This is a genomic window from Bradyrhizobium sp. UFLA05-112 (assembly GCF_053572325.1).
Genome location: NZ_JBANBK010000041.1, coordinates 1 through 56,845 on the forward strand (window position 1 = coordinate 1; position 56,845 = coordinate 56,845).

Here is a 56,845-nt window from a genome sequence, read left to right on the forward strand (position 1 = left end):
AGGGTAAGCGCAGCACCGGCCGGGCCTTCATCCTTCGAGACGCGCGTGCCGCGCTCCTCAGGATGAGGATCGACACGAAACGCCACTGACAAACGGCCCAATCACGACTAGCTAATCTCCAGAATGGCCTTTTCTCCCTCCTCCTTCGCTTCCGAGCGCGCGCCTGGCGCGGGCGTCACTGCGGTGCTCGGGCCGACCAATACCGGCAAGACGCATCTCGCCATCGAGCGGATGCTCGCGCATTCCTCCGGCATGATCGGGCTGCCGCTGCGGCTGCTCGCGCGCGAGGTCTATAACAAGATCGCCGATCGCGCCGGCATCGAGAGCGTCGCGCTCGTCACCGGCGAAGAGAAGATCAAGCCAAAAAATCCGCGCTACTGGGTCTCGACCGTCGAGGCCATGCCGCGCGATCTCGATGTGTCGTTCCTTGCGGTGGACGAAGTGCAGATCGCCGCCGATCTCGAACGCGGCCATGTCTTCACCGATCGCATCCTCAATCGTCGCGGCCGCGACGAGACGCTGCTGCTGGGCGCTGCCACCATGCGCCCGATCATCGAGCGTCTCCTGCCGGGCGCCTCCATGATCACGCGTCCCAGGCTTTCCAGCCTTGAATTTGCCGGCGACCGCAAGATCACGCGGCAGCCGCGGCGCACCGCGATCGTCGCGTTCTCCGCCGATGAGGTCTACGCGATTGCGGAGCTGATCCGCCGCCAGCATGGCGGTGCCGCAGTGGTGCTCGGCTCGCTTTCGCCACGCACGCGCAATGCGCAGGTGGCGATGTTCCAGAACGGCGACGTCGATTATCTCGTCGCCACCGATGCGATCGGCATGGGCCTCAATCTCGACGTCGACCACGTCGCCTTTGCCTCCGACCGCAAGTTCGATGGCTATCAGTTCCGCCGCCTGACGCCGGCCGAGTTCGCGCAGATCGCGGGCCGCGCGGGACGAGCCACGCGCAACGGCACGTTCGGAACAACGGGCCGCTGCGCGCCGTTCGAGCCTGAGCTCGTCAACGCGCTCCAGAATCATACCTTCGATGCGGTGAAGGTCTTGCAGTGGCGCAACTCGAAGCTCGATTTCTCCTCGCTCGGCGCGCTGCAGGTCTCGCTGAACTTGGCCCCCGGCCACGAGGCGCTGACGCGCGCGCCGATTGCCGAGGACATGCGCGTGCTCGATCACGCCGCCCGCGACGGCGAGGTCCGCGACAAGGCGCACGGCAAGGCGGCGGTGGAACGGCTGTGGGAGGCCTGCCAGGTCCCCGACTACCGAAAACTGTCGCCGGCGGCCCATGCCGAGCTCGTCACCACGCTCTACGGCTTCCTGATCGACAAGGGCTGCATCCCCGATTCCTGGTTCGCCGCCCAGGTCGACCAGTCCGACCGCATCGACGGCGACATCGACACGCTGTCGGGCCGGATCGCGCAGATCCGCACCTGGACCTTCGTCGCCAACCGCCCGGACTGGCTGAAAGACCCCGAACGCTGGCAAGGGGTCACGCGGGAGGTCGAAAATAAATTGTCAGATGCGCTCCATGAACGGCTTACAGAGCGTTTCGTTGATCGTCGTACCAGTGTATTGATGCGCCGCCTGCGGGAGAACACGAGCTTGAATACTGAAATCGGCAAGACCGGCGAAGTCATCGTCGAAGGCCACGTCATCGGCCGCCTCGATGGGTTCACCTTTGCACCGGATGCTGCGGAAGCAGGATCCGATGCGAAAGCCTTGCAGGCTGCGGCGCAGGCGGTACTCGCCGGCGAGATCAATGCGCGCGCTGAGAAGCTGTCCGCCGCACCCGACGAACAGTTCGTGCTGACCTCCGAAGGCACCATCCGCTGGACCGGCGATGCCGTGGCGCGTCTCGTTGCCGCAGAGGAAGCGCTGCATCCGCGCTTGCGCATCATCTCCGACGAGCGCCTCACCGGGTCGCCGCGTGAAAAGGTGCAGGCGCGGCTCGAGCTCTGGCTCAAGACGCATATCGAAAAGCTGCTCGGGCCGTTGTTCGAGCTGTCGAAGGCCGAGGACGTCACCGGCATCGCCCGCGGCATCGCCTATCAGCTCGTCGAGGCGCTCGGCGTCCTGGAGCGGCCGAAGATCGCCAACGAGCTGAAGGATCTCGACCAGCCCTCGCGCGCGACCTTGCGCAAATACGGCGTGCGGTTCGGCGCCTATCACCTCTATTTCCCGCAGCTTTTGAAGCCCGCCGGGCGCGCGCTGGCCGCGCTGCTCTGGGCGCTCAAGCACGACAATGTCGATCTGTCGGCGCTGTCGGGCGCGCAGCACCTGGCGAGCTCGGGCCGCACCTCGTTCCCAACAGACAAGGCGTTGCCGCGCGATGCCTATCGCGTGCTCGGCTACAAGCAGTGCGGCGAGCGCGCCGTGCGCGTCGACATCCTCGAGCGCCTTGCCGATCTGATCCGCCCGGCGCTCGCCTGGCGCGAGACCTCGCCCGGCGAGAAGCCGGCCGGCGCGTTCGACGGCCGCAGCTTTGTGGTGACGCAGGCGATGACCTCGCTCACCGGCTCGGCCGGCGAAGATTTCGCCTCGGTGCTGCGCGCGCTCGGCTATCGCATGGAGAAGCGCCCGCCGCTGCCACCGAAGCCGGTGGTCGCCGAGACGGTCGCAGCCGAGACGCCGCCCGTTGAAGGTGTGGCGGAGACGTCGAATGAGACGGTGGCGGAAGCCGTTGCCGAACTGCCGGCGGATGACGCGGCGCCTGCCGTCGAGGCGCCTATTGAGGCTTCGGCCGAGCCGGTTACCGTCGAGGACGCCCCGGGCATGGAGCAGCATGAGGAAGAGCCTCATGCCGAGCCCGCGCTCGAGGCGACGCCCGATGCGCCGGTGACGCCCGAGGATGCGCCCGGCATCGCGCCGCCGGCGGATGAAGCTGCAACCATCGAGGCGGCCACCGAGGCCGCGCCGGCTGATGCTGCCGCCGCCGTGGAAGCTGCCGCATCGACCGATGCCGCCGCGCCTGCGGAAGCTGCGGCAGACGCCGCCCCCGCCGAGCCGCAGCTCGTCGAGGTCTGGCGTCCCGGCGGCCGCCACGAGGACCGCAAGCCGCGCCACGAGCGGCACCGCCCCCGCCATCACCACCAGCCGCGCCCGCAGGAAGGCGCGCAGGCCGCGAGTGCTGCGCCCGGCGAGGCTGCCGAAGGCGCAAAGCCCGGTCATCGTCACGGCGGCGGTCGCAAGGACTTCCGCAAGGGCCGCGAAGAGGGCCAGGGTGGCGGACAAGGCGGCGAGCGCCGCGAGCAGCGTGACGACAAGGGTCGCCGCTTCGAGGGCCAGGATCGTAACAAGGACCGCGACAAGGATCGTGATCGCAACAAGGGCAAGTTCGGTGATCGCGAGGGCGGCCGTGGCCGCGACCGCGACAAGGGCCGCGATCGGCGCGACCGCGAATCCGGTCCGTCGCATCGCCCCTATGCTTCGAGCGCTTCCCCGCGCGAACGCGACCGGCCCATCGATCCGAACTCGCCGTTCGCAAAGCTCGCCGCGCTGAAAGAGCAGCTCGCCGGCCGCAAGGAGTAGCGTAGCGTTTTCAAGCGAAGTGCGGAGCGGTTCGCGTGAAGAAAACGCGTCAAAAGGAATAACTCCCACGACCGAGCGCCAGCGTCTCGACAAATGGCTGTGGCACGCTCGCGTGGTGAAGGCGCGCACGTCTGCGGCCGAACTCGTCGAAAGCGGCCATGTCCGCGTCAACGGCGTGCGCGAGACCTCGCCTGGGCATGCGATCAAGATCGGCGACGTCCTGACCATCGCACTCGATCGCACCGTGCGGGTCATGAAGGTGGTCGCCTTCAACGAGCGGCGCGGCGACGCAAACTCGGCGCGCCTGCTGTATGAGGAGTTGAACGAGCGCAAAGCGTAATTAATTGCGCTTGGTGTTCACTTCTTGGCCGAAGACTTGCGAAAACCAGTCACGATCGGCCGTTCCCGACCTTGCGGCGTGGGTATTTACGCGCTACGCAAGCCGCGAATTTGAGAGAGCTTTTCGGAGCGTTGTGGATGACTTACGTCGTCACTGAAAACTGCATCAAGTGCAAGTACACCGACTGCGTCGAGGTCTGCCCGGTAGATTGCTTCTACGAGGGCGAGAACATGCTGGTCATCCACCCCGATGAATGCATCGATTGCGGCGTGTGCGAGCCGGAATGCCCGGCCGACGCCATCAAGCCGGACACGGAACCGGGGCTCGAAAAATGGCTGGAAGTGAACGCCGAATACGCCAAGAGCTGGCCGAACATCACCCAGAAGAAAGATTCGCCGGAAGACGCGAAGGAATTCGACGGCAAAGAAGGCAAGTTTGAGAAATATTTTTCTCAAAACCCCGGTTCTGGAGACTAACTCGGGTCAAACTTAACCCTAATACCTTAGTCAGCGCCGCAAACAGGCCAGAAGACCCCTAAATCATTGATTTTTGCGGGAAATGTGCTATATTGGGCACATTAAGCCGAACCCCGTCAGCCCCGTTGGCCCCTCTGGGTTCCCGTGAAACCTCATGTCGAACAGGGGCGTGGCAGTTTTCCGCGCGCAGGCTGTGTCACATAAAACGCGTAAAAAGAGTACTTCTGCCAAGGCGTCACATAAGGATGCCAAAAAAGTCGCCGCGGCCAGCCGTAGCGCATCCAAGGGTCGTGCCGCGACTAAGCACACGGCTGCAAAGTCCTCGAAGAAAAGAAGCGCAATGCCTAACAAGACTGCCAAACCGGCCGCGAAAGCGACCGCTGCCAAGCCTGCAGCTCCCAAGGCTGCGGTCAAGCTTGCCGTGAAAGCGCATGTTGCCGCCGCGCCGAAAGTCCCCGTCGCTGCCGCCAAGCCCGCCGTGAAGCCGGCCGCCGCCGCGCCGAAGGTCGAGGAAAAGAAGGTCGTGACCCAGCGCCAGGGCTTCAAGGCCAATGAATTCGTCGTTTATCCCGCTCACGGCGTTGGCCAGATCCTGGCCATCGAGGAGCAGGAGATCGCCGGGGCCAAGCTCGAGCTGTTCGTCATCAACTTCATCAAGGACAAGATGACGCTGCGCGTTCCGACCGCCAAGGTCGCCAATGTCGGCATGCGCAAGCTGTCCGAGCCCGCGCTGGTCAAGAAGGCGCTGGAGACCCTCAAGGGCCGCGCCCGCGTCAAGCGCACCATGTGGTCGCGCCGCGCCCAGGAATACGAAGCGAAGATCAATTCGGGCGACATCGTCGCGATCGCGGAAGTCGTGCGCGACCTCTACCGCTCCGAATCGCAGCCCGAGCAGTCCTACTCGGAACGCCAGCTCTATGAAGCAGCGCTCGATCGTCTCTCCCGCGAGATTGCGGTGGTGCAGCACTCGACCGAGACCGAAGCGGTCAAGGAGATCGAGGCGCAGCTCGCCAAGAGCCCGCGCCGCACCAACGCCAAGGCGGAAGCCGCCGAGGGCGAGGCCGATGCGGATACCGAGGGCGATATCGACGATACCGATGGCGACGATACGGCAGTCGCCGACGAGGCCGCGTAGGCAGCAGCTTCGGCTCGCGGCAAGCAGATCCAAAGCCCGGCCGAACGGCCGGGCTTGTTCGTTTTGGTGCAAGGGCAATCGCCCTCGAAGGCCTGAGTGAAGCAAGGGAGCGGGCGGCCCGATCGTCGTGGGTGCGCAACGGACATCTAGCGAACGGGTCCGTCAGCCCTTATGCTATTGAATTCGGTCGTGAACGGCTTCGCGTCATGACCGCACGGTAGGATGGTCCAGGCCCGTCTGATAGGCGGGCCGTTGGCTTTATAGGAGCCTGGTTATGAGCCGCTCGAACCGTACCGAACATATCCGCCTCACCTCCCATCCGGAGCCCGGCGGAAAGGCGGCTTTCCCGATCCAGTGGGGCGCCGCGGACGCGCGCGCGCGGGGGCCGATCATTGGCACGGTGTCGCGAGCCCCGGACCGCAACGTCATCGGCAGCCATGGCGGTTCCTATGCCGTCTATCGTGCGCTCGCGGTCTCCGCCGGCGCGCTCGATCCAATCCGGCGTCCCGATCTCACCAACACGTTTCCGGCCGCGACCATCGGGCCATTCCCGCAATGGAGCGATCCCTCGAAGATCGTCGCGCTCGATCCCTGGGGGCATCTCGTCGCCGAAAATTTCCGCAAGGAAATCGCGGAAGGTGCCGACATCCGGCCGAGCATCGCGGTGACGCGCGCGCGGCTGGATCTGCCCGAAATCCGCGGTGCGCTGGTCGCCAAACGGCTGAAGCCGGACGGCGAGGTCGTGCACGCCAATGGCAGCGTGTCGGTGGTGAAGATCGCGATCGATCCGGTCTGGTATCTGCCGGGCCTTGCGGTGCGTTTCGGCACCACGGAGACCGAGCTGCGGCGTACCCTGTTCGAGCAGACCGCGGGCATGTTCCCTGAGCTCGTGACGCGGCCCGACATGAAGGTGTTCCTGCCGCCGATCGGCGGCACCACGGTCTACCTGTTCGGCGACGTGACGAAACTGCCCGATCATCGCACCAGGATCACCTGCCGCGTGCATGACGAATGCAACGGCTCCGACGTGTTCGGCTCCGACATCTGCACCTGCCGCCCCTACCTCATTCACGGCATCGAGGAATGCGCGCGCGGCGCGCAGGAGGGCGGGCTTGGGCTCGTCGTCTACAACCGCAAGGAAGGGCGCGCGCTCGGCGAGGTCACGAAATTCCTGGTCTACAATGCGCGCAAGCGCCAGGAGGACGGCGACGCAGCCGCCGCCTATTTCGAGCGGACCGAATGCGTGGCCGGCGTGCAGGATGCACGCTTCCAGCAACTGATGCCGGACACGATCCACTGGCTCGGCTTGAAACGCATCGATCGCTTCCTGTCGATGAGCGACATGAAATATGACGCGCTCACGGGCCAGGGCATCGATATCGTCGAGCGCGTGCCGATCCCGCTGGAGCTCATTCCGGCCGACGCGCATGTCGAGATCGCTGCCAAGAAGGCGGCCGGCTACTACGCCGAAGAGATTCCGACGGCGAAGGATCTGACCGACACGGTCGGACGCTCGCTGGAGAAATATTGAGTCACGTGATGGCGGCGGCCACAGAACGAGAGGCCCGATCGCTGCTCTCCGCGGAAGCAGTCCGCGCGCGCGCCGCGCGGATGCTCGACATCGGCCTCGACGACGGACTGACGCATTTCACGGTTCATCTCGATCGCATGGACGCTGTCGTGGATGCCGTGCTCGCGGTCACGCGACGGTCCTATCCTGCGCTGGATATTCCCTTTCACGCGCGGTGGCGGCACTTCGTCCTCGGTGGCGCCGACCGTTGGTCACGCCTCGCGGACAGCTTGTCCTGGCCGGATCGTGCCGCGCGGGCGCGCGCCGAATTCGATCTCGCCATCGTCAGCGTGTTGCTGGATGCTGGCGCCGGAGCTGACTGGTGTTACCGCGATGCCATGACGGGGCAGCACATCGGGCGCTCCGAGGGGCTTGCGCTGGCAAGCCTCGACATGTTCGAAAGGGGCGCGTTTTCCGCTGACCCGCGCTCTCCCTTCCGCGTCGATGCGGATGTGATCGCGCAACTCCCGCTCGCGCGGCTCGAGTCTGGCTTTCAGGTCACGGACAGCAATCCGCTGCTGGGGCTTGAGGGACGCACGGATTTGTTGCGGCGCTTGGGGCGGCTGGTGGCGTCTCGTCCGCAGATATTCGGTATGCATGATCGGCCACGTCCAGGCGGGTTGTTCGATCATCTCGCTGCCAAGGCGATCGACGGTGCGATCCCCGCGGCGCTCATTCTGTCCGAAGTGCTGAGCCAGCTCGGACCGATCTGGCCGTCGCGACTCGAGCTCGCCGGCATTCCGCTCGGCGATTGCTGGCGCCACCCCGCGATCAAGACCGATGACGCGACCACAGGTCTCGTGCCCCTGCACAAGCTGTCGCAATGGCTGAGCTATTCGCTGATCGAGCCCTTGCAGCGCGCCGGCTTTGACGTGACCGATATCGACGGCCTCACCGGGCTCGCCGAATACCGCAACGGCGGCTTGTTCGTGGATCACGAGGTGCTTCGTCTGCGCGACGTCGCTGATGCCGAGCGTGCGCACGCGGTGGATTCGCTGCTCGTCGTGGAGTGGCGCGCGCTGACGGTCGCGCTGCTCGACCGGCTCGCAGGTGACGTCCGCGCAAAACTCGGTCGCACGCCGGCGTCATTGCCTCTCGCCAGCATTCTGGAAGGCGGCACCTGGGCCGCGGGCCGCGCCATTGCCTTCGCGCGTCGTCCCGACGGCGCGCCGCCGCTCAAGGTGATCAGCGACGGTACGGTTTTCTAGCGCATGGTTCGAAGCTGCCGCATTGCACATCGATAATTTCAGGAGCATCGCGTCATGGAAGGCGTCACGATCGTCGATCATCCCCTGGTCCAGCACAAGCTGACGCTGGTGCGGGACAAGTCCATCTCGACGAAATCCTTCCGTGAGCTCGTCAAGGAGATCGGGATGCTGCTGTGCTACGAGGTCACGCGCGATCTTCCGCTTGCCGAGGTCGTCGTCGACACGCCGCTTGCGCGCATGCAGTCGGCCAAGATCGCCGGTAAGAAGTTGGTGTTCGTTCCGGTGCTGCGCGCAGGCACGACGTTCGTCGACGGCATGATGGACCTGGTCCCGACCGCGCGTGTCGCGCATATCGGGCTCTATCGCGAACCGCACAGCTTCGCGGCCGTCGAATATTTCTTCAAGTCGCCCTCCGACCTCGGCGAACGGCTCGCGATTGTGGTGACGCCGGTGGTCGCAACCGCCAACACGGCGGTGGCCGCAGTCGACCGGCTGAAGGAGCGCGGCGCAAAAGATATCCGGCTGGCTTGCCTGATCGCCGCGCCGGAAGGCCTCGAGCGGATTCGCGGCCTGCATCCGGACGTCCCGATCTGGACTGCGGCCATCGATGAAGGGCTCGACGAGCATGGCTACATCCTGCCCGGCCTCGGCGACGCGGGCGACCGCGCGTATGGTACGAGGTAGGGAAACGGCCAAGGCAGACAATTTCATTTGAATTCCGGCTCCGATCCGCCAATTGCAAGATGCTGGTGAGATACGGGACTTCGAAGCCGCCTTGGGTCAGATAATCGCTTCGCCAGCGAGGTGATCAAATGAAGCAGCCGCAGCTCCTGACGCGCCTTGCCTTGCCGAAGTCCGGCCGGTCGCGAGATGCGCGTGTGCAGCACGTCAATTGGATGAGCGCACTCGTGGCCCTCGGCTGGATGGCCTACATGCTGCATTCGCCTTGCCATGGACAGGAGCCGGGGCGACAAAGTGTCGATACCGGCTCAGGACAACGCGCGTTCAACAATGCATGTCGGACCTGCCATACGACCAAGGACGGCGACAATCGCTTGGGCCCGCATCTGTACAGGATCGTCGGGAGGAAGGCCGGCTCGCTGCAGGGTTATAACTACTCTAGCGCGATGAAGGGGGCGGATCTCGTGTGGGACGAAGAAAAGCTCGAGCGCTTCATCGCCAATCCGGATGAGTTGATACCGGGCAACAGCATGAAGCCATTTGGTGGACTTGCATCTGCCGACGACAGGGCAAAAATAGTTTCCTTCCTGCGATCGGACGCGTCGAGCCAATAGCTTCCCGTTTCACTCGCACGTTCGCCTTCTCACCACCGGCTTCGCCTCTCCCATATTTCCTCACCAATACCACAGGATACCCTCGGTTCGCTTTCGGCCACCGAGACGATCCGGGGCGCAGGTGTCAGGCCGGCGACCTCCATTGCCAACTTGGTTCGGATTGCCTCCTTGAACTTCTCTCGCTCTCTGATCACCAGCATGAACGAGCCTGGGCCTCCAATCACGCAATCCTCGTAATATAAATCGAGGTTATCGATATCCATCATCGAAACCGTCGTTCGTTTCATCATGATCGGCAGGCCGTTAATCGTGATGCCCTTCTCGATCGCCGCATTGCGCGCCTTGGTCACCGGGGGGCCCTCGTTGTTCGCGCCATCACCCGAAATATCGATCACGCGTCGCAGCCCGTGGTACCGATTCTGGTCGAACAGCGGTATTGCAAAATGGATCGCGCCGGAAATCGAGGTGCGCGAACCTCGGCGAACCGGCGTTTGCATGATCTCCGCAGCCAGTGCATCTGCGGATTCCGGGCCGTCGACGAGCCTCCAGGGCACGATGATCTTCTGATCATCCGATGCAGACCATTCGAAATAGGTCACCGCCAATCTCTTGCTCGGCCCGACCTTGAGCGCCTGGAGAAATTCCTCGGAGGTGACGGCCTGCGCATAACCTTCGCGCTGGACGACAAGCTCCTCCTCATCCATCGAGTAGGAGACGTCAACGGCAATGACGAGTTCGGCATCGACGGGTGGCAGAGCGTCCCTGTCGACCAATTGATGCCCGAGATTCCCGACGGCCGTGCTGGCGAAGTTGCCTCCAGCGATAACGCCTGCGATCAGCACCCTCAGGAGCCAGACATACGTGCGCATGGCGATCCTCGTTGGGGTTGTACTTGCACGCGCTTCCTGCACCGCGCGCGCGAGTCCAGTTGATTGCGGATACGTGGACAACCAGTCACTGTGTGGCGAAATGGCGCACCGGACTGCGTTGCCGCCGCTTCGGATAAAGAATGTCCGAGGCGGCTCCTGAAATCATGCTTGCGTCAAAATGGCATCGGCAAAGCTGAAAGTGGTAGCGGGATGATGGGGTCTCACAGGCCCCGCCTAGTCCCGCGCAGAGAACCCTATTGTGGTCAGTTTCGGCGCCTTCCGCTGCGCGATCATGCTCCGACGCGGAGTCAGGACGGCGATCTGATGGGGTGAAGCAGGCATACCAGCAGACTCCAGCGTCGGAGCGGGAGACTGCTCCTCAACCCCGGATGCCCCCATCACCGCAACCTGATGCGACGTGATCGGAAAGCCCATGAGTTCAAAGCTTGGAAGTTCTGCTGCCCCCGCTGAGAAGCCGACTACCATCGCCGGCGCAATTGCAACCATCAAGAACAACTTCTTCATGGCAATCTCCTTCCATCGGCTATGCGCGAAGAGTGAACCAGCTCACATCCCGCCACGATAAATTGAAATATGCTATTTTCCTGCACTCCGTAACTTGCCACTCTAGCGAACGAACGGCAGATCTTCTTGGTCAATTGCGAACGGCAGCTCCGAACCTGGGTACGTGAATTGTCAACACGCTCGGATTGTGGTTCGGCTGAATAAGTTGCCGACTGTGTGCTGATCGGAAGGAGTGACCCGCGTGGCTCTGCGAATCGAGTCAATCAGCAGATGCCTCGACGCTCTTCCGGAGAGGAGTACCATCCGGTGCGTGCGACGACAGGGTATTTGCTCAGCATCTCACGCTCCGCTTTTGCTTCGCGAGGTTCTGAGACGCGTCTGAGGTCGAAGCCCATGAGTGAAACAGGAAAGCACCAGACGTCGGAATGCTTGCCTGAACTCGCAACATTTCGACTTTCGACTGACAAGTTTCCCCAGCGAAAGCGCCTCTCCATGTGGCGCGAGGAATTCGGCGACAAGATTCTTCGGGTCGATATCGAGCCGTTGTCGGATATTCCATTCCACGCCCGGTCGACGTTGCGTATCCTGCCGGGGCTGAATGCGTTCTCTTCCACGTCTTCGCCGCTTCGATTTCGTCGCACAAGCGATGCGGCGGACGCCGATGGATCCATCGCCATCATCATAAACATGACGAAGCGCTCTGTCGTAACTCAGCGGGGTCGGGAGGCGACGCTCCGGGCTGGAGATGCCATCGCAGTGCACCACAGAAGCACCGGGAGCGTGAGCTTCGCAGGAGGAAGCTATTTCGCGCTGGTGATCCCGCGTGCCGAGCTTGCATCGCGCCTTAGCCATATCGATGAGCCGACGATGCAGCCCATCCCGCGCGAGCACACCACCCTCAGGCTCATCAGAAGCTATATGCGTCCACTATGGGACGAGCTTCGCCTGGCGACGTCCGATCTACGTTCTCTGGTCGCGACGCATGTTCACGATCTCGCGGCAATGATGCTGAGTCGGGACTGTCTGTCGGGTGAGAGCAACGCCAGCGCAGTGGTGGCGATCCGATTGGCCGCCGCCTTGGATTACATCGCTGCCCATTTTGACGACCCGGAACTCAATCTGGAAGCGGTGGCGCATAGCCAAGGCGTTTCTCCTCGCTATCTGCAGCGGCTGCTCGAAACCGCGGGGTCATCCTTTACCGCCCAGGTGAACGAGTTGCGCCTGCAACGAGCGTTCGCGCTTTTGACGGAGCCGGCCGCGAGCCCAAGACTGATTTCCGACATTGCATTGGAGGTCGGCTTTTCCGATATCTCCTATTTCAATCGATCGTTTCACTCGCGCTTTGGCGAGTCGCCGAGTGGCATACGGGCTCAGTCAAGAAGGTCCGATTGAGGCCGCTGGACCGGAACTCCGTGGCCGGAGTTCGCCGGCCGAATGATAGCGGTGGCGGTGGTCCGCGCGCTGAACCGTATCCGCCAACCCCGTCGCGATCGCTGCGATCTACGGCTCTCCCGCGCGGGCCTGCGTCCAGATCGCGACCGGCTGCTCGAGGCCGCGGACCGTCTGCGGGGCCTGGGCCATCAGCGGACGAAACGCCTCCTCGGCATCGCCGAGCTCGACCCTGGCGCGCCTGACGAGATCGTCGCTGGCCACCAGCGCGCAGCCGAGCGTGCGCGTCAAGGATTCGAGCCGGCTTGCCGCGTTCACGGTCGAGCCGATCACCGCAAATTCGAGACAGGTGACCCCGATGTCGCCGAGCACCACGGGTCCATAATGCAGGCCAAAGCTGACGCGGATCGGAGACTCGCCGGCCGCCTTGCGCTGCCCGTTCCAGCGATCCGCGGCCGCCATCATCGCCTGCGCGCAGCGTAGTGCGTTGCTGGCATCAAGCTTGCCGACGAAGGGTGTGCCGAAGGTCGCCATCAGCCCGTCGCCGAGATATTTGTCCAGCGTGCCGCTGTGGCGGAACACCTCCTGCTCCATCAGCGCGTGGAATTCGCGCAAGGTGCGCACGACGTCCTCCGGCGTGCGCGCGTCGGCAAAGGCCGTGAAGCCGACGATGTCGACGAACAGCACCGCGACGTTTTGGGTGCGCACCTGCTTCAGCGGCTCGTCGTGCCGCGACAGCTCGTCGACCACGTTTGGCGAGAAATAGCGCGCGAGATTGCCGCGTTCGCGCTCCACCGCGGCATGACGGATCAGGAGATCATTGCTGCGACGCACCGCCAGAGCGAGCGTCGCCGCGACGATCATGAACACGACGATCTCCTGGATGCGCGTGCCGAGCGCGATCGAACTTGGCGAGATCAACTGAAACAGCCTGTGATCGCTGCCGATCGCCGCGGCGATGCGGGCGGTTAGTTCAGGGTCGCGATCGGGTTGCGACCACACCCAGGCAACGCCGATGATCCAAAGAGCCGCGGTCCACGTTCCGACGGCTATGACGGTGCGCCAGGAGTAGGCCAGCGTCGCACCCGACAGCAGCACGAAGAAATAGATGAAGTTGCCCAAATGGAATTGCATCGCCACGGGCAAGCGCGCGGATCCGAACGGATTCGGCACGATGAGGATCAAGGTCAGCAGTGCGAGGTCGCAGAACAACAGCGCCAGCTCCGGCCTCGACACGCCAACCCGGCCAACCCTGACCTGGGCCCAGCCAATCAGGGCGAACAGGCCAAGCAGCGCCACATAATAGAGCTGGTCCCAAACCGGATTGATGTAGATGAGCAGGCAAGCGATCACCGCGAGCGCGACATAGCGCGCCCGCACCGCCAGCCGCAGGCCCTCCTGCTTGGCCGCTGCGAGCGCGGCCTGGGCAAACTCGACGGTTTCGGTCTCGCGCCGATCGCGCGCACGCGGCAATACGGCAGACAGGTCAAGGCGCTCGACAAGCGTGGTCACGGGGTGGTCTCCTCGCGTGGCCTCTGCGGCCGTTGGGCAGCCGCGTAGGATGGTTAGCGTAGCGTAACGCACCTCGTCCGCTTCCGCGAAGACAAACGGTGGTGGGTTGCGCGGACCCGTTGGCTAACCGACCCTACAATCACGGCGAGGGATTCCCGCTCACTTCACCGGCCGCTTCTCGAGCTTTCTTGCCAGCGTGCGGCGGTGCATGCCGAGCCGCCGCGCGGCTTCCGAGATGTTGAAATCGGTCTCGATCAGGGTCTGGTGGATGCGCTCCCACTCCAGCGTCTTGATCGAGGTTGGCCGGCTGTCCAGTGCCACCTCGGCATTGCCTTCGGCCTTCTGGAACGCGGCTTCGATGTCGTCGGTGTTGGAGGGCTTTGCGAGATAGTGGCAGGCTCCGAGCTTGATCGCCTCCACTGCGGTGGCGATGCTGGCAAAGCCCGTGAGCACCACGATCAGCGTGTCGGGATCATGGCTGTGCAGCAGCTCGACGCAGGCAAGCCCCGAGGCGCCGCCGAGCTTGAGGTCGACGACGGCGCGGCCGAACGACTTGTCCTCGAGCTCCTTCCGGACCTCTTCGATCGAGGCCGCAATCACCACGGAATAGCCGCGACGCTCGAACGAGCGCTTCAGCGTGCGCGCGAAGCCAGCATCGTCCTCGACAATGATCAGCGACTGCTCAGGCACCAAAACCGTCTCCGATGGCGAGCGTGGAGAGCGGCAGCACGAGTCGCACGGTGGCGCCGCGCTTTCTGTGGTTCTCCGCGGTCACCATGCCCCCAAGCTTGCGCACGACATTGACCACCAGGAACAGGCCGAGCCCGCCGCCGGCGCGGCCCTTGCTCGACTGGTAGGGCTTTCCGAGCTGCGCCAGCATCTCCGGCGCGAAGCCCTGGCCGCGGTCGCTGATCGACAGCACGAGCTTGTCGTCCTCGCGCTCGGCCAAGAGCTCGACCCACTCGCGCGAGACCTCGTAGGCGTTGTCGAGCACGTTGAAGATCACCTGCTTCAGCGCGATGTCGGAGACGATCGCGACGTCGTCGCCAAACGTGTTGGTGAAGTAGAGCGTGCGCGCCGAGCGCGCGTTGCGCCATTCCTCGACCAGCGCCGTCAGGAAGGCTGCCACGGTCGTCGGCGCCGATCCCTCGCCGCGGGCTTCGCCGGCGGAGACCAGGATGCCCGTCACGATCGATTTGCAGCGTTGCAGCGAGGTCTCCATCTCGGCGAGATCCTCGGCGAGCTCGTGGTCGCCCGCCAGATCCGGCATGCGGCGCCAATCGTTGAGGATCACCGAGAGCGAGGCGAGCGGGGTGCCGAGCTCATGCGCGGCGCCCGAGGCGAGCAGGCCCATGCGGACGATGTGGTCCTGCTCGGCGGCATGCTGGCGCAGCGCCGCCAGATGGGCATCGCGATCGCGCAGGTTCCTGTTGATGCGGGTCACGAACACCACCAGCAGCACCGCGTTGAGCACGAATCCAAAGAGCATCCCGACGACTGTCAGGCTGTAGGTGTCGCTGAGGGGGTTGTGCGGCAGGTCCAGCGGCCGGTAGGCGAGCGTCAGCCAGACGAAGGCGGCGCAGGTCAGTGCCACCAGCGACCAGGTCGAGCGCGCATCGAGCAGCACCGCGCCCAGCGTCACCTGCAACAGGAACAGCGAGGTGAAGGGATTGGTGGCGCCGCCGCTGAGGTAAAGCTGCGCCGTCAGCGCGGCGACGTCCAGCATCAGCGCGACCAGCAGCTCGTTGTTGGTGATCGCGGCGCGATGGCGCACCCAGACCAGGCTCGAAATGTTGAGCAGCACCAGCGCCGAGATCACAGCGCCCATCCGCGTGAGCGGCAGCTCGATGCCAAGCCCGAAATGCGCCGTCCCGATCGTGACGATCTGGCCGACGACCGCGGTCCAGCGCAGCTGGATCAGCAGCGCCATGTTCTTGCGGTTGGTCTCGTCGTCGGTCGGCGCGGGCAGCGACGTCGCGGTCAATTCGGTGCGGCCCTCCACCTGTACGGGAAGCGCGGCCGCGTCATATCCGAGAGAGAGCTTTTCCTTCTCAGGTCGGCTCGACGATCGTTCCAGCATCTGATCCCGTCCCGCGGGCGGCGGCCTCGCCGGCCCTTTCGTGGACAAAGCGCCCGCGGCGGAACAGCCCGCCGCCGAATGTGACGAAGAGTTTACCGGCCAGCATAATGGCCAGAGCAAACCATGTCAGCGCGTAAATCAGGTGGTTATTGGGAAAGCGGATCACGGTCAATCCGCCGATCGGAAAGACGCCGGCATTAGGGGCCGCGTCGGCATCGATGAAGAAGGGCGCGACCTCGCCAAGGCCACGCGTGGCGGCGATCGCCGCGACGTCGCGCGAATACCAGCGGTCATGCGCGGGATCGTTGTCGCGCAGGAAGCCGCCCTTCGGCTCGCTCATGCGCAGGAGGCCGGTGAGCTCGATCGTGCCGGATACGTTACCATCCGGCCGCGTCGCAGGATCACGCTTCTCCACCGGCACGAAGCCGCGATTGATCAAGACGAGTGTGCCGTCGTCGCGCTGAAACGGCGTCAGCACCCAGAAGCCGGCGCCTTCCTCCGTCACGGCTTTGACCAGCGTCTCCCGGTCGTTCAGCAGGCGGCCGGTGACGCTGACGTGGCGGTATTCGTCGGTCGCGGCGGTGACCGCGGGCCAGGTCGCAGGCGGCGGCAACATGGTCGGCGCGGCCTGAACGCGCGTCTCTACGCGGTCGATCAGCGCCAGCTTCCAGGCGCGCCGTTCGATCTGCCAGACGCCGAGGCCGATCAGGATGGCGATGGCGAGGAGGGAGAGCGTCGTGAGCCACAAAGGCGGGCGCGCAGCCCTGGTACGACTGCGCGCTTTCCGTCCGTCGTGTCTCATGGCTGCGATCACTTCATCCCGCTCATCTGGTGGATCGGCATCATGTTGCTGTTGAGGTGGTTCATCACCCACAGCGAGCCGGACAGCGCGATCACGACCATGACGATGGTGAAGATCATCGCCATCATGCTCCAGCCGCCCTCGGCCCTGGCGTTCATGTGCAGGAAGTAGATCATGTGCACGACGATCTGCACGATTGCGAACGCCATGATCACGAGCGCGGTGATCTGCTTGCTCGGCAGCGTACCGCTCATCACCAGCCAGAACGGGATCGCGGTCAGCACGACCGAGAGCACGAAGCCGAGCATATAGGTCGAGAATGAGCCATGGGCATGGCTGTCGCCGTGGTGATGGTCGTCCGCATGGGCGGCGTGGGTATCGGTGCTCATCGCAGAACTCCCAGGAGATAGACGAAGGTAAAGACGCCGATCCAGACCACATCGAGGAAGTGCCAGAACATCGACAGGCACATCAGCCGGCGGCGGTTGGCCTCGATCAGGCCGAAGCGCCAGACCTGCACCATCAGCGTTACCAGCCAGATCAGGCCGCAGCTGACGTGCAGGCCGTGGGTGCCGACCAGGGTGAAGAAGGCGGACAGGAAGGCGCTGCGCTGCGGGGTGGCGCCTTCGTGGATCATGTGGGCGAACTCGGTGAGCTCGATGCCGATGAAGGCGAGACCGAACAGGCCGGTAATCGCCAGCCACATCTGCGTCTGAGCGATCTTGTTCTGCTGCATCGTCAGCATCGCAAAACCGTAAGTGATCGACGACAGCAGCAGCATCGATGTGTTCACGGCGACCAGCGATAGGTCGAACAGGTCCTTGGGCGCGGGACCGGCGGCGTAGTTGCCGCCGAGCACGCCGAAGGTGGCGAACAGGATCGCAAAGATGAGGCAGTCGCTCATCAGATAGATCCAGAAGCCGAGCGAGGTGCTGTAGCCTTCCGGATGCGGATGCTCGTCGGCGAGGTAGAAGATCGGCTCGCCGGATTGGGTCGGTTTGATAGCGACAGTCATCTACTTGGCTCCGGCGAGCAGTTTGGTACGCGCATCCTCGCTCCGGACGACGTCGTCGGCCGGAATGTCGAAGTCGCGGTGATAGTTGAAGGTGTGGCCGATGCCGACGGCGAGCATCGCGATGAAGCTCACGGCGGCCAGCCACCAGATGTACCAGATCAGGCCGAATCCCATCGCGGTGGCGAAGCCGGCGAGGATGATGCCGGTGCCGGTGCTGCTGGGCATGTGGATTGGCTTGAACCCGGTGAGCGGACGCTGGTAGCCGCGCTTCTTCATGTCCCACCACGCGTCATTGTCGTGAACGACGGGCGTGAAAGCGAAGTTGTAGTCCGGCGGGGGCGAGGAGGTGGCCCATTCCAGCGTGCGCGCGTCCCAGGGATCGCCGGTGACGTCCTTGAGCTGCTCGCGCTTGAGGAAGCTGACCGCGAACTGCATCAGCATGCTGAGGATGCCGAGGAAGACGAGGACGGCGCCGATCGCAGCAATGACGAACCAGATCTGAAGCGAAGGATCGTCGAACACGCGCAGGCGGCGGGTCACGCCCATCAGGCCGAGGACGTAGAGCGGCATGAAGGCGAGGTAGAAGCCGGTGACCCAGAACCAGAACGACAGCTTGCCCCAGAACGGATCGAGCTTGAAGCCGAACGCCTTCGGGAACCAGTAGTTGATGCCGGCGAACGCGCCGAACACCACGCCACCGATGATCACGTTGTGGAAGTGCGCGATCAGGAACAGGCTGTTGTGCAGGACGAAGTCGGCCGGCGGCACTGCGAGCAGCACGCCGGTCATGCCGCCGAGCACAAAGGTCAGCATGAAGGCGATCGTCCAAAGCATCGGCAGCTCGTAGCGAATTCGGCCGCGATACATCGTGAACAGCCAGTTGAACATCTTCGCGCCCGTCGGGATCGAGATGATCATCGTGGTGATGCCGAAGAAGGAGTTGACGCTGGCGCCCGATCCCATCGTGAAGAAGTGGTGCAGCCAGACCAGGTACGACAGGATGGTGATGACGACTGTGGCGTAGACCATCGAGGTGTAGCCGAACAGCCGCTTGCCGGAGAAGGTCGAGGTCACCTCGGAGAAGATGCCGAACGCTGGCAAAACCAGGATGTAGACCTCGGGATGGCCCCAGATCCAGATCAGGTTCACATACATCATCGGGCTGCCGCCGAAATCGTTCGTGAAGAAGTTGGTGCCGACGTAGCGGTCGAGCGAGAGCAGCGCGAGCACGACGGTCAGGACCGGGAAGGAGGCGACGATCAGGATGTTGGTGCAGAGCGAGGTCCAGGTGAACACCGGCATCTTCATCATGGTCATGCCGGGGCAGCGCAGCTTGACGATGGTGCAGATCAGGTTGATGCCGGATAAGGTCGTTCCGACGCCTGCGACCTGCAGCGCCCAGATGTAATAGTCTACGCCGACGTCGGGACTGTAGCCGATGTTCGACAGCGGCGGATAAGCCAGCCAGCCGGTGCGGGCGAATTCGCCGATGAACAGCGACGCCATCACCAGCACCGCACCGCCGACCGTCATCCAGAAGCTGAAATTGTTCAGGAACGGGAACGACACGTCGCGGGCGCCGATCTGGAGCGGCACGACGTAGTTCATCAGGCCCGTGACCAGCGGCATCGCCACGAAGAAGATCATGATCACGCCGTGGGCGGTGAAGACCTGGTCGTAGTGATGGGCGTTGAGGTAGCCTTCGGAGCCGCCAAACGCGAGCGCCTGCTGCCCACGCATCATGAGGGCGTCGGCGAAACCACGCAACAGCATCACGATGCCGAGGATCATGTACATGATGCCGATGCGCTTGTGGTCCACGGTGGTGAACCATTCGCGCCAGAGGTAGCCCCAGAGACGGAAATAGGTGAGGCCGCCGAGCAGCGTGATGCCGCCGAGCGCGACCACCGCGAAGGTGCCAACGACGATCGGCTCGTGCAGTGGCAGCGACTCGATGCCGAGCCGGCCAAAGATGAGCTTGATGAGATCAGGAGACATGCGTGCTCTCTTTAGGAGTCTGACTTCGGACGTTGTCCGAGGAAGAAGGATGAGGACTTGAGCGGCGTGAAGCTCGGCCGCTTCAAGCCGGCGCCAAGCAGCGGCGTGGCGTCGCGGGGCTCCTTGATCGCCGCGGTCGTCTGGCCCTGCGGAGCGTCAGGCGTGCAGGTGCCGGCAACGAAGGTCGGCTCCGGCCCAAGCGGCGTGCCGCGGCGGGCATACTTGTCGTAGGCGAGCGGCAGGATGTTGTTCAGGCCCTCATGACCGAGGCCGCCCTTGGCGTCGATCGCCATCATCTCGCTCTGGCACATCTTGCCGGTCTCGACGCACATGTTGAGGATCAGGCGGTAGAGATCGGCATCGATGGTGCCGTAGCGCCGCACCGGCTCGTTCTGGCTCGGCTTCTCGAGCTGGAGATATTCGGCGCGGCCGAGCGTGCCGCCGGCGGCTTTCGCGCGTCCGATCCACTCGCCAAAGCCCTTGTCGTCCAGGCCGTGGAAGGCGAAGTGCATGCCGGAGAAGCCGGCGCCGCTGTAGTTCGCCGAAAAGCCCTTGTAAGTGCCGGCGTGGTTCACGACGGCGTGGAGCTTGGTCTCCATGCCCGGCATCGCATAGATCTGGCCGGCGAGCGCGGGGATATAGAACGAGTTCATCACCGTCGAGGCGGTGATGTGGAAGTCGATCGGGCGATCGACGGGAGCAGCCAACTCGTTGACGGTGGCGATGCCGTAGTCGCGATAGATGAAGAGCCATTTCCAGTCGAGCGCGACGACATCGATCTCGAGTGGCACCGTCGCCTCATCGACCCGACGATCGGCGGCGATGCGGTCCAGTGAACGGTAGGGATCGAGCAGATGCGTGCCCATCCAGGTCAGCGCACCCAGGCAAACGATGATCAGCAGCGGCGCCGACCAGATCACCAGCTCGAGCTTGGTCGAATGGTCCCATTCGGGCTCGTAGCGCGCGGCCTTGTTGGACTCGCGATAGCGCCAGGCGAACAGCACCGTCAGCGCCATCACGGGCACGACGATGAGGAGCATCAGGACGGTGGAGATGATGACGAGGTCGCGCTGTTGCGCTGCGATATCACCGGCCGGCGCAAGCACGATGAAGTTGCAGCCACTTAGGACGACTGCCAAAGGTAGTAGCGCCAGGATCCGTAGACGGGACACAGGTAGGCCTTTTGGTTGAAAATTTCGTAGTGCAGCCAAGGCGTAGCTGCGGCGCACCAATTGGGACATTGGACAATTTGTCCAATGTTGCAGTGCGGAATGGTGGGCCAGAGAGGGGGGAGAATGCCCGGCGACCGCCGGGTGGTCGGCTTTGGTTCTCAGGACGTTAAGAGCACACGATGGCGATGGCACAGACCCCCGCAATGGCAGGCGTAAACCCGGGCGAGCATGGTCACGACCAGGCCAATCCCGGCGAGATCGCCATCGGCGTCATCATCGGGCGCACCTCGGAGTTCTTCGACTTCTTCGTCTATGCGATCGCCTCGGTGATCGTGTTTCCGCGCCTGGTCTTTCCGTTCGCCACCGAACTGACCGGCACACTTTATTCATTCGCGATCTTCGCGCTCGCCTTCATGGCGCGGCCGCTCGGCACCGTCATCTTCATGACGGTCGACCGCGAATACGGCAGGACAGCAAAACTGGTCGCCGCGCTGTTCCTCCTGGGCACCGCGACGGTGGCGATCGCGTTCCTGCCCGGCTACAGCGACATCGGCGCGGCCGCGATCTGGCTCCTGGCGCTGGCGCGAGCAGCCCAAGGTCTCGCCTGGGGCGGCGCGTGGGACGGGCTTGCCTCTCTGCTCGCGCTCAACGCGCCGCCGAACAAGCGCGGCTGGTACGCGATGGTGCCGCAGCTCGGCGCGCCGCTCGGGCTGATCGTGGCGAGCGCGCTGTTTGCGTATTTCGCCGGCAATCTCTCGGCCGACGATTTCTTCGACTGGGGCTGGCGCTATCCGTTCTTCGTCGCCTTCGCCATCAACGTCGTGGCGCTGTTTGCGCGCCTGCGCATGGTCGCGACGGAGGAATATGCCTCGCTGTTCGAGACCCGTGACTTGCAGCCCTCGCGCATCTCCGACACCGTCGCGCGCGAAGGCCACAACATCATGCTCGGGGCCTTCGCGCCGCTGGCGAGCTTCGCGCTGTTCCACATGGTCACGGTGTTTCCGCTGTCCTGGGTATTTCTGTTCACCCATGAGAGCCCGGTAAGGTTCCTGATGATCGAGATCGTCGGCGCCGCCTTCGGCGTCGCGGCGATCGTGGCCTCCGGCATTATCGCCGACCGCGTCGGCCGCAAGTCGCTGCTGATGGGCTCGGCGATCGCAATCGCGGTCTATAGCGGCTTTGCCCCGCAGCTGCTCGATGCCGGCGCGTTCGGTGAGACCATCTACATGGTGCTCGGTTTCATTCTGCTCGGTCTGTCCTTCGGCCAGTCTTCCGGTGCGATCGCCTCCAACTTCAAGCAGATGTACCGTTACACGGCCTCGGCGCTCACCTCCGACATGGCCTGGCTGTTCGGCGCCGGCTTTGCCCCGCTCGCCGCGCTCCTGCTTGCCACCAATCTCGGCGTCATTGCCTCGGGTGCCTATCTGCTCTCCGGCGCATTGTGGACGCTGATGGCGCTCTGGCTGAGCGGCCAGCGCGAACGCGGCGATATGGATGCGGGTAGTTAGTTAGGTCCGTCGGCGGCCGCACCAACTCGGGTGCGGTAGGGTGGGCAAAGGCGCTCTTGCGCCGTGCCCACCATCCATCCGCGATTGCACCAGAAGTGGTGGGCACGCTTGCGCTTTGCCCACCCTAGAGACCTTAATCCACCACGATCTTCACGCGGTCGCGCACTTTCACCTGCGCGTGGGCGTCGAGGCCGTTGAGCACGCGGAAGCGCTCGGTCGGATGATCGACGCCGGCCATACGATGGGCGAGCGATTCCACGGTGTCGCCGGGCTGCACGGTGATCACCTTGATGCGCAGGGGACGGGCGGCCTGGATCTCCTCGAGCGTCAGGCGGCGGAATGAGTTCACTGTCTCGCGCGCATTGCGCTCGCTCTCGGTGGTCTTCTGCCGGCTCGCGAAGATGAAGCGGTAGACGTCGCTGCCGAAGCGCAGCGCGTAGACCTTGAATTGCCACTGGTCGCCCTTGGCGGTCACCGCGGCTGCCGGAAAGCCGTTGATGGTGATGTCCTCAGTCGAGGATTTGTCGACGCCTTCCATCCAGCCGGAATTGAGATAGTCGCCGAGCGTCTGCTCGGCCGGCACCCGTACGACGTCGAAGCGCATCGCCTGCGAGCCGCCCTCGCGCACGCCGATCACCGCCTGCGCGGTGTTGTCGAGCGTGAAATTGTCGGGCGCCTGGAAGGTGAAGCCGAGCTTGGGGTGCAGGAAGCGGCGGCCGCGGACAAAGCCTTCGCTCGGGTCCTCGCCATAGACGATGTTGTCGATCGCGCCGAGATAGGTCTCGCGGTCGCGCTCGGCGTCCTCCGGCGCTGCATATTGCCGCGCGATCGTCTGTGCGTTCTGCACGCGCTCGGGGGTAGCCGGATGCGAGGAGGTGAAATCCTGCGCGCGCGGATCGAGCGCGTTCTTGCCAGCCTTCAGCTCGGCATTACGCTCCATCGCCGAAAGGAAGCGCGCCGCGCCATAGGGATCGAAATGCGCCCGCGCGGAGATGCCGACGCCGATGCCGTCGGCCTCGAACTCCTGGTTGCGCGAAAAGCTCGCCATGGTGAGCTTGGTCTTGGCAAGCGCGAGCGCGGTGAGCTCGGGATCGTTGCTCATGTCGGTGACGACGCGGGTGACGATCGCGGCCTGGCGCGCCTGGTCCTCGCGCATCGCGGCGTGCTTGGACAGCACATGCGCCATCTCGTGGCTGAGCACGGACGACAATTCGGAGGTGTCGCTGGCGAGCGCGAGCAGGCCGCGCGTGACATAGAGTTGACCGTTCGGCAGCGCGAAGGCATTCACTGCGCCGGAATTCAGGATCGTGACCTTGTAGCCCTGGTCGGGTCGATCGGAGGCCGCGACCAGCCGCTCGACCGTCTTGGTGACGAGCTGCTCGAGCCGGGGATCGTCATAGGCGCCCCCATAGCTGGCAAGGATGCGCTCGTGCTCCTTCTCCGTGGCCGGCGTCTGCGCGACCGCAGGTTTTGGCTTGGGCACGGTGACGACAGGCGGGGCCGCGGTCTGGAAGCGGCCCATGTCGCCGCACCCCGAGAGCAGCGCACCCAGGCCAACAGATAGGCCAACCCAAAGCCCAGCCGGCGCAACCCGAAGGCGGCGGCTCACCTCTGTTCCGCGTCCCAAAACCCCATCCACGTCGCTTAACCCGTGCCTGGCCTTAAGGCCTTACCCCGGCTAGTTCGTGCCCAATAATTCGATCTGCCCCACCCGGAGCGCGTCAATCCGCGGCCCCACACTCCCCTCGACCCAGCCCCGGACTCGAATCTTCCGATTTTCCAGGGACTTGAGAACGATCCCGGCGTTCTCGAAGGCCGGAACCATGCGCCTTGAAATAGTCACAGCAAAGCCGCGTGTCCAGTTCCGGCCGAAGTTGAGGTAAGTCGTTGCCCCAGCTTGCCGGACGGAGAGCACTTTACCCTCGACCACTACGAAGCGCCCGATCCCGGCCAAAATATCGTCCGGACTTTCCGCGTTTTTTATGGCCGACGGGTCAGCCCAGCTGCCCTTTTTTCCGCGTCGCGCCTCTGCTTCCGCCGCCATCAGGGCGGCCGCGCAATCCTTGTCTGCGATCTCAGCCGAGACCATTGCATCACCTTGGGACAACAATAGGGCCTGCACGGAGGTATCGTTCTCGCCGAGGAAAACCAGCGCAGGCTGGCGGCCGTAGCGGTCCGGCGTGTCATCGGTGCCGCGCAGGCGAACGTCGCGGCCGACGAGCATCGCCGCTAGCGCCTGCTTCGTTGTTGCAGTGGGCTCGATGCCGAGGAGGCGCGCTTCGCGCCCGTCGTCGAGACGCAAGCTACGCGCATCGACGATGTCGGCGACGCGGCCTTCACCCTGGGACTCGAACTGGCAGGCAGCTGCAAAGGCTGTGCCGTGCGACATGATGAGAAGTGATGCGGCAGCAAAAAAGAAGAGGAGTGATTGGTTCACGCGACCCGGCAAGGTTGTTCTGCGCTCCACTCTTAACTCAAACGTGGTTGCCATCGAAGAGGCTTGGGGCCGGATTAGCGACGGGGCTGCCACATCCTCAGTCATTGCGAGCGCAGCGAAGCAATCCAGAGTCTTGCCGCGGCGGGATTCTGGATTGCTTCGCTGCGCTCGCAACGACCATGTGGAGGCATCTGCGGCCCAAGCGCCATTCCGCTTTGCGGAAAACAAACGTTTTTCCTCGCGACGCGGCCGCGCTTGCTGCACCCTTACGCATGCTGCATGATCGCGCGAATACTAACAACCAAGCCACCATCAGAGTACGGCGCGACAAGGGAGGTTTTCGATGAAGAGGATTTTGTCGGGCATTTTTGTCGCGGCGTTGGTCGCCAGCACAGTTCAAGCCCAGGACAAAGCCCAAGACAAGCCGCCTCTCAAGCTCGGCGGCATTCTCGACATGTCGAGCCTCTACGCCGACATCACCGGCTCCGGCAGCGAAATGGCGGCCAGGATGGCGGCGGAGGATTTCGGCGGCGAGGTGTTGGGCCGCAAGATCGAGATCCTCGCGGCCGATCATCTCAACAAGGCGGACCTTGCCGCCAACATCGCCCGCGACATGATCGACAACCAGGGCGTCGAGATGATCTACGACGTCGCGGCCTCAGCCACCGCGCTTGCCGCCGGCGAGATCGCGAAGGCGCGCAACAAGATCGTCATCTTCAACGGGCCCGGCTCGATCCGGCTGACCAACGAGGCCTGCGGTCCCTATACCGTGCATTACGTCTTCGACACCTTTGCGCAGGCCAACACGACCGGCCTTGCGGCCGTGAAGTCCGGTCTCGACACCTGGTTCTTCCTCACCGCCGATTACGCGTTCGGCCAGGACCTGGAGAAGGACACCAGCAATGTCGTGGTGAAGGCCGGCGGCAAGGTGCTGGGCAATGTCCGTCACCCCCTCAACACGTCCGACTTCTCGTCCTTCCTGCTTCAGGCGCAGGCCTCCAAGGCCAAGGTGATCGGACTTGCCAACGCCGGCGGCGATACCGTCAACGCCATCAAGCAGTCGTCGGAGTTCGGCATCATGAAGGGCGGCCAGAAGATCTCACCGCTGCTCGCCTTCGTTACCGACATCGATTCGATCGGGCTGGAAACCGCGCAGGGCCTGCTGCTGGCGGAAGCCTTCTACTGGGACATGAACGACGAGACGCGCGCTTTCTCAAAGCGCTTCATGGAGCGCGTGAAGCGGCCGCCGACCTCGGCGCAAGCCGGCGTGTATTCCTCGGTCACGCATTATCTGAAAGCCGTGAAGGCGGCCGGCACCACCGATGCTGCCGCGGTCATGAAGGTGATGAAGGGGACGCCGATCAACGACTTCTTCGCGCATGATGGCAAGATCCGTGACGACGGCCGCATGGTGCACGACATGTACCTGTTCGAGGTCAAGAAGCCGTCGGAGTCCAAAGGACGCTGGGACGACTACAAGCTGCTCGCCACCGTGCCCGGCAACGAGGCGTTCCAGTCGCTCGAGCAGTCACGCTGTCCGCTGGTGAAGAAATAGCACTCATTGCGAGGAGCGAGTCCAACAACAGATCGTCATCCCGGGCTCGCGCCAAGTGGCGCGCCCCGGAACGACGATGTGAGAGAGTGGTGCCATAGAAGAAAGGCAAACATCCATGAGCAACGACATGGTCCTGCAAAAGCTCGAAGGCGGGCTGCTCACCATCACCATGAACCGTCCCGAGCGCAAGAATGCGCTCAACCCCGACATGGTGAGCGGGCTGGTGGAGGCGGCGCGGCGCGCGGCCGATGATCCGGATGTGCGCGCGGTGCTGTTCAAGGGCGCAGGCGGCAGCTTCTGCGTCGGCGGCGACGTCAAGTCGATGGCCGAGGGGCGCGCGCCGCTGCCTTTCGAGACCAAGCTCGCGAACCTGCGCCGCGGCATGGAGGTCTCGCGCATCCTGCACCAGATGCCCAAGCCCGTGGTGGCGCAGCTCGATGGCGCCGCGGCCGGTGCGGGTCTCTCAATGGCGCTGTCCTGCGATCTGCGCATCGCCAGCGAGTCCTGCAAGATCACCACCGCCTTCGCAAAGGTCGGCTTTTCCGGCGATTATGGCGGCACCTATTTCCTTACCCAACTCATCGGCAGCGCACGGGCGCGCGAGCTCTATCTGATGTCGCCGGTCCTGAGTGCGAAGGAGGCGCAGGCGATCGGGATGGTGACGAAAGTGGTGCCTGACGCCGAGATCGACGCCACCGCGCACGAGCTCGCGCTGTCGCTGGCGCAGGGCCCCTCGATCGCGCTCGGCTATATCAAGCGCAACATCAACAATGCCGAGCACCTGCCGCTCGAGGATTGCTTCGACGGCGAAGCCATTCATCACACCCGCTGTGGCGATACAGAGGACCACAAGGAAGCCGCAAAGGCGTTTGTCGAGAAGCGGAAACCCACCTTCAAGGGCGCCTGACCATGGCGCCCTATATGCGCTTGCGGCAGATCTGCCTGGTCGCGCCGCAGCTCGAGCCCGTGATCTCAGATATCGCGGGCATCATGGGCCTTTCCGTCTGCTATCGCGACGCCAATGTCGCGAAGTATGGCCTGGAGAACGCGCTGCTGCCGGTCGACACGATCCTGCTGGAGGTGGTGGCGCCGTCCAGGGACGGCACCGCAGCCGGTCGCTTCATCGCCAAGACCGGCGGTCGCGGCGGCTATATGGCAATCTTCTGCTGTGACGACCCGGACGCGCGCGGCCGCAACGCGAATGCAATGGGCGTACGCACCGCGAACGTCATCGATCATCCGCCCTATCACGGCGTGCAACTGCATCCCCGCGATTGCCGCGCCGCCTTCATCGAGTTCAACCACACCAAGGGCAGCGATGATGTCTTGGGGCCCTATCCGCCCGCCGGGCCGGACTGGCAAAAGTTCATCCGCAAGGACGTGACGCAGGCGCTATCGGCGGTCGAGATGCAGAGCCCGGATCCGCAAGGCCTGGCCGAGCATTGGGGCAAGCTGATCGGCGTCGCGCCGAGCAAGGCAGAGGGCGGCGAGACCGAGCTGAAGCTGCCTAACGCGAGCTTCCGCTTCGTCAAGGGTGGAGCTGAGATCATGAGCGCGCTGGAGTTCAGGGTGGCCGATGTCGCAAGCGTGCTTCATGCGGCAAGGGCGAAGGGGCTCGCAGTGGCGGGGAATGAGTTTCTGTTGGGTGGGGTGACGTTCCGACTCAGCGCTTGAGCAGTTGGCACATTTGCCCGTTGGGTCGTCATGCCCGGGCTCGTCCCGGGCATCCACGTTCCTGACCCGAGAAGCTGGCGCGTGAGGCGAGGCGTGGATGGCCGGGACAAGCCCGGCCATGACGGGGATAGGTTGAACACGAGCAGAGAGATACATACCCCCATGCCGCATCCGCTCGACAGCTTCTTCGCGCCCGCAAGCATCGCGCTGATCGGCGCCTCCCGCGATCACGACAAGATTCCGGGGCGGCTGCTGTCGATGCTGCGCAAGAACGAGTATCCCGGGCAAATCTATCCGGTGAACCCGAACTACGCAGAGATCGACGGGCTCGCCTGCTACAAGGCGATCGCGGACATCGGCGCGCCGATCGATCTCGCCGTCGTCATCATTCCGGCGCGCGCAGTGCTGACCGCGCTCGAGCAATGCGCTGCCGCCGGCGTGAAGAACGCCGTCATCATCTCCTCCGGTTTTGCGGAGGAGGGCGGCGGCAGCGCCGCGATGCAGGAGGCAATCGCTGATCTGGCAAGGCGCACTGGCATGCGCATCTCCGGCCCGAACGCCGAAGGCTTTTTCAGCCAGGTTCAGCACGTGGCGGCGACGTTCAGTCCGGCCGTCGACGTCAAGCCCGGCATGGCGCCGTTGGTTGCGACCACGCGACGGATCGGCATCGTCGCGCAAAGCGGCGGCATCGGCTTTGCCTATTACAATCGCGCCAAGGCGCTCGGCGTTGCAGTAAGCTACGTCGTCTCTACCGGCAACGAATCCGATCTCGGAGCCGGCGAGTTTCTGGACTACCTGGTGCAGGACGCGTCGACCGACGTGATCCTGCTGTTCATCGAGGGCATCCGCGACGTCGAGAAATTCTTGGCAGCAGCGCGGCGTGCCGCCGAGCTGAAGAAGCCCGTCGTCGTGACCAAGGTCGGCCGCAGCGGTGCGGGCGAGCGTGCGGCGGCGTCGCACACCGCGAGCATGGCCGGCTGGTCCGCGGCCTATGATGCGGTGTTCGCGAAGTACGGCTTCATCGTCTCCGGGGACCTCGACGAGGCGCTCACGATCGCCGCGGTGCTGGCGAGCAATCCGCTGCCCAGGGGCGATCGGGTTGCCGTGGTCACCGTGTCCGGCGGCGCCGGCATCTGGGGCACGGATGCGGTGGCGCTCAAGGGTTTGCAGGTCCCGGAGCTCTCCGAGCCGATCCAGGCGGAGATCAGGACCCTGATGCCGTCATACGGCACGGCGCGCAACCCGATCGATGTCACCGCCCAGGGCGTGACCTCGGGCGGCCTGCAACGAAGCGTCGATCTGCTCAGCGTGTCCGACGAGGTCGACGCGATCCTGGTGATGCTGTCGCTGTCGAGCGAGGTGCGGATGCCTTTCAAGGAGGCGGAGCTGAAGCCGGTGCTGGCGGCGCAGAAAAAACCGGTCGTGTTCTTTTCCTACACGCTGCCGTCGGATTTCGCGCGGCGAGAGCTTGCCAAGTCCGGCGTCGTCGTGCTGTCGGGCCTTACCCATGTCGGCGTCGCGCTGCGGCAGCTCGTGGACTTCGCAGCGTTCGATCTGCCCAGGCCTGCGGAAGAGATGCGGCTTCCGCCACGCGATCTCTCGGCATTCTTGAAATCGCCCGCCCTGTCCGAAGCCGACAGCAAGGCTCTGCTTCGTGCGGCTGGCATCGCGCTGCCAAACGAGGTGCTCGTCGTCGAGAAGAGCGGCCTCGACGAGGCGATCGCGCAGGTCGGCTTTCCGCTGGTGATGAAGATCCAGTCGCCGGACATCCCGCACAAGAGTGAGGTCGGCGGCGTGCGGGTGAACATCACGACCAAGGGCGAGGTGTTTCTGGCGTTCGAGCAGCTCCTGAACAATGCGCGCAAGCATCGGCCGGATGCTGCGGTTCAGGGCGTGCTGCTCGCACCCTTGGCGAAGAAGGGCGTCGAGATCATCGTCGGTACGATGACGGATCAGACTTTCGGTCCGATGGTGATGGTGGGCCTCGGTGGTATCACGACCGAGTTGTTTCGCGACGTGATCTACCGCACGGCGCCGGTGAGCGCGGATGAGGCCGACGCGATGCTGGCCGCGCTCAAGGCGGTGCCGCTGCTGAACGGGTTTCGTGGCGCTGCCAAGGCGGATGTCGCGGGGCTTGCGCAGTTGATAGCCGACATCTCCATCCTCGCCGCGCGGCATATTAGGGAGATTGCGGAGATCGAGCTCAATCCGGTGCTGGTGCATCCGGAAGGGCAAGGCCTGACGATTGTGGATGCACTGGTCGTGGGGCGGAAATAGCTGGCTGCAAACAACGCTGTCGTCCCGGCCTTCGCCGCGATGACAGGAGAAGTTGTGGGGACGCCGTCGATACGACGAAACGTCGCCGCAGTCACCGTCCCCTGAAATTCGCCACGCGCCGTTCTTCGGTCGCCTTCACGCCTTCCTTGAAGTCCTCCGTCGCCCGCAACCTCGTCTGCTCGGCGAGCTCGTGGTTCGTGGCGGCCATGACACGGTCGGCCAGTCCTGCGCGCATCGTGGCGCGCGTGGAGACGAGGCCGAGCGGGGAGCACTCGGCGATCTCGCCGGCGAGTCTCAAAGCGGCTGCCTTCACCTGGTCCTGCGGCACCAGCTCGTTGGCGAGGCCCCATTTATAAGCCTCTTCGCCGGTGACACGGCGGCTGGTGTAGAACATCAGCTCGGCATTGTTCTTGCCGATCAGCTCGGCCAGCGTGACTGTCAGGCCGAAGCCCGGGTGGAAGCCGAGCTTTGTGAAGTTCGCGGAGAAGCGCGCCTCCGGGCAGGTGACGCGAAAATCTGCCGACACTGCGAGCCCGAGCCCGCCACCGATGGCTGCGCCATGCACGGCGGCGACGATCGGCTTCCTGGCGCGGAAGATGCGCACGGCCTGGATGTAGAGATGGTTGATCGGCCCGAGGCTATCGGCCGGATCGCCTTTCGCCGCGCGCGCCTCCTGCTCCTGCCGCGCCGGGTCGTTGAAATTGGCGCCGGCGCAGAATGCCTTGCCCTGCGCCGAGAGCACGGAGGCGCGGATCTCGATGTCAGAATCGAACTCGTCGAGCGCGTCCGCGATCTGGTTGATCAGGGAGATGTCGAAGAAGTTGAGCGGCGGGCGGCGGATCTCGATGGTGCCGACATGCCCGACCTTCTCGACGCCGATATCCTTGTAGCTGCTCATTTTACCTCCAGTATCTCAGTAGCGAAGAACCACCTCTCCCATAGGGAGAGGTGACCGGAGCGTGTGGCCGAGGCTTCGAGTTCATCACTGTTAGCGCAGACCAAGTCCACGGGCGATGATGCCTCGGAGCACCTCGGTGGTGCCGCCCTGGATGGTGAGTTTCGGCGCGGTCTTGATGGCGAAATCGAGCTGCCGCTCCAGCGTCTCGCGATTGCTCGCAGTCTCCTCGACGAAGGCGGCGAGATCGCGCACGCGATGCGGCAGCTGCTGCTCCCACACGGTGCCGATGTCCTTGACGATGGAGGCTTCGACCACCGGCTCCTTGCCGGCCTGCAACATGCCGGCAACGGAAACCGACATGCGCCGCATGGTGTGAAGCTGCGCAACGAGGCGGCCGATGCCTTCGGCGCTGCGGTTATCCGGATCGTTGCCGACCGCGCGCACCAGCTCGGTCAGCACGTAATAGGTTTCGAGGAAGCGTTCCGGACCCGAGCGCTCGTAGGCCAGCTCGGATGTCGCCTGCTTCCAGGCGCCGTCGACTTCGCCCAGCACGTGATCATCCGGAATGAAATAGTCGGTGAAGACGACCTCGTTGAACTCGTACTGGCCGGTGATCTGGCCGATCGGGTTCACCTTGATGCCCGGCTGCTTCATCTTGACCAGGAACTGCGTCAGGCCGTGACGGCGGTTTTCCTTGGTCGGCTGCGAGGTGCGGAAGATCGCGATCATGTAGTCCGCGATATGCGCCGACGAAGTCCAGATCTTGGTGCCGTTGATGAGATAGCCGCCGTCCGTCCTGGTCGCCCGCGTCTTTGCTGCGAACAGGTCGGAGCCGGAGTTCGGTTCGCTCATGCCGATGGCGAAGCACAATTCGCCGCGGCAGATGCGCGGCAGGATCTCCATCTTGATGTGCTCTGGCGCGTATTTGAGCAGGATCGGTCCGCTCTGGCGGTCGGCGACGAAGAAGCGACGCGTCGGCGCATTCGCAACGCGCATCTCTTCCGTGACCACGTAACGCTCGAGGAAGGAGCGCTCATGGCCGCCGTATTTCTTCGGCCAGGTGATGCCGATCCAGCCGCGTTCGCCGACGCGGCGGGAAAATTCCGGCACGTCGGTGTCCTCGCGATTCGGCTTGAACGGGTTGAATGTGCCGCGGGCCATTTCTTCGGCAAGGAAAGCGCGCACTTCCTTGCGCAGTTCCTCGCATTTGGGCGGCAGGCGGATCGGATCGAAACGGAGGGCAGCGGTCATATGTCTCGTTCCCTCAACTCAGCGTGACGCCACCAGCGGCCACAATTCATCGGCGCCACGGTTTGCAACGAGCTTGCCGAGCTCGACGGCCCAATAGCTCTCCGAGCCGAAATCGTCGCGCCAGGCCAGCGCCCGCAGCGAGTAGCGATGCAGGATGTGCTCGATGGTGAAGCCGATCGCGCCGTGCACCTGATGCGCGATGGCGCCGCCCTTCTCGGCAGCTTCCGCGCAGCGGATTTTTGCGGAAGCGGCTTCGAGATAGATCTCATCGTTGAAGGCTGTCGCGCTCGCGATGGCATCGGCGGCGGAGGTCGCAGCGGCGAGCGCTGCTGCGGATTCGCCGGCAAGTCTTGCCAGGTTGTGTTGCACCGCCTGGAATTTGGAGATCTTCTTTTCGAAAGCGACGCGCTCATTGGAGTAGCGCACGGAAATGTCGAGCATGGATTCCAGCGCGCCGGCGATCTGGAGGCTGCGCGCCACCCCGCCCATCAGCATCACCGTAGCCTGGTCAAGGTGCTTTGGCGCGAGCTTGACGGTGATCGGCGCCACCTTGTCGAGCGTCACGATATCGCTGTCGTCGTAGCCGACATTGAGCCCGGCTTCGACCTTAGCCTTGCCGGCATCGACCAGCGCGATCGACACGCCGCTTGCGCCGTGTGCCAGCACCGCAAGATGTCTTGCCGTCTTTGCAAACGGCACGCCGCGGACGCGTCCTGAGAGCAAGCCGTCGGGATTGAGGGTGATGCGGTCCTTCGGGCTTGCCGGCAGCACCGTCATCTCGCCCTCGGGGGAAGCGATCTTCGCCTGCGCGAGCAGCCAGCCGGCGAGCATGGTTTCGGCCAGGGGAACCGCGATTGCAAAGCGTCCCGCCGCGTTGAGCAGCGCAAAGCCGTCGGCAAGACTCGCGCCCGAGCCGCCAAGATCCTCCGGCACCCAGGCCAAAGGCAGTCCGGCCTCGCTCAGGGCCTGCCACAGCGGCGCTTTCCACGCGTCCTTCTTGTCGTTGTTGATGGTTTGCGGATCGCCGAGATCGGCGAAGATTTTCTCCGCGGTCTCGACGACGATGTTGTCACTCTCCGCCACAGCGTTCCCCGTGTCTTGCCATTGGCGCGTCCGTCTTTTCGAGCGGTGCGCAGGCCTCTTCTTGCGCCCGATGATCGGAAAAAGCCACGGCCCTGACAAGCGTTGATCGCAGGTCCGCCTGCGGCGCGGGCATGGGCAAAAGGACTAATTCCGCTTTGCGGAGTTTGGTCGATTTGCAGCCATCCGCAAACTCGCTAAACAGGAACGCTGGCATTCAGAACAAGAGAGGATAACCGGATGGCAAAGGACGGCTTGTGCGCAATCGTGACGGGGTCCGCATCCGGTCTTGGAGCTGCAACCGCGGAAATTTTCGCGCGCGGCGGCGCGCGACTCGTCATCAACTATTCGTCGAGTCAGAAGGAAGCCGAGGCGACGGCGGAAGCCTGCCGCAAGGCAGGCGCGGCCGAGGTCGTGATCGCACAGGGGGACGTCTCACGCGACGAGGACTGCCGCGGGATCGTCGCGGCGGCGGAGGCCTGGGGCCGGCTCGATGTGCTCGTCAACAATGCTGGCACGACCAAGCACGTCGCTCATTCCAATCTCGATGGTTTGTCGGCGGAAGATTTTCAACGGCTCTACGGCGTCAATACCATCGGTCCGTTCCAGATGGTGCGCGCGGCGCGTAAGCTGCTCGAGGCTGGCGCGAACGCCTCGGGGCGGGCGTCAACGGTGGTGAACGTCTCCTCGGTTGCCGGCATCAGCGGCGTCGGCTCCTCGATCGCCTATGCCGCGAGCAAGGGCGCGCTCAATACCATCACGCTCTCGCTGGCGCGCGCGCTTGCGCCGCTCATCCGCGTCAACACGGTTTGCCCCGGCTATATCGACACGCCCTGGTTCACCAAGGGCCGTGGCGAGGATGCAGCCAAGCAGGTGCGCGACAACGTGGTCGCGAAGGTCCCGCTCAAGGTCGCCTCAAGCGCGGACGACATCGCGCAGCTCGTCTGCTTCCTCGCGACGCCGGCCTCCAGCAATATGACCGGCGAGATCGTGCGCATGGATGCCGGGGCGCATTTGATTTCGTGAGGGATGTCATTGCGCGTTTATGGCCGGCGCAAATTCCTCGCTGTCATCACCCGCGGGTGATCCAGTGTTCCAGAGACGTCAATCGCATGCGGAGAAGCCGCGCCGTACTCGATGCCCCGGTCAAGCCGGGGCATGACGACCGGAGTAGCGAGGGCCCGTTGTTTCCGCTCGCGACGGCTTACGCCGTTACCCCTTGATCACGCCGCTCGCCACCAGGCGGTGCCAGATGAACAGCACCACCACCGCGCCGATCGTGGCGGTGATGAAGCCGGCACCCTGGTCCAGGCTGTAATGGCCGATGGCCTGGCCGACAAACGTTGCGAGAAACGCGCCGACGATGCCGAGAACGGTGGTGAGGATAAAGCCCTGCGGATTTTTCGGTCCCGGCATCAGCCAGCGCGCGATGAGGCCGGCGATGAAACCGACGATGATGACCCAGATAATCCCGCCCATGTTCGCAACTCCCAGCTTTGATACGACTGAAATCGGAGCTCGATCAGATCCTGTCCGACAGCTCGTTCTCGGTCGGCAGCCGTCCGTCGGGCGTCAGGTGATCGACTACCTTCGGCAGATACTGGCTGAGACCGGACAGGAGCTCGTCGCGCGACAGGCCGCTCTGGGCCGACAGACTCTGGATCTGGTCGGCGCCGAGCGCATTGGCGAGATCGCCCGGTGCGATCGGCTTGTTCTCACCCTTGCCGACCCATGAATTCGCCGTTTCGCCATGGCCGCCTTGCTGGAGCTGGTTGAGGAGGTCGCCGAGCCCGCCGCTGAGCACGCTCCCGGCGGCACCGCCCGCGAGCAGGCCGCCGAGGCCGCCCTTGAGCACATCGCTGAGCCCCCCGCCGCCGGGTGCGCCGCCCGGAAGCGCTCCGCCGCCCGCATTCGCCTGCGTGGGCGGGGGCAACGGTGACGATCGCGGCGCGGCCTCGGGTTGGCCAGCGGTGAAATGCTTGAACGCTTTCCACGCCAACAGACCAAGGATTGCCATGCTCATCGGCGACATGCCGCCGGAGGACGATTCTTGCGAGCTCGGCGTGCTGGGGCCACGCGGGCCGTTCTGCATGCCGTTGAGGACGTCGAGTAGACCCATGGTGCTCTCCCGCTGAACATGCCCCGGGGCGAAAACATATGAGGCTCTCATGACGGTTACAAGGCGGTCGCACCGCAACCGCAGGGGACGATGGGCAAGCGGTGCGGCCTTTGCTATCGAAGGTCCGGTCAAGCGCAAGTACGGTCAACGCCGCTGTCGAAAGCGGCAAGCTGTTTGGGGAGCAGAGAGTAAGTGGTGACGGATCGACCGATCGCCGTTGCAGGCGCGGGGGCCATCGGCTGCTTCGTCGGCGGCATGCTCGCTGCCGCCGGCCGCCGCGTCGCGCTCCTGGTGCGGCCGCGGGTGAAGACCGAAATCGAACGGTTCGGCCTGCGCCTGACCGATTTCGACGGCGCTGAGCGGCGGCTCTCGGCAGGACAGCTCGCGCTGTCGGAAGATGCATCGATTTTTCACAGTGTTGGCGTGGTTCTGGTGACGGTGAAGAGTGCCGACACGGCCGAAGTCGCCGAGCTGATCGCCCGGCACGCATCGGAGGATGCCGTCATCGTTTCCTTGCAGAACGGCGTCGGCAATGTGGGAATCTTGCGCCATAGACTGCCGGGGCGGCGCGTGCTCGCGGGCATGGTGCCGTTCAACGTGATCGCAATGGGCGAGGGACGCTTCCACCGTTCGACCTCTGGCGACATTCATGTCGAGAAGGATGAGGCCGATACGGCTGCGAGGTTGTCGGTGCCGGGCCTTGCGATGCGCGCGAGCCCCGATATCGCCGGCGTGCAGTGGGGCAAGCTGATCATCAATCTGAACAACGCGCTGAGCGCGTTGTCCGACATGCCGCTTGCCGCGCAGCTTGCGAGCCGGGATTGGCGAAGATTGTTTGCGGACCAGATGGCCGAGGGGCTCGCGGCGATGACGGCGGCGGGGATCAACCCGGTGTCGGCGACGCCGATTCCGCCGCGCTGGACGCCGACGCTGCTGCGACTGCCCGACATGATCTTCAACGTGATCCTCGGGCGAACCATGAAGATCGACCCAGAGGCACGCTCCTCGATGTGGCAGGACCTGAAGCAGGGCCGCAAGACCGAGATCGACTATCTGCAAGGGGCGATCATCGCGCTGGCGGACCAGCATCGGGTGGACGTGCCGCTGTGCCGCCGCATTGCTGCGCTGATCAGGGAGGCAGAAAGCGCAGGGCAAGGCCCGCCGCGCCTGACGCCGCAGCAGATCCGGGGCGGTGCGTGAGCATTGGGCCGACCGGAGAGTGCCGATGAAGCCTGTTCCGACGATGGCGATTGCAGCTGCGATGCTCTGCGGTGTATCCACGCTTGCACAAGCCCGTCCACCCACCGTCACACCGTCGCCCGGCTATGACAGGCGGTTGCAGGAAAGCCGGTCGGCGATTGGCGGTACGGCGACGACGGTTGCGCCGGCCGGTCGGCAGACGACCGCGCACAAGCATTCAAGGAAGAAGCATACGAACTGATGGCGTCGTAGGGTGGGCAAAGCAGCCATCCTTGCTCGAAGGGCGAGGATGGAAGCGTGCCCACCGCTTCTGGCGCAATCCTGGAAAGAATGGTGGGCACGGCGCGCGAAGTGCGCGCCTTTCCCCCTACGGCATCGGCGCGGAGACGCGGCAGTCAGCCCTTCTTCGGCTTGCTTGGCGTCGGGCTGAACAGTTTCTTCAGTTCGTTCAAGCTTTCCGACAGCCGCGGCCATTCGCAGGAGAACAAGCCCTTGGTGCATGCTTTCGGCCGCAGCTGCTTCGGCCGCTCGACCGGAACCGGCACGCGCGCGGGTTCGGTGCGCAATGCGACCTGCTGGACTTGCTCCTGCTGTTGCTGTTGCTGCTGCTGTTGCTGTTTGGCGGCGGCTTCGGCAGCCAGATTGGCGCGGCGCTGATTGGCGAGATAGGTGGCGTAGGATTCGTCGATCTTCTTCTGTTCCTCCGGCGTCGGATTGGGACCGGCGATATCAAAGCTGCGATCCTGGAGGAAGTCGTAGTAGGTGTATCCGCCTCCTGCCTTGCGGCGGCCGGCGAATTTGGCGTTGCATTCGGCAAGCGCAGCCGTCTTCTCCTGCTTGGTTGCGTATTTCTCGGCCCGATCGGCGCATTCCTCGAAATCGCCCGGCGCACGCTTCCACCATTGCGCGTGGGCATGCGCGGGCATCAGCAGGGCGAGCCCCGCAATCAAGCCAAGCAACAATCTCGCGCTACGCGAAGCGATCACGAACGACACTCAACGGATGCAATCTTTGTGGAGGTCAATTGAATCAATCGAATTTTCGCCTGTTTCCAGCGACTTGTCACCCGTGGAACCCGACATTTTCATGGCTGCATTGCTGACATTTTTTGCTTGACGTGGCCGGTCGGGCACAGCGGCATGGCACGTGATGCGCTTAGAATTGCAGGAGGCTTCAAGTCAAGCCTTCGCGTGGAGAGGATTTTTGGCGATGGGATGGCGGACATTCATTGCAACCGTCGCGTTGGCGCTGTTGTCGTATCACGCGAATGCCGCCGATGAGGACGCGCCCAACCGCGCGCCGGTGAAGACGGTCGCCGATGCCCGCCTTGCGGTTGGCGATCAGGGCGTCCTGCCACTTTATCTCTCCAGCGATTGGATGCTGCCCCTGCCGTCGATCACCCGCGCCGTCATCGTGCTGCACGGGCGCTTGCGCAATGCCGATGTCTATTACAAGTCGGCGCGGACGGCGCAGGCGGCGGCCGGCGACGAGGGCCGGGCCACCATCATGATCGTTCCACAGTTTCTGGCGCAGATCGATGTCGATGCGTACAAGCTGCCCGACGAGACGCTGCGCTGGTCGCTGGAAGGATGGGAGGGCGGCGAGGCCGCGCTCGCGCCGAACCCGGCCTCCTCGTTCGAGGCGCTCGATGCGATCCTCGCTAGGCTCGGCGATCGGCGCATCTTCCCGAATCTCAGGCAGGTCGTGGTGGCCGGTCATTCCGGCGGCGGCCAGGTCGCGCAGCGTTATGCGATCGCGGGCAGGGCCGAGGCGACGCTGTCGCGCCAGCACATCGAGGTGCGCTACGTCGTCGCCAATCCGTCATCCTATGCATATTTCAGCAGCGAGCGGCCCGATCCGTCGATCGCCGCCTCCTGCGCCGGCTACGACAATTGGAAATACGGCATGGAAGGACGACCGCCTTATCTCGGCGACGCCACGCCCGCCGCGCTCGAGCAGCGCTATGTTGAGCGCGAGGTGATTTATCTGCTCGGCACGCTCGATACCAACCCCGAGCATCCGGCGCTGGACAAGAGCTGCATGGCGCGCGCGCAAGGACCCTATCGCTATGCCCGCGGCCACGCCTATGCGGACGCGATGGCCAGGCGCGACCACGGCACGCCCAATCACAAGCTGTTCGACGTTGCGGGCGTCGGCCATGACGGCGACAAGATGCTGACCTCGAAGTGCGGCCTCGCGGCATTGTTCGATCTGCCGGGCTGCACGGCAGATCGTTGACTGTACGAGGTTCGGGTGTCCGCGCCGGTGATCGCTGCGCCATCGTCATTGGAGGGGACGGCTGAAGTGGTAGCGCTGCGGAGCGTTCCGTAGGAAGCGGTTTTCGTCGAGACCGCCAAGTTCGAATTGTCTGTTCAGCCATTTGTGGAAGGTGAAATCGAACCCATTGCCGTCAAACGCGAATTCGTAGAAGCCTTGCTCCGACGCATATTCGGATGCGCTCGGGCAGCAGAAGAAGATGACCTGATGATTGGCGTCCGGTGCCAACTCGGACGCTCCGAAGTCGTGGGCCCGGAACTCCTTGTGCTCGTGGCCGAACAGCACGATATGGATGCCGGCCTTGATACAGTACTCTTTGAATTCGGCAGCGTTCTCCATCAGCGTGGTACGATGGCGGTCGAAAGGGTGATGATGCAGAAGCGCGACCCTCACGCAATTGGAATAGCGGACGTGCAACTCCTCGCCGCCGAGGCTGCGAACAACGCCGCTGGCCTCGATCGCGCGTGCTTGGTTCATGAACGCATCCAGCGTGCCGTGCTCGACCCGGCCGCGCGCTAGCCGGTTCCACCACCAGAATCGGGCAAAGGCTCCGGGCGTCGAGTCAAAGACGAAGAAAAGAACAGCCGGCTCGTCCGGCTCGTTCGCAGTGCCTGGCCTGCGAAGGCCGACCACATAGGGGTAGTTGGACGGAAGCCCAAAGGCTCTTTCAAAGGCGGCACCCTGTTCTTGAAAACCTGCCCAGCTGCGAGTCCAGCGATCGTGGTTGCCGGGCAGGAGAAGACGCCGCTGCACATCGGCATTCAGTCCGAGCGTAGACCTGCCTCGGTGCCCCCGCACCAACCTCGGCGTCCTCGATATAGGACAGGCAAGTGGCAAATGATCCGGCTGATCCGTCGGTCGAGAGGTCTCCGGTGCACAGGAAGATGTCAAGCCGGCCGTCCAGGCGCTGCAGTCGATCCAGCTGCCGCGCCAACGTGACCAGGCGGCTAAAGGAATGGCATTTCGCGCGACCTTTCTCGTAAAATGCTCTTTTTTCCTGCGTCAGACGGCTGACAAAATGGAAATCAGAAAGCTGAACGATTCTGCCGATGGTCATTCCTACGGCCCCAAATCTCTGATCAAATGCTAAGCGGGACGAAGTCTGGCGCTGCTCTCCGGTGGTGGTTCCAACACGACGTCCACTCGAGAAATGACCTTCTTCTTATACGCAAGTCCGTCCGACAGCACGATGCTGTAGGACAACGGAGCACGGAAGCTTGCGACGATCTGCAACGTTTCGAGCTGTCGTTGGGTACGTTCTCGCGCAGCACTCCATCCCGGCAAAGCAAGCCTGAAATGATCGAGCTGCGACGCAGTCACGCTGGACAATTCAGACAGGAGCCGCTGGACAATATCGACCTCTGGAGTCGGAGGCCGCGGTTCAGCGATGTGCACCATACCGATTTCCACGATCGAGTCCCCGTCAGACCCAAGGCGCTTGTCCAGGCTGGTTTCGATCAAGAAAAGAGCGAGTTCGGATAACTCGCGACCGAGCCCACTCGACCTTTCGATCGCTTCAACGATCTCCATTCTCGAGGTCCAATCATCGCTGAAATGGTCTGCCGTGCTTATTTGAGTGATCTCGCCGGAGGCGTTCAGCTCCGATCCAGACCGTACCCGGCGCATGACGGACTCGCCAACGCAATTCACAAGCGCCGTGAGGACGGCGTCGCGCTCGATCGGCAGAAGGGGGCGACGCGTCAGGCGCAGAACGAAGCCGTCAAAGAGCGTCGGAAGCAAGTCGGTCAAGAACATGACAACTCACCATTCGCGCGTTCCGCGTCCTGTATACTCCCGCAGGTTTATTGCGCCAATCATATATTCTGGGGCCGTTGAAAGCTGGTTGGCCTCATCCGTGATATCGGACGATCTCGGCTGGCTACCGGGCGCGGTAGGCTAAAACTCTATCGTCGCTGTGGATTGCAAAAACCGAGCCGGTCGTTATTGGTTTCGAAAGCGATTTCATAATCCCCTGTTTCGGTCAAAGCTTTCTGATGTTCATTCATGCTGAGGTTACTTCAAGTGATTATGAGGAATTGCGCATTCATCCTGCCTGGCGTCTTCCTTCTGCTTGTCTCTGGAAACGACGAGGTTGGGTCGTTGGAGATCCGGCGTCTTGGTCCCGACCGCGCGTCAACTTCCATTTACAATGGCCATGAGGCCATCAACAATCATCTCATGCAGACGCTAGTCACCGTTGCCTCGGCCGATGGAGGCCGGCGAATGACGGAAGAGGCGTACGCAGAAGCCAACGGTTTCTCCTTAGACGAGGTCGGAGACCGTTTTGCGGCAAGTGGAGTCTTACGATGCCCAGGTGGAGCTAGCAGCGCCCAAGTGACCGGAGCGCGCGACGTGATCACGACGGCGGCTCACGCGTTTCGGGACGATTGCAAGCTTCGAACGCCGCCCGACAAGTGTATATTCGAGTACTATTTGGGAGCGGAAAGGCGGACTGTTCCGTTGTCGGAAGCCCTATGGATGGGCACATGCCTCGATAGTGCACCAAGAGCGGTCAGCGGCGATTGGGCGGTCGCAAAACTCGAATTTCCCGCGGAAGTGAGGCCTTACGAAATCTATGAGCAGCCTGAAATTCTCATGGAGCTGGAGCGTGTCCTGGCGGTTGTCGGTTATGACATCGAAGCCACAGGAAAGACGGACAAGTACGGGCCGTTCAACAAGACGATACAGGAGTGCCAAATACGCGACGTAAGGGATTGGTGGACGTTTGAAACGAACTGCGAGTTCACAGTTGGGGCATCAGGCAGCGCCCTGTTTCGTCTGTTGGGTCATCGAATGACCCTGTTTGGCGTCGTTAGCGGAGACTATCGAGATAAGGAATATTGCCCACGAGGCGGCTGCGAGTTCAAGAGTCGAAAATGGTCCAGCGTGCACGTTACCTTGAAGGGTGAGTTCAAAGACCGCCTCTTGGCCGCCGTGCGTCTGTCTGCAGTAAAATAGAACGTTGAACTGCACCGCGGATCGGTAAGCCGCGGGCACATGCCGCCTGCGGACAATGAGGTCGCCTCTCCGGGCTCGTCGTCCCCGGTCAGGTGTCGCCCACGACGGACCTGATGTCAGGCGATCTTGCCGACGATCTTGGTCATTTCCGCGCCCGAAAACGCGCGTAGAGTCTCCGTGCGGACATTGCCGAGTGCGCCAACACTGACGCTGAGCGACATCGCCGCCGCCTCATCTGGAGCCTCGAGAAGGGTCACAAAGTCATATCGCCCTTGCGTCCAGACCAGCTCCTTCACGGTCACGCCGAATGTCTTCGCCATTTCCTTGAATGCGTCGGCCCGCTTCGGCGAATCCTTGACGTTCCGGATTCCCTGATCAGTAAAGTTTCCCAGCACGACATAGGCCACCATGGTCGTCCTCCCTGGTTAGAACCCAATACAAGTCTCGCATGAGGAAACCGCGGCCGAGCTTGCCACAGCGGCTGACATGCCGCCACCTGCCCATTGGGGAACGTCAGCGGGCGTGACTTATCGGGTCAGGACGAGGGCCGCGCAAAGCTGAGTTCGTGGCCATCGGGGTCGGTGAGATGGAAGTAGCGCTCGCCCCATTCGGCGTCTCGTGGCGCGGTTGACGGCTGCCATCCGGCGGCGAGCGCGCGCTGGTGGATGGCATCGACGTCGGCGACGTAGAAGATGACGCGGCCCCACCAGGACCAGCGCTTGTCCTCGGGCTGGGCGATCAGGTTGAGATAGCCGGGGCCGGCGCGGAAGCTCGTGAACGCCTGGGCTTCGCCGCCGTGCAGGACGTCGAAGCCCAACGAACGGTAAAAGCCGACGGCACGTGCCATGTCATGGGTGGCGAGGGTAATGGCACTGATGCTCTCGATCATGGTGGCGCTCCCGATGGACTAAATCTGTTAGAGCGGGGATGAAACGATTGACGATGGTCAATGTTTCGCCTTGCGGGAGAAACGGAACATCCAACAGGCGGGAGGTCTTGATGCGAATGCCTACAATGCCGGATGGCGCGTTACCGAAACCCGGAACGGCCGACGCGATCGCGCTCGGCTGCACCTGCGCCGTGATCGCCCATGACTCCAAGACGGATGAGCTGGAGCCGTCCGGGATGCTGGTCGCCCCTGACGCGAATTGCCCGGTTCACGGGACGGCGGCCCAGCTCGAGGAGCATGATTGAGACCGCCGCCTTGCCGCCCTTTCGGCGCATCGCAACGCTGGCGATTTGCGACCTCGTGTCCGATGAATTGCAAGAATTAAACTGGGCACTGCAACATCAACGGCGCTGACGGAAATTACGAATTGGACGCGCCGAGCAAATCACGAACTATTTGTAATTAAGAACGCAACAATTTAACCAACGAGGTATCGAAATCTGGAAGACGGCCAGACTAACAGGCTTTAAAGTCAGCGACTTCCGGATGCACTCTGGCTTTTCACTGCCGAGAGAAGCAACGCGACTTCGCGGAATGCTCTTTTACGGTCCGCGTACAAAATACATTGGAACGTGGTCAGATGACCCGCCCCAATGATTCTTTCAGGGCTCTCCTGTGTGCTCATCGTTGAAGATGAGTACTTTCTCGGAGATGATCTCACGCCGGCCGTACGGATTCAAGCATTGCGGATTTCGGATGGCACATCATTAGGGCTCACTTCATGGCAATTGCCGTACGTGCAGTCCGATCGAAGGAAGCATTCTAGCCACGACCCATCAGCCTGCTTTAGCCATTTGATCGGCGGTTTATTGCAACCCGCAACTCGGTCAATTACAGCATTCATTCCTGGCCCCGACAGAGAGGTCCTCGCACTTGCCTTTTTTGCCTTCTTTGCACCGCGCTTTTTCACCTTCTTGGCCATCATTGTCCTCCGTTCAAAATTTTCCTTCTGGAAGAGGGGATTGATCCTATTGTCCTAGTGCGCTTTTGAAGCCAGTCGTAATGCCGCTGGTTAGCTGCGAAGCAATATGCGTGCTTTCACCGATCGGGATTAAGAAATTTCCGCTCTGTGTTGTGTCGAGCGGCGCGAAGGTGACGACGAGGTCATGCTTGCGATTCCGCAAAGCCGACAGCAAATTGCCGCTTTGATTGAACGTCGCTCTCACAAGTTTCCATGCGGGAGTAATGCTCCCGCTAGTGTCGATTTCGAAAGTTACTTGATGCGAAAGAACGTTCTGCTTGCCGACGCTTGTGATTTGCCCGGTCGCAACACCGTTGACCATCGCATCGAGCCATTCTGCCAATTTCAGGTCGCTCTGGATCAGCAATGAATCGGTTGGTGCCGTGGTGTCACGCTCGCATTTTCCGTTTGGGCCCAAATAGAGTTCGCTCACTTTGTAATAGAAATTCACTTTATCGACGCGAGTTGCATCTGCTGATCCGTTAAATGCGCCGCTCAAAGTGAATATTGAAGAAGGTGGCGACGGGGGCAACCAGAGAGCGGTTGGATTGGCCGTCGACTTCTCTTCGAGTTGGATAGTGAGAGCGACTTGGGCGCCCCACTTGCGCAAGAAGAGAGCATCAAACGAACTTGCTCTCGCATTGAGAACCTTGGTGACTGCATCCTCAAGTTCGCAATGAACGCTCCGAACGATTGCCTGCACCAAGGCATTGTTGGAGGCATACGACCCGCCGTTCGGAAAGTCTCGGATCTCCGGGACCCGCAACCCACAACCCGCGAGCACGCAACTGGCGGCTAGTGCAATCAAATTGATTCCGGGCCTCAACATGCTGCTTCCCCCGGGATAAAAATCTACGTGTGTAGGCCTCCGCGAGGCGCTAAAGGCCCCTTGCTTCCAACCAACTTCAAAATCAACCCAAAATGGGCGGTTGTTATCGAGCGCCTTTCGACCTAAGCGCGCAACACGTAAAAGTTGGCTTGGATAGTTTTTTGAATGTCCTGTTGTAAGCCCGCAACAGCATGCGCGATCGTAGCTAAATTCTTGGCGCCTGAGGAATTTGCTACAAATATCATCAGATGTGCATATTTTCCGGTGCCTTGGATCCCAGATCGAGCTCCACGCCGAGATCACGCATCTTCGCATTTATCGCTTGAATGGCGGCGCGGCGGCTTTTCTGCGCGGCGGTCACATCAAGACCCGGTGCCGGATTTTGGGGAAGGTCATCCATAATGCGATCGTGATTTATGAGCGGTTTGAAACGCAAGTTGTCGAGCTCAGGACCCGTTATTCCCAACACTTCACTGGAGATAGAGATCAGCTCCTGAAGGCGCATTCTTATCTTTTGAAGGGCCTCTAGGTCACGCGCGAGCCCTGCGTTTGTGAACTTATTCAGGAGGTCTTCCCAAACGTGATACGTTACTAGGAAAGTATAGAGGCCGTGCGCCCAGCTGGACTCCGTGCTGCCATAAAAGGCCCGACGAACAAGCAGCTTCCGTGCGAAGTTTATCGCCTCAGCCCTCTTCATCTCCGCCTTGGCAGACATTTCGACCGCGACTTGGAACGCCGGGTCACGGTAAATATCGCGCCCGACTGGCAACCTGATCGTGCCGTTTGGCAGACCGATGTCTACTACGTTAAACGTGCCGGCATTTTTGGCGCGATTAAACCTGAGGATCTCCAGATTATACCGAACTCGGCGATTGCTGAATGTTGAATCGAAGTGAACTATGTTGAAGCCGGCGTCATCGCCACCGTGCCCGGTCGAGGAAGGACACGAGAGGACGTAAAGGTCTTGCCAGAAGTCTTCGTCTTCTTCGGCTCTCGCATAGAGATGACGCGGGATTGAATAGCGGGTGAGACCTTGAACGTGCCGATGCCCGTGAAGAATGAGGGTGGATTGAACTGAAATTGCTGCCGATAAAAAAGTGGCGGGACTCATGAGGTACATGAGTGGCTCGTCGGGTATTCCGAGGACCGTCTTCCCTTCTCCAGCCGCCTGCGGCAAGGGATGGTGGTGAAGAGCTAAGACGCGCATCACCGCAAGCTCTTGGCTCACCCTTTGTGGGGTAGCCACTTTCAGGCCAAGTGCAAGATTGAGCGAATTTGCGACTATTGCGTTATATGTAGCTTGCTCAATCCCACCCATCGCAGCCAAGCTCGCCGCATTCGAGTCAAGAAGGACTAGATCAAGCCCCGAGTTTGGATAGTAGTGATTCTCCGAATGACGAGGTAGAGACAGCTCTTGATATATTTCGTCGTTCTTGAACACGATGCCGTTCATCTTCACATCATGGTTGCCAGCGATTGCTCGAATGTCGGTGAATGCCCCGGTTGCTTTGAATTTTTCGATCGCGCTCTTCGCCTCTTTGAAGGCATTCGACGAAGGGCTATCCACCAAGTCGCCTGTGATTAGCAGGATGCGGTCAGGCGCATCTGCAAATGCCCGCATCTTGTCTTGTATGCTGGAGGCTAGAACGTCGATGGCGCCTGAGTATTTGCCCTTCCCATCGAGGTGAAGGTCGGAAATTTGCACGATAACAAACGATCGACCCGTCATAACCAGCCTCCCAATAAGGTCTCCGCAGCAAACAACCTTCCGCACTCAATCTAAATCTCGCTGCAACGAGCAGCCTGTGTCTGGCGGTCAAGAAGCCGATAGCTACATGCCCCGACCTTCAACTATCGGTTTCGCCATCGCGCGCAGTAAACCGCCGAAATGCGTGGCAGGATAGCTCACGTTCGCTTGAACTGTAGCTCCCCTTTCGGCTATTAGTGGCTTGCGCAGCGGAGCAAATTCGGAGCAAAATCAAATCGCTCCCAAAATTCCGTGAGCAATATCAATGCGGTCCCGTAGCTCAGCCGGATAGAGCGGCGGTTTCCTAAACCGTAGGTCGGATGTTCGAGTCATCCCGGGATCGCCACTCTCACTTTGTCCAGCCCGCAGTCGTTCAGAGGTAAGGCGCGTCTTTTCGGCTTCATCGCTCGATCGACACGTTTGATCGCCTGGAATTCGCACTGCGATGCGGTTTGCGTCACCGGCGCAAAAATTGCTACAGCGAGCGGAGCAGCCCTTGCGCCCTGGCCCGCGCCCGCGGGTCGCCATGCCTCATTGACCCACCCGGAGATGACGATGCCTTTTGACTTGATCCTGCGCGGCGGACGGGTCGTTGACCCCTCGCAGAAGCTCGACGCGGTGACGGATGTCGCGTTTTCGGGCGGCAAGGTCGCGGCGATCGGCAGCGGGCTCAAGGCGGATCCGGGCACCGATGTGCGCGACGTTTCTCGCTACATCGTAACTCCCGGCCTGATCGATTTGCACACCCATGTCTATTGGGGCGGCACCTCACTCGGCATCGATGCCGAGGAGTTTTGCCGTCTCTCCGGCGTCACCACCGCGATCGACACCGGCAGCGCCGGCCCCGGCAATTTTGCCGGCTTTCGCAAGCATGTGATCGAGCCGAGCCAGGTCCGCATCCTCGCCTATTTGCACGTCTCGCATGCCGGCATCTTCGGCTTCTCGCACAAGGTGATGGTCGGCGAGAGCGAGGAGCTGCGGCTGATGAACCCGATCGATGCCGCCAAGGTGGCGGATGCCAATCGCGACCTCATCGTCGGGATCAAGGTGCGCGTCGGCCTGCACGCCTCGGGTACTTCGGGGATCGTGCCGCTCGACATCGCGCTCGAAGTGGCCGAAGAGGTCGGCATGCCCCTGATGGCGCATATCGACCATCCGCCGCCGAGCTATGAAGAGGTGCTCGCGCGGCTGCGCCCGGGCGACGTGCTCACCCATGCCTTCCGGCCGTTCCCGAATACGCCGGCGACCGCGCAAGGCACGGTCAAGAAGGTGGTGCTGGAGGCGCGCGAGCGCGGTGTGATCTTTGACATCGGCCACGGCAAGGGTTCGTTCGCCTTCAAGACCGCCCGCGCGATGCTGGCGAACGGTTTCTATCCGGACACCATCTCCTCCGACATTCATTTGCTCTGCATCGACGGTCCGGCCTTCGATCAGGTGACGACCATGTCGAAATTCTTGTGCATGGGGATGTCGCTGTCCGACGTGGTCGCTGCCTCGACCGTCAACGCCGCGATGGCGCTGCGCCGCCCCGAGCTCGGCAGCCTCAAGGTAGGCAGCGTCGGCGACGCCACGCTGATCACGGTTCGCGAAGGGCAGTTCGATTATGTCGACGTTGTCGACGAGCACCTGACGGGTAGCCAGAAAATCGTGTCCGAGGGCGTCGTCATCGGCGGCCGTTGGTGGCATCCGAAGTAGGGTGAGATTTTCGCCTCTCCCCGCAAGAGCGTGGCGAGGAGCGAAGCTCATTCATTCTTGTCCACATTCCAGAACATCGGCGTAGCCGGGCCGTCGATCACGCCGGTGAGCGATTTGCGCCATGCGCTCGGCGCCTGGAATTGGCCGAGCGGGACGTAGATCACCTGATCGTAGGCCTCCTTCTGCACCTCGAGCGCGATCTTCTTCTGCTCTTCCGGCGAGGTGGCGCGGGCAAAGGCGTCGCGCAGTTGCTCGAGCTTGGGATCCTCGGACCAGCCGAACCAGCCACCCTCCTTGCCCTTGCCGACCATCGCGCCATTGACGAGCGGGTTCATCGAGTCGGCGGCGCCCTGGTAGGTGAAGAACATGTTCCAGCCGCCTTCCTTCGGCGGCTTCTGGTTGGCCCTGCGGGTGACCACGGTCTGCCAGTCCATCGCCTGAAGATCGACCTTGAAGCCGGCCTCGCGCAGGAGCTGTGCGACCACGATCGGCTGGGCTTTCAGCAGGATCTGATCGCCCGGCGCCAGGATCACGACGGGCGTGCCGTCGTAGCCGGACTCGGCCAAGGCCTTCTTGGCTTCCGCCATGCCGTTGCCCTTGATCAGGCTCTCGCCGCCCTCGTCGCTGGCGAACGGGGTGTCACAAATGAAGAATGCGCCGCAGAGCTTGTAGTATTTGGGGTTGCCGATCTGCGCATCGAGCACGTCCTTCTGGTTGATGGCGAGCATCGCGGCGCGGCGGATCTTCACATTGTCGAACGGCGGATGCAGGAAGTTCATCCGGCCGAATGATTGGAAGCCGAATTTGTTCAGGATTGCGATGTTGATGTCCGGGTTGGACTCGAGCACAGGCAGCAGGTCGAACGGCGGCGTTTCAACGAAATCGACATCGCCGGATTGCAGCGCGTTGAGCGCGGTCTGGGCGTCCGGCATCGTCAGCCACTCGACACGGTCGACCTTCACCACCTTGCCGCCCGATGTCCATTCGGCCGGCTCCTTGCGCGGCACGTAGTCGGTGTTCTTTTCGTAAACGGCTTTCACGCCGGGCTGGAATTCGGCAGCCACGAACCTGAACGGGCCGGAGCCGATCTGCTCCGGAATCTGTTTGCTGATCGGGGTCTCCGCAAGTCGCTTGGGCATCATGAAGGCGCAGATCGACGATGGCTTGGCGATCGTCTCCAGCACGAGGCCATAGGGCTCCTTCAGCTTGAGGACGATCGTTTTGGCGTCGGGAGCCTCGATGCCTGCCGTGAAGTCCATCAGCTTGCGCGCCATGCCGTCGACGCTCACGCCCCAGCGTTTCAGCGAGGCGACGCAGTCCTCTGCCGTCACCGGCGCTCCGTCGTGCCATTTCAGGCCGTCGCGCAACGTGAATGTGTAGGTCAGCTTGTCCGCGGAGATCGTCCAGTCGGCCATCTGCGGCCGCACCTTGAAGCTGGAGTCGATGCCGAGTAGCGTATCGTAGACCATGTAGCCATGGTCGCGGGTGATGATGGCCGTCGTAAAGCCGGGATCGGTGACGCGAAGGTCCGATTGCATTACCGCAGTCAGGACCTTCTTTCCGCCCGCGGCAGATGCAAGCGACGTCCATGCAACGGGAAGTGCCGATGGCGCAACAGCCGCAAGCTGAAGCAGTTTCCGGCGCGAGACGTGAACCATTCGCTGTTCTCCTGACCTGACGCAAACGAAACCAGATGGCGGCTGCCGATAGGGCAGCGTATGGCGGGGAGCCACACGTGACAAGCAGGGTTGCTTCCACCGATCTGAATTCGTTTGCGACCAAGCAAGGGCCGTGCCGCCGGAGCCGGCGGCGCGAGCAGTTGCCGAAGGTCGTCTCGCTTTTGACGGACGCGCGTCAGTCCCGTCCTGCTTCCATGATCGCTCGCGCCAGCCGGGCCGGATCGGAGAAGCACAATTCATGGCTGCCCGGCACCTGAAGCAGGCGGAACAGCCCGAGCTTCTCCGACAACCGCGGATGCCAGGGATAGCCGTGCGGCAGCGCAGTATCCTCGGTGCAGTTGATGTAGGACTTCGCCAGTTGCATCTCGGCCGGGTTGGTCTTCAGCGCGACCTTGTCGCTGAACGTCTTGAGCGGATGCGGATTGAGGATATCGTAGGCCTTCCGGGCCAGTTCGAGATCGGCATCGTTGATGAATGCCTCGCGCCAGATCGGGAATGGCAGCACCACGGAGCCGTCACCGCGCTCGGCGGCAATCGCCTCGAACAGGCCGAGATAGTGCGGCGGCACCATGTCGTTGAGCGACTCGCCGTTGTTGGGGACGAAGGCATTCCAGTAGATCAGCCGGCGGATGCGCTCCGGCACGAGGTCGGCGACCCCCGTGATCACCATGCCGCCATAGGAGTGGCCGAGCAGGATCACGTCCTTCAGATTGTTCTCGGCAAGATAATCGGCGATGGACTGGATCGCCTCCTGGAGCCCTGTGGTCTTGGCGTCGCCCGGCCGGTTGCCCCTGATCGTGGGGGTATGGACGGTGTGGCCGGCGGCACGAATGGGGGCGGCGACGGGCTCAAGCTCGGCTCCGGTGTGCCAGGCGCCGTGGACGAGGACGTAGGTCGACATATTGTAGCTCCTCCGCAAGGATGGTTAGATCGGCGCGGCAATCACCGGCCAAAACCTTGCCGACTGAACGTCGGTCGTTGCCTTTGTTGCAGCCATATTGAGCCGGCCGGGGATCGGTCCGCTTGGCTGGCGCTGAACCGGATTGGTCTCGGAGCGAACTGATGGAGCAGGTCAATCCAGCAAGCCGGCCGCGGCACTTCGTCTGGAATACGGCCGAGGCGCGCCCGGCCGAGCAGTTTTCCTTCTACCGTGAGGCGATCTGCCAGGCGTTCATGAACCTGACGCCGGAATCGGCGACGACGTCGTATTTTCCGGCAAAGGTGGAGACGATCAGGTTCGGCGCCGGCGCGGTCAACCGCGTGGTGTTTCCCGAGCATACCGTGCATCGCTCGCGCAGCGATATCGCGGCCTCGAACGAGAGCTGCTTCTATCTCAACTTCAAGCTCGCCGGCCGCTGCCGCATCGTGCAGGGGGATCGCGACGTCAGCCTGTCGCGCGGCCAGGTCGGCATCTGCGACAGCGACCGCGAGGTGAGGTTGCTGCATGACCGCGGCCCGACGTTGGAGGTCGCTTCGTTCTGGGTGCCCTCGCGCGCGCTGCGCGACCGCCTGCCGCCGGGCTTCGATTTCGAAGCCGAGCGCGTCTCCGATGATCCTCATGTCGGCCATCTCATCGTCGGGACGGCGCGCGCGCTCAACGCCGGCGCCTTGCGAATGACTGAGGAGGACAGCGTGCGCCTGTTTGGCGTGCTGCTCGATCTCGTGGCGCTCAGCTTGTCGCGCCGCTCGCGCGCGCAAGTCGCGGAAGCGGCGAGCTTTGCGGATGCCACGGTGCTGGCGCTGCGCCGCGCCATCCACGAGCGACTGCGCGAGCCAGGGCTGACCGTTGCGGCGGTCGCGGGTGCCGTCGGCATCAGCGAACGCTATGTGCACAAGCTGTTCGAGCGTTCCGGTACGACGTTCTCCGATTACATCATGGAGCGCCGGCTCGACGGCGCCGCGGCAGATCTGCGAGATCAGGCCGTGGCAGGTCGCGAGATCGGCACGATCGCGTTCGACTGGGGCTTTTCGGACCTCTCCCACTTCACGCGGCGCTTCAAGCAGCGCTTTGGTTGTCGGCCGCGCGACTGGCGCAACTCGTGAGCGGATGCGATAGGGCTACAGCGACCGCGCGATCAACAGCTTCATGATCTCGTTGGTGCCGCCATAGATCTTCTGAATGCGGGAATCGATGAAGATGCGCGAGATCGGATATTCCTGCATGTAGCCATAGCCGCCGAACAGCTGGAGACATTCGTCGGCGGTCTCGACCTGCTTTTCCGAGCACCAGTATTTCGCCATCGAGGCGGTGACGGTGTCGAGATCCCCGGCGACCAGGCGCTCGACGCACCAGTCGACGAAGACGCGGGCGATCATCGCTTCGGTCTTGCGCTCGGCGAGCTTGAACGCGGTGTTCTGGAATTCGAGCAGCGGCTTGCCGAAGGCGGTGCGCTCCTTGGTGTAATCGGCGGTGAGTTTGACGGCGCGCTCCATCGAGGCAACGGCGCCGACCGCGAGCGCGAGGCGCTCCTGCGGCAGTTGCTGCATCAGTTGCACGAAGCCTTGCCCCTCTTCGTTGCCGAGCAGGTTTTCCGGCGGCACCGTAACGTTGTCGAAGAAGAGCTCCGAAGTATCGGAGGCATGCAGGCCGATCTTGTCGAGGTTGCGCCCGCGGCGATAGCCGTCCGCGCCTGCGGTCTCAACCACGATCAGCGAGATGCCCTTGGCACCAACCTCGCCGGTGCGCGCGACGACGATGACGAGGTCGGCGGCCTGGCCGTTGGTGATGAATGTCTTCTGGCCGTTGATGACGTAGGAGTTGCCCTGTTTCTTCGCCGTGGTCTTGACGCTCTGCAGGTCCGAGCCAGTGCCCGGCTCGGTCATGGCGATGGCGCCGACCATCTCGCCCGAAGCCATCTTCGGCAGCCAGCGCTGCTTCTGCTCCTCCGACCCGTAATTGAGGATGTAGTGCGCGACGATGGCGCTGTGCACGGAGACGCCGGTCGTTACCTCCGGCACCGTGCTCTCGATATCCTCCAGCACCGCGGCATCGTAGGCGAAGGTCGCGCCCAGGCCGCCATAGGCTTCGGGCACGCTCGGCAACAGCGCGCCCATCTCGCCGAGCCCGCGCCAGGCCGAGCGGTCGACCATCTTCTGCGCACGCCACTTCTCGGCGTGCGGCGCGAGGTCCTTGGCGAGGAACTTCCGGAACTGGTCGCGGAAGATTTCGAGCTCTTCGGTCATCCAGGAGGAGCGGTAGGACATGAAAACTCCGGTCGGCGGTGCGACTGTTTTTGGTACTCCGGTGAAGGCGGGCAATTATTGTGTTTTCAGGCTGCGCCGGTGGCGCTACCAAGGCAACCGGATTCGAGCCTTTGGGGGTGTGTGATTTTGACCGCCGAAACGACTGAGCTCAAGACCACCGAGCTCAAGATTGATATCGACCGCGCGGGCGCCGTCTCCGCACTGTTGACGATGCCGGACAAGCCGCGCGCCTGCTACGTCTTCGCGCATGGCGCGGGCGCGGACATGCGGCATTCGTTCATGGAGAAAGTCGCGGCCGGTCTCGCCGATCGCGGCATTGCGACGCTGCGCTACAATTTTCCCTACATGGAGAAGAAGCTGGGACGGCCCGACACGCCGATGATCGCGCACGCTGCCGTTCGAACGGCGGTCGAGGAAGCGGCGCGGCTCTGCGCCGGTCTTCCGCTATTTGCCGGCGGAAAATCGTTCGGCGGGCGCATGACCTCGCAGGCGCAGTCCAAGGCGCCGCTGCCCGGTGTGCGCGGGCTCGCCTTCCTCGGCTTTCCGCTGCATGCCGACAACAAGCCTTCAATTGAGCGCGCGGCTCATCTGTCTGGAATAGAGATCCCGATGCTGTTCCTGCAAGGCACGCGCGACCGGCTCGCCGATCTCCGCTACCTCGAACCCGTGATCGAGGGGCTCGGCCCGAAGGCCAGGCTGCACGAGGTCGCCGGCGGCGATCACTCCTTCGCGGTGTTGCGGAAGTCCGGCCGCAGCAATGAGGAGGCGATGGAAGAGGTGCTCGATACGCTCGCGGCGTGGATCAACGAGTTCGTCTGAGCCTTCGCGCGGTCATCCGGCATAAAGCCCTTTGTCGCGCGCCTTCTGGATCGCGAGCGCTGCGATCAGGTCGAGCGACGGCGTCGAGAGGCCTGCGGCGTGGGCAAAGGCGGCCGGGGCCTTCACTAGCACGTCGATCTCCATGGCGCGGCCGAGCTCGTAGTCCTGGAGCAGCGACGGCTTGTGATTGGGCGCCGGGCCGCTCCGCGTCATGCGCTTGACCTCGGGGATGTAATGCTGCGCGATCTCGTTGGCCTCGTTGAGCAGGCGCGGAATGACATCCGTGAAGGCGGGGTCGTTGCGCACGCCGCGCGCAGTCAGGCCCGTGAGCAGGCACAGCACCGTCAGCGACATGTTGGTCAATAGCTTTGACCAGATCGCCTCGCGGATGTCGGAGACAGGCGGTGATTCGAGTTTTGCGTCGTTCAGGGCCGTGCGGAGCTGCGCGATGCGCTCGCTGTTGCGGTCGTCGCACTCACCGACCAAGAGCCGGTTGCGGTCGGCCGAGAGGTTTTCGACGATGCCGGGTTCGACCACCTCGTTGGAGGAGAACACGACGCCGCCGATGATCCGCTCTTTCGCGATCGCCTTGCGAAGCCGCGCACCGGGATCGAGGAAGGCGAGGTCAGGTGGGGCGGGGTGCCGCGGCGGTAATCCGATATTGTACCACCAGGGAATGCCGTTCTGTGCGAACACGATCGCGGTCTCTTCGCCAAGCAACGGGGCGATGCCGGTGACGAGGCCCGGCAGGCCGGTTGCCTTCAGGGTAGAGATCACGACGTCCTGCGGCCCGAGCAGAGCCGGATCGCCGGAGGCGCGGACCTTGGCACAAACTTCCGCCTCGCCGACGCGCAGCTTCAGCCCGTTGGCGCGCGCTGCCTCCAGATGCGGCCCGCGCATGACGCAGGAGACCTCATGGCCGGCGCGTGCAAGCCGCACCGCAAGGTGGCTGCCGACGGCACCCGCGCCGAAAATGCAAATACGCATGATATGACCGCCCCGTCCCGAGGATTGATCTTTGGCTCGCGCCGACGGACAGCATGGCACAAGCCGCCATGCGATGGGCGCGACCGCCTCCCCGCGGAAAGTGATGGATCAAGGGACGCGGCCACGGTCATAGTGCGTGGCCTGACAAAGAATAATGCCGAGAGGACCGCCCATGCCGGCCAGCCCTGTCTTGTGGACCTTTGACGAGCGCGGGGTCGCGACCGTCACGCTCAATCGACCCGAGGTCAACAATGCCTATGACGGAGCGTTGATATCAGGCGTGCTCGCCGCGATGGACGAACTGAGCGGCAAACCCGATTTGCGCGTCGTGGTGCTCAGGGGCAACGGCAAGCACTTTCAGGCCGGCGCCGACCTCAAATGGATCAATTCAGTGCGGCCGCAATCGCCTGAAGCGAACGAGGCGGCCTCGCGGGCGACGTTCGAGGCGGTGCAGCGGCTGAACACGCTGCCGATCCCGACCGTGGCGCTCGTGCAGGGCGGCTGCTTCGGCGGCGGCACCGGCGTGATCGCGGCGTGCGACGTGGTGATCGCGGCCGACAATGCGCTGTTCTCGATCACCGAGGTGCGTTGGGGCCTGACCGCTGCAATCATCATCCCGCAGCTCTGCGACGCCATCGGCGTGCGTCAAGTTCGCCGTTACGCGCTGACCGGCGAGCGTTTTGGCGCCGATGAGGCGCGCCGCATCGGCCTCGTTCATGACGTCGTGCCGCTCGCCGAGCTGGAGGCCGCCGGCGCGAAAGTGGTCGAGCAGTTGCTCGCCAATGGGCCGGAGGCGATGGCAGAGACCAAGCGGCTCGCGCTGGAAAGCTCGTTCGGCGGGATGAGCGTCAATGACGCCGCCTATGCGCGCCTCGTTCATCTGCATTCGCTCAAGCGCCAGAGTGCAGAAGCGGCGGAAGGGCTGGCGTCCTTTGCCGAGAAGCGCGCGGCGAAATGGAGCGGCAAGGCCTGAGGGATCGTTGCCAGCGTCCGGATATTTACAACGCCTATGACGGACAGGCGGTGATCTAAGCTGGTGCTTTCAATTTCGCGCGTCTGTATCGCAGCCACACGACTGCAAAATAGCCGAGCGATGTCGCGGCCAGGATCACAGGCAATGTGGCAACGGCTGACCATGCGGCCAGTTCGGCGAGGCTCAGTTGATGATGAGGATGAAGCGGTCGACTGGCATTCAAGGCATACAGAAACCAGAAGGCGGTAGCGGCACTCACAATCAGGCAGATGAACCAGCGACGCAAGGTGTAGCCGATCCCCGCTCCGACGATGATCCCCGGAATGGCAAGCAGGTACAACTCGGTCTGCCAAATCCCCGCGAGGTCACGTGCAAACAGAAAGATCTTCATGACGGATCCCAGAGCGCCAGACGTCATAGCTGTCCTGCTACTAGAAAACGTTAACGGGATCGGCGCAATTCGCGCCGTGCAACCGTGCCGATCGGTCGCCCCTCAGCATCCCCGGCAGATGCCGCTCATGCTGCGATAGACCGCGTCGTCGTCCTGCCGCATCTGCTTGAGCGATTCGAGTGTGGTGCTCTCGCGTGGTGGCTCGGGCTTGCGCTTGGTCGCAAGCTCTTCCTCCTGCCGCTTGTAGCAGGCCTCGCGGTCGGCCTTGGCCTGGATGAAGCGGCAGTTCTGCTCCACTGCGGAAGCCGGCGCGGCCGAGATCGCAAGGCAGATCAGCGAAATCAGGGTGCGTTTCAAAGACATCGATCCTAGGGGCGCCTGTTCTGTCAGTTCCGCCGAGCGGGATCAATCGTCTTTTGGCGCCATAGGACTTTACATCGTCGATCCCTTTGTCGAGATA

Annotated in this window: 54 protein-coding genes and 1 tRNA gene; 25 read left to right on the forward strand and 30 right to left on the reverse strand. The window is 63.0% G+C overall.

The window, feature by feature from the left end; translation table 11 throughout:
• Positions 1-123: 123 nt before the first annotated feature.
• The 8 genes from SO180_RS22985 to SO180_RS23020 all read left to right on the forward strand — a co-directional run bounded on the left by SO180_RS22985 (position 124) and on the right by SO180_RS23020 (position 9,555).
• Entirely contained in the window at positions 124-3,531 is a 3,408-nt protein-coding gene (locus SO180_RS22985; protein ID WP_449381112.1) for a helicase-related protein, read from the forward strand.
• Between the two features lie 58 nt (positions 3,532-3,589).
• On the forward strand, positions 3,590-3,871 hold the full coding sequence (locus tag SO180_RS22990; RefSeq protein WP_449381180.1) for an RNA-binding S4 domain-containing protein: 282 nt from the start codon (positions 3,590-3,592) through the stop codon (positions 3,869-3,871).
• 137 nt (positions 3,872-4,008) lie between these two features.
• Positions 4,009-4,347, forward strand: a complete 339-nt coding sequence (gene fdxA / locus SO180_RS22995) for a ferredoxin FdxA (RefSeq protein WP_027526516.1) — start codon at positions 4,009-4,011, stop codon at positions 4,345-4,347.
• Between the two features lie 340 nt (positions 4,348-4,687).
• Complete coding sequence (locus SO180_RS23000; RefSeq protein ID WP_449381113.1) at positions 4,688-5,482, forward strand: CarD family transcriptional regulator; 795 nt, start codon at positions 4,688-4,690, stop codon at positions 5,480-5,482.
• 274 nt (positions 5,483-5,756) lie between these two features.
• Positions 5,757-7,013 carry a GTP cyclohydrolase II gene (locus tag SO180_RS23005; RefSeq protein ID WP_449381114.1) on the forward strand — a complete coding sequence of 419 codons (1,257 nt, stop codon included), beginning with the start codon at positions 5,757-5,759 and terminating at the stop codon, positions 7,011-7,013.
• An 8-nt stretch (positions 7,014-7,021) separates the two neighbouring features.
• A complete protein-coding gene (locus tag SO180_RS23010) occupies positions 7,022-8,260 on the forward strand; it encodes a URC4/urg3 family protein (RefSeq protein WP_449381115.1) in 1,239 nt (412 codons plus the stop codon).
• Positions 8,261-8,314: 54 nt separating this feature from the next.
• Positions 8,315-8,944 (forward strand): uracil phosphoribosyltransferase, encoded by a 630-nt coding sequence (gene upp / locus SO180_RS23015; RefSeq protein WP_449381116.1) that lies wholly within the window; start codon positions 8,315-8,317, stop codon positions 8,942-8,944.
• 128 nt (positions 8,945-9,072) lie between these two features.
• Positions 9,073-9,555 carry a c-type cytochrome gene (locus SO180_RS23020; RefSeq protein WP_449381117.1) on the forward strand — a complete coding sequence of 161 codons (483 nt, stop codon included), beginning with the start codon at positions 9,073-9,075 and terminating at the stop codon, positions 9,553-9,555.
• Between the two features lie 29 nt (positions 9,556-9,584).
• Here the strand turns inward: SO180_RS23020 and SO180_RS23025 are convergent, their stop codons facing one another.
• Positions 9,585-10,424, reverse strand: a complete 840-nt coding sequence (locus tag SO180_RS23025; RefSeq protein WP_449381181.1) for a DUF1194 domain-containing protein — start codon at positions 10,422-10,424, stop codon at positions 9,585-9,587.
• 234 nt (positions 10,425-10,658) lie between these two features.
• On the reverse strand, positions 10,659-10,949 hold the full coding sequence (locus tag SO180_RS23030; protein WP_449381118.1) for a hypothetical protein: 291 nt from the start codon (positions 10,947-10,949) through the stop codon (positions 10,659-10,661).
• A 492-nt stretch (positions 10,950-11,441) separates the two neighbouring features.
• Here SO180_RS23030 and SO180_RS23035 point away from each other — a divergent pair, with 492 nt between their 5' ends.
• Complete coding sequence (locus SO180_RS23035) at positions 11,442-12,341, forward strand: helix-turn-helix transcriptional regulator (protein ID WP_449381119.1); 900 nt, start codon at positions 11,442-11,444, stop codon at positions 12,339-12,341.
• 108 nt (positions 12,342-12,449) lie between these two features.
• Here the strand turns inward: SO180_RS23035 and SO180_RS23040 are convergent, their stop codons facing one another.
• The 8 genes from SO180_RS23040 to cyoA form a co-directional block, all read right to left on the reverse strand.
• On the reverse strand, positions 12,450-13,850 hold the full coding sequence (locus SO180_RS23040) for an adenylate/guanylate cyclase domain-containing protein (protein ID WP_449381120.1): 1,401 nt from the start codon (positions 13,848-13,850) through the stop codon (positions 12,450-12,452).
• A gap of 159 nt (positions 13,851-14,009) precedes the next feature.
• Positions 14,010-14,543, reverse strand: a complete 534-nt coding sequence (locus SO180_RS23045; RefSeq protein ID WP_449381121.1) for a response regulator transcription factor — start codon at positions 14,541-14,543, stop codon at positions 14,010-14,012.
• Positions 14,533-15,930, reverse strand: a complete 1,398-nt coding sequence (locus SO180_RS23050) for an ATP-binding protein (RefSeq protein WP_449381122.1) — start codon at positions 15,928-15,930, stop codon at positions 14,533-14,535. Before SO180_RS23050 ends, SO180_RS23045 begins: the two co-directional genes overlap by 11 nt.
• Complete coding sequence (locus tag SO180_RS23055; protein ID WP_449381123.1) at positions 15,902-16,732, reverse strand: SURF1 family protein; 831 nt, start codon at positions 16,730-16,732, stop codon at positions 15,902-15,904. The genes SO180_RS23050 and SO180_RS23055 overlap by 29 nt, the downstream gene beginning before the upstream one ends.
• Before the next feature lie 8 nt (positions 16,733-16,740).
• A complete protein-coding gene (gene cyoD / locus SO180_RS23060; RefSeq protein ID WP_449381124.1) occupies positions 16,741-17,121 on the reverse strand; it encodes a cytochrome o ubiquinol oxidase subunit IV in 381 nt (126 codons plus the stop codon).
• The gene (cyoC, locus tag SO180_RS23065; RefSeq protein WP_449381125.1) at positions 17,118-17,747 is read right to left on the reverse strand and encodes a cytochrome o ubiquinol oxidase subunit III; all 630 of its coding nucleotides are present in this window, start codon (positions 17,745-17,747) and stop codon (positions 17,118-17,120) included. Before cyoC ends, cyoD begins: the two co-directional genes overlap by 4 nt.
• On the reverse strand, positions 17,748-19,745 hold the full coding sequence (cyoB, locus tag SO180_RS23070) for a cytochrome o ubiquinol oxidase subunit I (protein ID WP_449381126.1): 1,998 nt from the start codon (positions 19,743-19,745) through the stop codon (positions 17,748-17,750).
• 11 nt (positions 19,746-19,756) lie between these two features.
• Complete coding sequence (gene cyoA, locus SO180_RS23075; protein ID WP_449381127.1) at positions 19,757-20,917, reverse strand: ubiquinol oxidase subunit II; 1,161 nt, start codon at positions 20,915-20,917, stop codon at positions 19,757-19,759.
• 179 nt (positions 20,918-21,096) lie between these two features.
• Here cyoA and SO180_RS23080 point away from each other — a divergent pair, with 179 nt between their 5' ends.
• Complete coding sequence (locus tag SO180_RS23080) at positions 21,097-22,425, forward strand: MFS transporter (RefSeq protein WP_449381128.1); 1,329 nt, start codon at positions 21,097-21,099, stop codon at positions 22,423-22,425.
• A 133-nt stretch (positions 22,426-22,558) separates the two neighbouring features.
• Here the strand turns inward: SO180_RS23080 and SO180_RS23085 are convergent, their stop codons facing one another.
• Together SO180_RS23085 and SO180_RS23090 are read right to left on the reverse strand one after the other, a co-directional pair.
• Positions 22,559-24,034, reverse strand: a complete 1,476-nt coding sequence (locus SO180_RS23085; protein WP_449381129.1) for a M48 family metalloprotease — start codon at positions 24,032-24,034, stop codon at positions 22,559-22,561.
• Between the two features lie 69 nt (positions 24,035-24,103).
• A complete protein-coding gene (locus SO180_RS23090; protein ID WP_449381130.1) occupies positions 24,104-24,916 on the reverse strand; it encodes a thermonuclease family protein in 813 nt (270 codons plus the stop codon).
• A gap of 289 nt (positions 24,917-25,205) precedes the next feature.
• Here SO180_RS23090 and SO180_RS23095 point away from each other — a divergent pair, with 289 nt between their 5' ends.
• The 4 genes from SO180_RS23095 to SO180_RS23110 all read left to right on the forward strand — a co-directional run bounded on the left by SO180_RS23095 (position 25,206) and on the right by SO180_RS23110 (position 30,368).
• The gene (locus SO180_RS23095) at positions 25,206-26,417 is read left to right on the forward strand and encodes an ABC transporter substrate-binding protein (protein ID WP_449381131.1); all 1,212 of its coding nucleotides are present in this window, start codon (positions 25,206-25,208) and stop codon (positions 26,415-26,417) included.
• Positions 26,418-26,532: 115 nt separating this feature from the next.
• Positions 26,533-27,324, forward strand: coding sequence for an enoyl-CoA hydratase (locus tag SO180_RS23100; RefSeq protein WP_449381132.1), 792 nt, complete (start codon positions 26,533-26,535; stop codon positions 27,322-27,324).
• Between the two features lie 2 nt (positions 27,325-27,326).
• The gene (locus SO180_RS23105) at positions 27,327-28,091 is read left to right on the forward strand and encodes a VOC family protein (RefSeq protein ID WP_449381133.1); all 765 of its coding nucleotides are present in this window, start codon (positions 27,327-27,329) and stop codon (positions 28,089-28,091) included.
• Between the two features lie 162 nt (positions 28,092-28,253).
• Positions 28,254-30,368 carry an acetate--CoA ligase family protein gene (locus SO180_RS23110; protein WP_449381134.1) on the forward strand — a complete coding sequence of 705 codons (2,115 nt, stop codon included), beginning with the start codon at positions 28,254-28,256 and terminating at the stop codon, positions 30,366-30,368.
• Positions 30,369-30,459: 91 nt separating this feature from the next.
• Here the strand turns inward: SO180_RS23110 and SO180_RS23115 are convergent, their stop codons facing one another.
• From SO180_RS23115 to SO180_RS23125, 3 genes are all read right to left on the reverse strand, one after another.
• The gene (locus SO180_RS23115; protein WP_449381135.1) at positions 30,460-31,266 is read right to left on the reverse strand and encodes an enoyl-CoA hydratase/isomerase family protein; all 807 of its coding nucleotides are present in this window, start codon (positions 31,264-31,266) and stop codon (positions 30,460-30,462) included.
• Positions 31,267-31,356: 90 nt separating this feature from the next.
• A complete protein-coding gene (locus tag SO180_RS23120) occupies positions 31,357-32,517 on the reverse strand; it encodes an acyl-CoA dehydrogenase family protein (RefSeq protein WP_449381136.1) in 1,161 nt (386 codons plus the stop codon).
• Positions 32,518-32,535: 18 nt separating this feature from the next.
• A complete protein-coding gene (locus tag SO180_RS23125) occupies positions 32,536-33,600 on the reverse strand; it encodes an acyl-CoA dehydrogenase family protein (RefSeq protein WP_449381137.1) in 1,065 nt (354 codons plus the stop codon).
• 237 nt (positions 33,601-33,837) lie between these two features.
• On the opposite strand from SO180_RS23125, the gene SO180_RS23130 reads away from it, so the two are divergent.
• Positions 33,838-34,623 carry an SDR family NAD(P)-dependent oxidoreductase gene (locus SO180_RS23130; protein WP_449381138.1) on the forward strand — a complete coding sequence of 262 codons (786 nt, stop codon included), beginning with the start codon at positions 33,838-33,840 and terminating at the stop codon, positions 34,621-34,623.
• A gap of 186 nt (positions 34,624-34,809) precedes the next feature.
• Here the strand turns inward: SO180_RS23130 and SO180_RS23135 are convergent, their stop codons facing one another.
• A complete protein-coding gene (locus SO180_RS23135; RefSeq protein WP_449381139.1) occupies positions 34,810-35,076 on the reverse strand; it encodes a GlsB/YeaQ/YmgE family stress response membrane protein in 267 nt (88 codons plus the stop codon).
• 43 nt (positions 35,077-35,119) lie between these two features.
• Positions 35,120-35,716, reverse strand: a complete 597-nt coding sequence (locus tag SO180_RS23140) for a YidB family protein (RefSeq protein WP_449381140.1) — start codon at positions 35,714-35,716, stop codon at positions 35,120-35,122.
• 192 nt (positions 35,717-35,908) lie between these two features.
• On the opposite strand from SO180_RS23140, the gene SO180_RS23145 reads away from it, so the two are divergent.
• Both SO180_RS23145 and SO180_RS23150 read left to right on the forward strand, forming a co-directional pair.
• A complete protein-coding gene (locus SO180_RS23145) occupies positions 35,909-36,916 on the forward strand; it encodes a 2-dehydropantoate 2-reductase (protein WP_449381141.1) in 1,008 nt (335 codons plus the stop codon).
• A 25-nt stretch (positions 36,917-36,941) separates the two neighbouring features.
• The gene (locus SO180_RS23150; protein ID WP_449381142.1) at positions 36,942-37,157 is read left to right on the forward strand and encodes a hypothetical protein; all 216 of its coding nucleotides are present in this window, start codon (positions 36,942-36,944) and stop codon (positions 37,155-37,157) included.
• A gap of 154 nt (positions 37,158-37,311) precedes the next feature.
• On the opposite strand, the gene SO180_RS23155 is transcribed toward SO180_RS23150, so the two are convergent.
• On the reverse strand, positions 37,312-37,911 hold the full coding sequence (locus SO180_RS23155) for a hypothetical protein (protein WP_449381143.1): 600 nt from the start codon (positions 37,909-37,911) through the stop codon (positions 37,312-37,314).
• A 214-nt stretch (positions 37,912-38,125) separates the two neighbouring features.
• On the opposite strand from SO180_RS23155, the gene SO180_RS23160 reads away from it, so the two are divergent.
• On the forward strand, positions 38,126-39,154 hold the full coding sequence (locus SO180_RS23160; RefSeq protein ID WP_449381144.1) for an alpha/beta hydrolase: 1,029 nt from the start codon (positions 38,126-38,128) through the stop codon (positions 39,152-39,154).
• Positions 39,155-39,199: 45 nt separating this feature from the next.
• On the opposite strand, the gene SO180_RS23165 is transcribed toward SO180_RS23160, so the two are convergent.
• Positions 39,200-39,946: a metallophosphoesterase family protein gene (locus tag SO180_RS23165; protein WP_449381145.1), complete on the reverse strand. Its 747-nt coding sequence runs from the start codon at positions 39,944-39,946 to the stop codon at positions 39,200-39,202.
• A gap of 333 nt (positions 39,947-40,279) precedes the next feature.
• The gene (locus SO180_RS23170; RefSeq protein ID WP_449381146.1) at positions 40,280-40,948 is read right to left on the reverse strand and encodes a hypothetical protein; all 669 of its coding nucleotides are present in this window, start codon (positions 40,946-40,948) and stop codon (positions 40,280-40,282) included.
• A gap of 468 nt (positions 40,949-41,416) precedes the next feature.
• Between SO180_RS23170 and SO180_RS23175 the strand changes: the two genes are divergently transcribed.
• On the forward strand, positions 41,417-42,151 hold the full coding sequence (locus tag SO180_RS23175) for a hypothetical protein (RefSeq protein ID WP_449381147.1): 735 nt from the start codon (positions 41,417-41,419) through the stop codon (positions 42,149-42,151).
• A 116-nt stretch (positions 42,152-42,267) separates the two neighbouring features.
• On the opposite strand, the gene SO180_RS23180 is transcribed toward SO180_RS23175, so the two are convergent.
• Entirely contained in the window at positions 42,268-42,561 is a 294-nt protein-coding gene (locus SO180_RS23180) for a GYD domain-containing protein (RefSeq protein ID WP_449381148.1), read from the reverse strand.
• A gap of 125 nt (positions 42,562-42,686) precedes the next feature.
• A complete protein-coding gene (locus tag SO180_RS23185; protein ID WP_449381149.1) occupies positions 42,687-43,040 on the reverse strand; it encodes a VOC family protein in 354 nt (117 codons plus the stop codon).
• Positions 43,041-43,150: 110 nt separating this feature from the next.
• Between SO180_RS23185 and SO180_RS23190 the strand changes: the two genes are divergently transcribed.
• Positions 43,151-43,345 carry a hypothetical protein gene (locus tag SO180_RS23190; protein WP_449381150.1) on the forward strand — a complete coding sequence of 65 codons (195 nt, stop codon included), beginning with the start codon at positions 43,151-43,153 and terminating at the stop codon, positions 43,343-43,345.
• A 723-nt stretch (positions 43,346-44,068) separates the two neighbouring features.
• On the opposite strand, the gene SO180_RS23195 is transcribed toward SO180_RS23190, so the two are convergent.
• Positions 44,069-44,890, reverse strand: coding sequence for a hypothetical protein (locus SO180_RS23195; RefSeq protein WP_449381151.1), 822 nt, complete (start codon positions 44,888-44,890; stop codon positions 44,069-44,071).
• Positions 44,891-45,134: 244 nt separating this feature from the next.
• Complete coding sequence (locus tag SO180_RS23200) at positions 45,135-46,619, reverse strand: metallophosphoesterase family protein (protein WP_449381152.1); 1,485 nt, start codon at positions 46,617-46,619, stop codon at positions 45,135-45,137.
• Positions 46,620-46,906: 287 nt separating this feature from the next.
• Here SO180_RS23200 and SO180_RS23205 point away from each other — a divergent pair.
• Both SO180_RS23205 and SO180_RS23210 read left to right on the forward strand, forming a co-directional pair.
• Positions 46,907-46,983, forward strand: a tRNA-Arg gene (locus tag SO180_RS23205).
• 209 nt (positions 46,984-47,192) lie between these two features.
• Positions 47,193-48,332 carry an amidohydrolase/deacetylase family metallohydrolase gene (locus SO180_RS23210; protein WP_449381153.1) on the forward strand — a complete coding sequence of 380 codons (1,140 nt, stop codon included), beginning with the start codon at positions 47,193-47,195 and terminating at the stop codon, positions 48,330-48,332.
• Positions 48,333-48,379: 47 nt separating this feature from the next.
• Here the strand turns inward: SO180_RS23210 and SO180_RS23215 are convergent, their stop codons facing one another.
• Together SO180_RS23215 and SO180_RS23220 are read right to left on the reverse strand one after the other, a co-directional pair.
• Positions 48,380-49,990, reverse strand: a complete 1,611-nt coding sequence (locus SO180_RS23215; protein ID WP_449381154.1) for an ABC transporter substrate-binding protein — start codon at positions 49,988-49,990, stop codon at positions 48,380-48,382.
• 196 nt (positions 49,991-50,186) lie between these two features.
• Positions 50,187-50,912, reverse strand: a complete 726-nt coding sequence (locus tag SO180_RS23220) for an alpha/beta hydrolase (protein WP_449381155.1) — start codon at positions 50,910-50,912, stop codon at positions 50,187-50,189.
• A 161-nt stretch (positions 50,913-51,073) separates the two neighbouring features.
• On the opposite strand from SO180_RS23220, the gene SO180_RS23225 reads away from it, so the two are divergent.
• Positions 51,074-52,054, forward strand: coding sequence for a helix-turn-helix domain-containing protein (locus SO180_RS23225; RefSeq protein WP_449381156.1), 981 nt, complete (start codon positions 51,074-51,076; stop codon positions 52,052-52,054).
• Positions 52,055-52,069: 15 nt separating this feature from the next.
• Here the strand turns inward: SO180_RS23225 and SO180_RS23230 are convergent, their stop codons facing one another.
• Complete coding sequence (locus SO180_RS23230; RefSeq protein WP_449381157.1) at positions 52,070-53,215, reverse strand: acyl-CoA dehydrogenase family protein; 1,146 nt, start codon at positions 53,213-53,215, stop codon at positions 52,070-52,072.
• Between the two features lie 126 nt (positions 53,216-53,341).
• Between SO180_RS23230 and SO180_RS23235 the strand changes: the two genes are divergently transcribed.
• Positions 53,342-54,034: an alpha/beta hydrolase family protein gene (locus SO180_RS23235; RefSeq protein ID WP_449381158.1), complete on the forward strand. Its 693-nt coding sequence runs from the start codon at positions 53,342-53,344 to the stop codon at positions 54,032-54,034.
• A 12-nt stretch (positions 54,035-54,046) separates the two neighbouring features.
• On the opposite strand, the gene SO180_RS23240 is transcribed toward SO180_RS23235, so the two are convergent.
• Positions 54,047-55,021, reverse strand: a complete 975-nt coding sequence (locus SO180_RS23240) for a ketopantoate reductase family protein (protein WP_449381159.1) — start codon at positions 55,019-55,021, stop codon at positions 54,047-54,049.
• A 172-nt stretch (positions 55,022-55,193) separates the two neighbouring features.
• Here SO180_RS23240 and SO180_RS23245 point away from each other — a divergent pair, with 172 nt between their 5' ends.
• Complete coding sequence (locus tag SO180_RS23245; protein WP_449381160.1) at positions 55,194-55,994, forward strand: enoyl-CoA hydratase-related protein; 801 nt, start codon at positions 55,194-55,196, stop codon at positions 55,992-55,994.
• Positions 55,995-56,049: 55 nt separating this feature from the next.
• On the opposite strand, the gene SO180_RS23250 is transcribed toward SO180_RS23245, so the two are convergent.
• Together SO180_RS23250 and SO180_RS23255 are read right to left on the reverse strand one after the other, a co-directional pair.
• Complete coding sequence (locus tag SO180_RS23250) at positions 56,050-56,385, reverse strand: hypothetical protein (RefSeq protein WP_449381161.1); 336 nt, start codon at positions 56,383-56,385, stop codon at positions 56,050-56,052.
• Between the two features lie 102 nt (positions 56,386-56,487).
• Positions 56,488-56,748 (reverse strand): hypothetical protein, encoded by a 261-nt coding sequence (locus tag SO180_RS23255; RefSeq protein ID WP_449381162.1) that lies wholly within the window; start codon positions 56,746-56,748, stop codon positions 56,488-56,490.
• Positions 56,749-56,845: the final 97 nt, after the last annotated feature.

Coding starts and splice junctions, on each gene's coding strand:
- SO180_RS22985 (WP_449381112.1), top strand. CDS start 124: ATGGCCTTTTCTCCCTCCTCCTTCGCTTCCGAGCGCGCGCCTGGCGCG.
- fdxA (WP_027526516.1), top strand. CDS start 4,009: ATGACTTACGTCGTCACTGAAAACTGCATCAAGTGCAAGTACACCGAC.
- SO180_RS23000 (WP_449381113.1), top strand. CDS start 4,688: ATGCCTAACAAGACTGCCAAACCGGCCGCGAAAGCGACCGCTGCCAAG.
- SO180_RS23005 (WP_449381114.1), top strand. CDS start 5,757: ATGAGCCGCTCGAACCGTACCGAACATATCCGCCTCACCTCCCATCCG.
- SO180_RS23010 (WP_449381115.1), top strand. CDS start 7,022: ATGGCGGCGGCCACAGAACGAGAGGCCCGATCGCTGCTCTCCGCGGAA.
- upp (WP_449381116.1), top strand. CDS start 8,315: ATGGAAGGCGTCACGATCGTCGATCATCCCCTGGTCCAGCACAAGCTG.
- SO180_RS23020 (WP_449381117.1), top strand. CDS start 9,073: ATGAAGCAGCCGCAGCTCCTGACGCGCCTTGCCTTGCCGAAGTCCGGC.
- SO180_RS23025 (WP_449381181.1), bottom strand. CDS start 10,424: ATGCGCACGTATGTCTGGCTCCTGAGGGTGCTGATCGCAGGCGTTATC.
- SO180_RS23030 (WP_449381118.1), bottom strand. CDS start 10,949: ATGAAGAAGTTGTTCTTGATGGTTGCAATTGCGCCGGCGATGGTAGTC.
- SO180_RS23035 (WP_449381119.1), top strand. CDS start 11,442: ATGTGGCGCGAGGAATTCGGCGACAAGATTCTTCGGGTCGATATCGAG.
- SO180_RS23050 (WP_449381122.1), bottom strand. CDS start 15,930: ATGCTGGAACGATCGTCGAGCCGACCTGAGAAGGAAAAGCTCTCTCTC.
- SO180_RS23055 (WP_449381123.1), bottom strand. CDS start 16,732: ATGAGACACGACGGACGGAAAGCGCGCAGTCGTACCAGGGCTGCGCGC.
- cyoD (WP_449381124.1), bottom strand. CDS start 17,121: ATGAGCACCGATACCCACGCCGCCCATGCGGACGACCATCACCACGGC.
- cyoC (WP_449381125.1), bottom strand. CDS start 17,747: ATGACTGTCGCTATCAAACCGACCCAATCCGGCGAGCCGATCTTCTAC.
- cyoB (WP_449381126.1), bottom strand. CDS start 19,745: ATGTCTCCTGATCTCATCAAGCTCATCTTTGGCCGGCTCGGCATCGAG.
- SO180_RS23080 (WP_449381128.1), top strand. CDS start 21,097: ATGGCGATGGCACAGACCCCCGCAATGGCAGGCGTAAACCCGGGCGAG.
- SO180_RS23090 (WP_449381130.1), bottom strand. CDS start 24,916: ATGGCAACCACGTTTGAGTTAAGAGTGGAGCGCAGAACAACCTTGCCG.
- SO180_RS23095 (WP_449381131.1), top strand. CDS start 25,206: ATGAAGAGGATTTTGTCGGGCATTTTTGTCGCGGCGTTGGTCGCCAGC.
- SO180_RS23100 (WP_449381132.1), top strand. CDS start 26,533: ATGAGCAACGACATGGTCCTGCAAAAGCTCGAAGGCGGGCTGCTCACC.
- SO180_RS23105 (WP_449381133.1), top strand. CDS start 27,327: ATGGCGCCCTATATGCGCTTGCGGCAGATCTGCCTGGTCGCGCCGCAG.
- SO180_RS23110 (WP_449381134.1), top strand. CDS start 28,254: ATGCCGCATCCGCTCGACAGCTTCTTCGCGCCCGCAAGCATCGCGCTG.
- SO180_RS23115 (WP_449381135.1), bottom strand. CDS start 31,266: ATGAGCAGCTACAAGGATATCGGCGTCGAGAAGGTCGGGCATGTCGGC.
- SO180_RS23120 (WP_449381136.1), bottom strand. CDS start 32,517: ATGACCGCTGCCCTCCGTTTCGATCCGATCCGCCTGCCGCCCAAATGC.
- SO180_RS23130 (WP_449381138.1), top strand. CDS start 33,838: ATGGCAAAGGACGGCTTGTGCGCAATCGTGACGGGGTCCGCATCCGGT.
- SO180_RS23135 (WP_449381139.1), bottom strand. CDS start 35,076: ATGGGCGGGATTATCTGGGTCATCATCGTCGGTTTCATCGCCGGCCTC.
- SO180_RS23140 (WP_449381140.1), bottom strand. CDS start 35,716: ATGGGTCTACTCGACGTCCTCAACGGCATGCAGAACGGCCCGCGTGGC.
- SO180_RS23150 (WP_449381142.1), top strand. CDS start 36,942: ATGAAGCCTGTTCCGACGATGGCGATTGCAGCTGCGATGCTCTGCGGT.
- SO180_RS23160 (WP_449381144.1), top strand. CDS start 38,126: ATGGGATGGCGGACATTCATTGCAACCGTCGCGTTGGCGCTGTTGTCG.
- SO180_RS23170 (WP_449381146.1), bottom strand. CDS start 40,948: ATGTTCTTGACCGACTTGCTTCCGACGCTCTTTGACGGCTTCGTTCTG.
- SO180_RS23175 (WP_449381147.1), top strand. CDS start 41,417: ATGACGGAAGAGGCGTACGCAGAAGCCAACGGTTTCTCCTTAGACGAG.
- SO180_RS23180 (WP_449381148.1), bottom strand. CDS start 42,561: ATGGTGGCCTATGTCGTGCTGGGAAACTTTACTGATCAGGGAATCCGG.
- SO180_RS23185 (WP_449381149.1), bottom strand. CDS start 43,040: ATGATCGAGAGCATCAGTGCCATTACCCTCGCCACCCATGACATGGCA.
- SO180_RS23190 (WP_449381150.1), top strand. CDS start 43,151: ATGCGAATGCCTACAATGCCGGATGGCGCGTTACCGAAACCCGGAACG.
- SO180_RS23195 (WP_449381151.1), bottom strand. CDS start 44,890: ATGTTGAGGCCCGGAATCAATTTGATTGCACTAGCCGCCAGTTGCGTG.
- SO180_RS23200 (WP_449381152.1), bottom strand. CDS start 46,619: ATGACGGGTCGATCGTTTGTTATCGTGCAAATTTCCGACCTTCACCTC.
- SO180_RS23210 (WP_449381153.1), top strand. CDS start 47,193: ATGCCTTTTGACTTGATCCTGCGCGGCGGACGGGTCGTTGACCCCTCG.
- SO180_RS23215 (WP_449381154.1), bottom strand. CDS start 49,990: ATGGTTCACGTCTCGCGCCGGAAACTGCTTCAGCTTGCGGCTGTTGCG.
- SO180_RS23220 (WP_449381155.1), bottom strand. CDS start 50,912: ATGTCGACCTACGTCCTCGTCCACGGCGCCTGGCACACCGGAGCCGAG.
- SO180_RS23225 (WP_449381156.1), top strand. CDS start 51,074: ATGGAGCAGGTCAATCCAGCAAGCCGGCCGCGGCACTTCGTCTGGAAT.
- SO180_RS23230 (WP_449381157.1), bottom strand. CDS start 53,215: ATGTCCTACCGCTCCTCCTGGATGACCGAAGAGCTCGAAATCTTCCGC.
- SO180_RS23240 (WP_449381159.1), bottom strand. CDS start 55,021: ATGCGTATTTGCATTTTCGGCGCGGGTGCCGTCGGCAGCCACCTTGCG.
- SO180_RS23245 (WP_449381160.1), top strand. CDS start 55,194: ATGCCGGCCAGCCCTGTCTTGTGGACCTTTGACGAGCGCGGGGTCGCG.
- SO180_RS23250 (WP_449381161.1), bottom strand. CDS start 56,385: ATGAAGATCTTTCTGTTTGCACGTGACCTCGCGGGGATTTGGCAGACC.
- SO180_RS23255 (WP_449381162.1), bottom strand. CDS start 56,748: ATGTCTTTGAAACGCACCCTGATTTCGCTGATCTGCCTTGCGATCTCG.